Genomic DNA, 57243 nt, shown 5'->3' with positions numbered 1-57243 from the left:
CCTGATCGAATCGCTGGCGCCGCTGTTGCTGTTCGTCGCGCTGTTCTGGATGTGGCAGAGCGCAGCGCTGGAGGCGGCGCTGATCAGTTGGCTGGCCGGGATCAGTCTGGTGGTGCTCGCCGGTTGGGTCTGGCTGAAGCGGGCGCAGCCGTTGCAGCTGCAATGGGATCGCGCCAGCCAGAACGAACTGCTGCGCTTCAGCGCACGCAGCCATCCCGATCTGCTGTTCCAGCAAGTGATTCTGCGCTCCGATTACCTGTTCATCGGCGCCCTGCTCGGCAGCACCGCGTTGGGCCATTACGCCATGGCAAGCGCTGCTGCCGAATTGCTGCTGATCGTCCCCGAAGCGGTGACCACTCCCTTGATGAAGCGCCTGCTGCAACAGGATGAAGGCATGGACAAGGTCACTCCGCTGGCTCTGCGCCTGACCGCAACGGTAATGCTCGGCGCCTGCCTGAGCATGGCCGTGATCGGCGAATGGTTGATCGTCACTCTGTTTGGCGCTGCCTACCAGCCGGCATATCCGGCGCTGCTGGCGTTGCTGCCGGGCTTGCTGGGCCTGTGCTACGCGAGCATTCTGCGCCTGGACTTGCTGGGCAAGAATCGCCCCGGCACGGTGTCGTTGTTGATGGGCCTGGGCGCGCTGCTCAATCTGGCGTTGAATCTGATACTGATTCCGGCCTACGGCATTGTTGGCGCCGCTGCCGCCTCATCGATCGCCTATCTGGCAGTGACCGTGGCCATGCTCGTGCTGTATTGCCGTTTGAGCGGCGTGCCGTTCTGGCAAACCCTGATCATCCTGCCCCGCGACGTGCTGCCGATGTGGTCGATGCTGCAGAGGAAGCCGGCATGAAAGGCTGGTACCTGCTGTTCGGACTCGGTTTGTCGCTGGACGCTTTGGCGGCGTCGATGCGCTGGGGCGAGATTCGTGACGGCAGTCTGTTTCTGCAAACCGATCAGCCCGACAGCGTGACCGTGCGCTGGACGCCGGCGTGGCAAGCGGATGCCAACGAAGAGCAGCTGTACCTGCTCGACGGTCGCGGCAAATTGCTCGGTGAACGCTTGATCAAGGCCAGCGAAACCCGTGGCAGTCAGAGCTGGCCGCTGCTGCCCGGTGCGGCGAGTTATCGGCTGGAAATTCCCGGCTACAGCTTCCGCCACTACCGCATCGAACACGATGAACGCACCGTTGCCCTGTTTGCCCCGGCCAAAGTGCACTTCAGTGCCGAAAGCAAAAATGGCGACGTGCTTTATTTCAAAGTCGCGGCCGGTGAGCGTGCAGTGCTCGCTGGCAAGTTTCACGGCGGCGTCACCGCGCTACAGGCGCAACGGGTCGGCGACCACCAGGCACTGACCCTCGCATTGAAACCCTATCGCGCCTATTGGCAGTTCGATCAGGTGGCGTTGCCGGTCAGCCCGCGCGAGCAGGTCTGGCGCCTGCAACTGCAAGGCAGCGGCAAAGCGGCGTTCTGGCTCGATGGTACGGCCAATCTGTTTGCGCAGAATCCGCAGCAACTGCAACCGCTGCGCGAAGAGGTCGGAGATGTGCGGCTGGTGCTGCATGACAAAGTCCTTGGGCGCACGCCGGATCTTGGCATCGCCCTGCCCTACGTGATGCCGCCAGCGGCCAGCCACGCGCTGCTCGATGCGCTGAAGCCGACGGCGGCGAGCTATTACAGCTTCGTCGACGTCACCGCGCAGAATCCGCAGTTCGAGGACGCATTCCGCCGGGTCTATCAGCAGCGCTTCGGCATTCGCAACGACATTACCCTGCTGGCTGGCAGTCAGCGCCAGGCCGATCTGCGCGCCGACGTGCAGAGCAACAGCGGCCTCGACGCCTGGCTGGCGAGCACCCGCGCCCTCGGCGGCAACGGCACGCATTACATCGGCTTCGCCGACGAGCCCAATCTCAACTACTCCAGCTATGGGCAGTATCAGGCGATTTTCGCCAGCATGGCCCGTCAGGTGCGCAGCGACCCGGCAAATGCCCGCGCCGGTGTACGCATCGCCATGCCAGCCAGCTCGCGACTGGTCAACGGCCCGTTCGCCGATAACGCGGCGGATAAGCGCGGGATCGATTGGGCGCGGCGCCTGCTCAGCGAGTCAGCCGACCAGATCGACGCACTGGCCTGGCATGAGTGGATGATTCGCGATCTGCTCGCCACCCGTGTTTACCGCGACAGTGTGCGGCGCGCCGCCGAACTGGTCGGCCTCGACGCCAATGGTCAGCCGCGCAAGGCCTTGCTCCTCGATCAGACCAACTTGTCCAGCGGCTCCAGCCTCAGCCCCTACGATCAGGAAACCCACTACACCTCGCTGTGGTGGGCGTCGGTGGTGATCAACGCCTCGCAGGACGGTTTGCTGAGCATGCTCAACTGGTTTCAGGCCGCCGATGAGCCGCAATACCCCAAAGGCATGTTGCGCGTATTGGGCGAGGATCGCTTCGAGCTGAAACCGGTCGGTCTGGCCCAGCAATTCATCGCCCGCCACTGGTTGCGGCAAGTGTTGCAATTGGACAACGACGCCTTCGAGGTGGATGTGCTGGCGATGGCCGGCGACGAGCAGCGCACGTTGCTCGGAGTGAACAAAGGGACGCGCCTGCAACGCGTCGATCTGAGCGGCGCCCGCTGCCCGTTGACCCATGGCGCCCTGCGTTACTTCGGTGCCGACAATCGCAGCCGCGATGCACCGTTTGCCTGCGACAACGGGCGCGTGCGTTTCGAGCTGCCGGGACAAACCCTGTTTGCCCTGAGCTGGAGCGCTTCATGAGCCGCCCTTCGATGCTCTGCCGCGCGGGCTTGATGCCGCGCATGGCACCCTCATCAGGAGAAAAGACCATGGATGTTTTGCAAAAACTCAGCGGACATATTCGTCGTAAAGGCCTGCGAGCGACCTTGGGCAAGATCCGCAAACTGTACATTTTTTCCCATCAGCAACTGCTGTGGATGGAGCGCGACCTGGTCAGCCCGGTGCCGCCGCACCGCCTCAAACCCTATCCGCCACTGCGCGTGGTCAGGATTACGGCGGACAACGCCAGCGCTTTCGCACGCTACTTTGGCGACCGTGTCGGCACGATGGCCGAGCTGGCTAAAGAGGGCCACACCGGGCACATGCATGTCGACGAGCAAGGCGATGCCGTAGCGTTTATCTGGGGCACCCCGCGCGATTATTTCGACCGGCACTACTACGGCTGCCGGTTCCCGGTGAAACCCGGTGAGTTCTTCGAGTTCGGTGGCGAACTGGCCCGGGCGTACTGGGGGACGGAGCTGTCGGTGGATCTGCAATTGCGCCTGTGGGAAGCCATGGCCGCCCAGGGCTGCCGCAAAGTGGTCGATGTCTGTGAGTCGACCAACATACCGGCGCTCAAGCTGCACCTGCGCATGAGCTATACCGAACAACAGCGGATCATGAATATCTACACGCTGTTCGGTCGCTGGCGCTTCTATCGCGAAACCCGCTACAGCGGTTCGCGCCTGGCGGCGCTGGGTAAAACTTCTCGTCCACCTGTCAACGCAACGGCGGCCTGAACCTATGGTGATGCGATTCGAATGGCGCACGTCGCTGTGCGCCGCCGACTTCCCGGCAACCGCGTATGAAACGCTGCGCCTGGGCGTGACCGACCATACGCCGTTCAACAATCTCGGCTGGTTGTGCGCGGCGGAACAGGCTTTGGGCGAGGACCAGCGCCTGCACATTCTGCTCGGTTGGGAAGCCGCAGAACTGCGTCTGTGCCTGCCCCTTGTGGCGAGTCGCGAGCGCTTCGCCGGCGTGCCGTTTCGGGTCTTGCATCACTTGGGTTATCCGCTGGCCGACCGTCTGGCTTTGCTGTCGCTGCTCGGCGGCGAGGACATGCACGAGGCGCTGGTGCTGATTCGCCAGCGTCTGCCGCATGCGCTGTTGCAACTCAATGAGCTGTCGGAACCGGCGGGTGAGGAAAGTGCCGTCACCGCATGGATGGCGCGCAGCTCCACGGCCGAACGACGCCTGAGTTGCCGAGTGCCGGTGCATCTGATCAGCGAAGCCGACCACCAGGAAGTCTCCGGCGACCCGCGCTACAAACTGCGCCGGGCTCGCAAACGGATTGCCGCGTGCGGTGCGCAGATCCGCCGGATCACTCCAGATGCGCTGAGCATGGCTGCCTTGTTGCAGACCATCAGCGAAGTCGAAGCGGTGAGCTGGAAAGGCGATGAAGGCGTCGGGATTTTCGCCACACCGCGCAGCCGCCAATGGATCGAACGCGCCTTCACCGCCCTCGCAGGCCAAGGCTTGGTACGCGTGGTGATGCTCGAGCTGAACGGCCGCTGCATCAGCTATCGCCTCGGCCTGCTCGAACAGGGCCGGCTCTACGATTACAACCTCGCATTCCTGCCGCAATACGCCGACCTCGGCAGTGGCCGGGTGTTACTGGAGGAATGGATTCGCTGGGGCCTGGACGAGCACTGGCGCTGGATCGATGCCTCGCGGGTCAGCCTGGAAAATTCCAGCCATCAACTGCACGAACGCATGACCGGGCAATTGGAACACTGGCGCTGGAGTTTCTATTCGTGGCGCCCAAGTGGACTGGCATTGGGTCTGGCGCTGCGCATCTGGTATCGCTGCAAGCCCGCCGTGCAGCAGTGGCGAGCCCGCCGTGCAAACAAAAAAACTGCAGCACTGGTGCAACCTGTCGCAATCAATCCGGAGGGCGGCCATGCCTCGCCAAGTCATAGTCAACGCTGATGACTTCGGTCTCAGCGCCAACGAAAACGCAGTGATTTTCGCTGCCTTCCAGGCCGGCCTGATCAGCTCGGCCACCGCCATGGCCAACATGCCGGCGTTCGAAGCCGCCTGCACCATGGCCCGCCATCCGACGCTGCAAGGGCGGATCGGCCTGCACTTCAACCTGACCTACGGACGTCCGCTGAGCCAGACGATCCTGGGGCGGCGAACGTTCTGCGATGGCAACGGCGTGTTCGACCTCAACCTGCCCCGCCACAGCCTGTGGCTGGGTCGCGCAGACCGGGACGCGGTGCGCGCCGAATTGCAGGCGCAATGGCAACGCTGCGTCGATCACGGCATGCGCCCGAGCCATATCGACTCGCACCAGCACGTACACAACATCTGGCCGATCGGCGAAGTCGTCGCGAAGTTTGCCGCCGAGCAAGGCGTACCGATCCGGCTGGCGCGCAACCTCGGGCACAACCTCACGCTGCCCAAGCGCATATTCAAAGGTTTGCTCAATGGCCGTCTGCAGAATCTGGCACGGGTCACCGCCGATTACGTCTGCACACCGGTGGACCTGCGCAACGCCAGCGTCCCCAGCGACGGCGTGCTGGAAATCGTTGCCCACCCGACCCGCCTCGGCGTCGATTTCGGCGATGCCTATCTCGACTCCGGGGAGTCTTTGAGCGAGGTACTCGAACAGGGTTTGAGAGGCGTCGCGCGAGTCTCGTATGCCGACCTCAATCGAGAAGAAACACAGGGCGCCACGGCGCTTGAATGAATCACCGCTGTAACGACACTCACCACAACATCCGGGCCAAGACCCTGGAGGGGCATCATGAGCATCATCACCAAAGTGCAAGATCGCATCAGACAGAAAGGCCTGGGCCGCACCGTCGGGACGTTGTGGAAACGCTACGTGTTCTTCCACTGGGAACTGCTATGGATGGAGCGCGACCTGATCAGCCCGGTGCCACCGCACAAACTGCGCCCGTATGAAGGCCTGCGCAAAGTCGACATCACCGCGCAGAATGCCGTGGCGTTCAGCAAACACTTCGGCGACCGCGTCGGCACCATGGCCGAACTGGCTGCCGAGGGCCACACCGGGCACATGTACCTCGACGCCGATGGCCACGCCGTGGGCTTTATCTGGGGCAGCATTCGCGACTACCACGACCGCCACTATTACGGCTGCACCTTCCCGGTCAAACCCGGCGAGTTCTTCGAATTCGGCGGCGAAATGATCCGCGCCTACTTCGGCAGCAGCCTGTCGGTGGATGTGCAGGTTGCGCTGTGGCAAGCGATGGCGGCGCAGGGTTGCAACAAGGTCGTGGACGTCTGTGAAACCCACAACATCCCGGCGCTGAAACTGCATATCCGCATGGGCTATCAGGAACAGGGTCGGGTGACCCACGTTTACTGCCTGTTCGGCCGCTGGAAATTCTTCCGCGAAACCCGCTATGAAGGCTCACGCCTGGACCCGCTGCGCAAACCAGGGCGGCCAGTGGTGAGTGCAGCGGCGCAGGCTTGATCCGGTCTTGTGAAATGTGGCGGTCGCAAGGCCGCCATCGCGAGCAGCTCGCTCCTACACTGGACAGTCGCCATACGCGAAACCAATGTGGGAGCGAGCCTGCTCGCGAAGAGGCCAGTCATCGCAATGAAGATTCTCAGGCCTTGCTTGCCACCAGGCTGAAGCACATCGGCAGCTGCGCCTGCTGGTTCAGGTAGCAGTCATACACCTCTTCCCGGTTCGAATGCGCATATTCCTTAAAATCCACAATGCTCAGCCCCGCTCCAATGGCGCCGCTGAAGATCGCGCCCAGCGTATGCACGAACCAGTACGACTTTGCCGCCGGCTGCTCGACTTTACCTACGTAAACGATCGGCTCTTGCTGCACAAACGGCTCGGCACGGAAATACGAGCTGGCGAGGCGGTAGGGATCTTCAGCCTGCGGATCAACCATTTCCAGAAACGGATGGGTTTCGTAGATCACCAGTTTGCCGCCCGGCTTGAGCACCTGGGCGACATGGCGGAAGAATTCGCCGATGTCAGGCATCCAGTTGAGTACACCAATGGTAATCAGGGCAACGTCGAAGCGGTTATGCAGCGATGCGGGCAGACGGTGGATGTCGCTCTCGACGAATTCGGCAGTATGCGGCGAGCGGCTGTTGAGCTCGCGGGCCTGCTCAAGAAACGCTGCCGATTGATCAACGCCTACGACACTGCGCGCACCCAGCGCAAACAGCGACAGGCTCTCCCGACCGTTATTGCAGCCCAGTTGAATCACGTCTTTGCCGTCGACGTCCAGCAAGCCGCGCAAGGTGTCATCAAGGCAGCAAAACTCCGCCTGCGCGACATCGCTGAGCAATGCCTGCCAGTCCGGCGAATCCTGATGATGGCGAGCGGAATCGTTCCACGCCTGTCGATTGCTTTCGATGGCGGTTTTGGGGTTGGGCACTTCCATGGCGCTACTCCGGGTGAGGCTCTTGATTGAGCGGATCCGAGTCTAGATCAGCCTGATCGCTTCGGTTGTAGCGAACTTGTAAGCCAACCCGCGCCAGAGTTGCAGCAGGCTGCGATCTTTTGATTTTGAAGAGCAGGATCAACAGATCGCCGCCTTCGGCAGCTCCTACGTAAATTTCGTCCAAGGCAGCTATAGTTAACAGCCTTGGGGAAAACCGCATTCGCAGGTGCCGCCATGCTAAAGCTCGATCGGCTGCTGTTGACTGGCTGTCTGCTCGCTGCCACTGAGGCGCAAGCGCTGGACAGCAACTTCAGTTATTACGGGCCCAATCAGCCCTTCGCCCACCCTGCTCCGTACTCGCTGAGCGCTACGCCGCCCAGACCTTACGAGGACACCGCGCCAGCAGACTTCATCGTGCTGCCGGGAGGGCAGGAGTTTACCGACTCACAATTGCCGACCGTGGCGGATGCGACGGTGCGGGTGTTTATCCGCACGTACGATGCCGAACGGGGGATTTACGTGAATGACGAGGTGCTGGATCCGAGTTGCGTGCTGGAGTGCCTGAGCCGGCAGCCACATTGAGGGCTCACACCTCTTGCCGACACCAGGCGTCCCCCGTGGGAGCGAGCCTGCTCGCGAAGGCGATGGGTCAGTCAGGATTGATATGGCCTGACCCGGCCGCTTCGCGAGCAGGCTCGCTCCCACAGGGACCACGCGCTGTGTCCGCTTTACCACGGCCGCTTGTCCGGCCGGGCCAGGCCGAGTTTTTCAATGCGGTAACGCAGCATGTCACGGCTCAGACCCAGCAGGCGTGCGGACTTGGTGACGTTCCAGTCGGTTTTGTCGAGCATCTTGCGCACCATGTCGCGTTCGACTTCCGGCAGGTTCATCGACTCGGTATTGCTCGCCGGGCGCGGTTCGTAATGCAACGGCGCTTCATGCATAGGCAGCGGCGGCTCATCGACCAGGCTCATGCACACGTTCAACTGGTGCGCGGCGATGGTATCGCTGGGGGCCAGCAGCACGGTTTGCTCAAGCATATTGCGCAGTTCCCGCACGTTGCCGGGCCAGGTGTAGCTCAGCAACAATTCCTCGGCCTGTTGACTGAAATGCAGATTCGGTTTGCCATACCGCTTGCCATGGCTGGCGAGGAAATGCCGGGCCAGCAGCAGGATGTCTTCGCCACGGGCGTACAAGCGCGGGACCTTGATCGAGATGATGCGCAAGCGGAAAAACAGATCGCGCCGGAACTTGCCCTGCTGAACCATTTGTTCCAGATTGCAGTTGGTCGCGCTGATCACCCGCAGATTGACCTTGCGCTCTTTCACCGAGCCCACACGGCGAATCGTCCGGTCTTCGAGCAGTTTGAGAATCTTCGCCTGCAGCAATAAATCCATTTCCCCGATTTCATCGAGAAACAGCGTGCCGCCATCGGCCGCTTCCACCAGCCCGACCCGACGATCCTTGGCGTCAGTGAAGGCGCCCTTCTCATGCCCGAACAATTCCGACTCGACCAGATTCGACGGGATTGATGCGCAGTTGAATTCAATGAACGGGCCTTTGCTGCGCGGTCCGTCAAAGTGCAGCGCCCGGGCCACCAGTTCCTTGCCGGTGCCGGTCTCGCCTTCGACCAGGACCGGCGGCAGATCGGTGTTGGCCATGCGCCGCTCGGCGTCGAGCAATTGTTCAATGGTGTGTTTCAGATACTGCATCGGCGGCGAATCGCCGATCAGCGCCTGCACCCCGGATTTCTGCGCCTCGCGTTCCTGATAGAACGACAGCGTGCGTTCCAGCCGCTCGGTGGCCAGTGCTTTGTCGAGGAGCAATTTGAGTTCCTGCAGTGCGACCGGTTTGGTGACGTAATGAAAAGCGCCCTCCTTCATCGCCACCACGGCGTCTTCGACGTTGCCGTAGCCGGTCATCATGATCACTTTCAGATCCGGCGCGCTGATGCGCAGCTGCTGGATCAGTTCGTGACCGCTCATGCCCGGCAGCGAGTTGTCGGTCAGGACGATGTCCGGCATGAAGCTGCCCAGTTGCTCCAGCGCGTCTTCGGCCGTATGGCAGACAGTCACCTCGAAGTCCTTGCGCTCCAGGTAGGTCTGAATATTCTCGGCCAGCAGTTCGTCATCCTCGACCAGCAGAATGCTGTGTTCCATATTCACCTCCCGATGCCACTTTGAAGTTGAGACTGACGCGGGTTCCCTCCTGCTCGCGACTGGTCAGGACGACCGAGCCCTGGAAACGCTCCATGATGCGTTTGACCAACGCCAGGCCAACCCCGAGGCCGCCCTGTTTGGTGGTGAAAAACGGCTTGAACACCGACAACTGCTGCTGTGCGCTCATGCCCTTGCCGGTGTCGCTGAGGGTCATGCGCACGCTGTCGGGCTGCGGCGTTTCGAGTTCGACGCTGAGTACCCCGCCCTTGGGCATGGCTTCGAGGGCGTTGGCAAAAAGACTGTTGAGAATTTGCGTGAGCAGCACCTGCTGGCTGACGACCGCTGGGCAGTGCGGCCGGCTGAATCGCACCTCGACGTTGCTGCGTTTGATCAACGCATCGAATGCGCCAATCGTATCCTCGACCGCCATGACCAGATCCACCGTTTCGCCGTCGTTACACATCGGCCGCAGCGACACCAGCAATTCGCGGACCCAGCGCGACATACGGTCGACCTGACTGATGATGTCGCCGATGTTGCGCTGCGCCGCAGGGCTGGCGATGTCCTGAGCCAATTCGGCGCTGGAGCGGATAGTCGCCAACGGGTTGCGCAAGCTGTGCGCGACCGCCGAGGACATCTCGCCCAAGGCGACAAAGGTTTCGTTGCTGACCAGCTGTTGCTGTTGGCTCTGCAGCAGCTTCGCCGCCCGTCGCACAATCCAGAACAAAGCGAGAAAAATCGCTGCACCACCAAAAAACGTGGCGGCCCAGATCGAGGCGAAACCGCGGTCGATGCGATCGACCAGATCCGACGGTTCCTTGTACACCTCGACCATGGCGATGACTTTGCTTTTGTCGGCATTGAACATCGGGATGTAGTTTTCAATGAACAGGTATTTCGGCTCACGCAGCAGGCGCTGTTCCGGGCGCTCATCGTCGATCTTGTGATAGCTCGACGAGACCGGCACTTTCATTTCGAACGACTCGTCGAGTTCGTCGTCATCCTTGATGTGCACGCCGATCAGCTCGGCATTGGTAGACCAGATCACTGTGCGATCCAGCGCGTAAACGGTTGCGAGAAGAATGTCCGGCAGATGCTCGACATGGTCGAGAAATTCAGTGCGGGCAGAGACGTGTGCGGCCGGATCGACATCCGGATAGTGGTTGTCCTGACGTGGATCGAGCATTTCGCCCATGGTCCGCGCCGCCGTGATGTTGGCGTGGCGCATTTCCGCCTCACCGATGGCCTGGATGAATTGCGCGGTCAGCAACGCGTCGCGCTCGACACTCTCGGTCACCACAAACCGCGTGGAGATATAGCCCAGGCCGAGCGCGACCGCAGCGATGATGGAAAAACTCGCGAGCGAAAACCAGCGCAGCAGATTGAACTGTTCGCGCCAGCCCTTGCCGGTCATTGCAGGCGCCTTTCGTGCTTCCAGTCGCTGCATGAGAATGCCCCGGGAGATTGCTGCGAGTCGCTGACAACCATCAGTGTAGGTGGCTCTGACCGCGACACACGGCTTAGTGATTGTATTTTGCCGCTATTGCATGCGACTGAAGGCTGCCGCTCCAGCGCCAGCCCTCACGGCGTTGACGGACGGCTGCTGGCGCTCGGTTTCATCCGCAAGAAATTCAATGATCGATTGCACGGCCGATTCGTCGAGGCGCAGGTTGGGCATCGGGATTCGCTCGAATTGTTCGTAGAGTTTCAGGGCAATCGGATCTTTTTCAGCGAGCAGGCGATCCGGCTCGCGGATCCAGCGGTTGAGCCACTGCGGATCACGCTGGCGGGTCACACCAATCAGGTCCGGACCGATGCTGCGCATGCCAATGCCCTGGCCATCCATCGGCCCGAGGCTGTGACACGAGGCGCAGCGTGTGCGAAACAATTCTTCGCCACTGCTCGGCGGTCGGATATCCGGAGCGTTGACGTAGCTTTGCTCGGTACTCGGCTGTTTCCAGTTCTGCAGGGTGTTGGCCAGTTGATCGGCGAGGATCCATGGGTTTTCGAACGGCGAAGCCTTCATCCAGCGCCCGGTGCTCTGGTTGCCGACAATCAGGCTGAGGTTGTGATCCTTGCTGCGGCCGTTGTCGACGCCATCGATAAACAGGCCAAGCGTCTTGCGCAGCTCGGTGACGTCTGCGAATTCGCCAGTGAGAAACTTCCAGCCGGGGCCGACCTTGAAGCGTTGCGCGTAAGCCTTGAGCACATCCGGCGTATCGCTGAGAGGGTCGATGCTGATCGAATAGAAGAAGATGTCCTGGCCGACTCGATCACCGAGCAGCTTCTGTACCTGACGCAGGCGCGCGGTTTCCAGCGGGCAGGAATCGCTGCAGGAGGTGAAGATGAAATTGATCACCACCACTTTGTCTTTGATCAGGTCATCAAAAAACCGTAGCTGCCGACCATCCTGATCGGTCAGCAACGTGTCGGGAAAATAATCGCTGCCCCACGGTGTGGCGTTTTCGCTGGCCATTGTCGCCGCGCCGGAGCTGGCCTGGTGCGCCAGCAGCACGCGGCTGCCGAGCACGCAGGCCACCAGCATCAGCACCAGGTGCATGCCCAGCGCCCGGGAGCGCGGAGTATGCCAAGTCCGGTCAGCGTGCCGGCGGCTCATGGCTTGACCACCACTTGCGGGCCCATGCCATCGCCATTGCGGAAGGTCGGCAGCGCGGCGGAATTGACGTAACGCACGCCATCCCAGCTCGGCAGCGGTGTCGGCATCAGCTGCAACTGCCCGGGTTTCTCCAGGTCCCAGCGCAGCAACATCGAATTGTCCTCATGCTGGGTGTTGTGACAATGCTCCATGTAAGTGCCGGCAAACTCGCGGAAGTTGATCGCCATTTCCACACTGTCCAGTCCATCACGTTCCGAACCGATGCGATAGACATCCTTGCGCGCCCATTTTTCCCACTCTGGCGGCGCCTTGCCGCCGCGACTGAGGATGATCCCCTCCTCGAAGTGCACATGCACCGGATGGCTCCAGCCCGTGCCGCCGGCCTTGATGTTCCACACCTCCAGGGTGCCGAATCCGGTGACGCCAGCATCGGTGGGGCCACTGGACAGCTGGGTCGAGGCATTCAGCCGACGCGGGTCCATGTGGAAGCCGAAGCCGCCATCTGTCTTGACCGTCCACGGTGCCTGATCGGTGCCATCGGATCGGCCGAAAGTAAAGGTGCGATGCCGGGCCTTGGCCAGCAGCACCTTGTCTGCCGCGTTGTCACGATGAATTTTCAACGGAATCATCACCAGCCCTTCGGCCTTGCCCGGTTTGGCCGGTTCATAGGCTGCCGGGTTAATCGCCAGATCCTGACCGGTATAAGCCTTGACGTTGAGCTGCAGAACCTTGCCCACCGCCGGATCGCCCCGATCCCATTGCGGCCCTTTACTGGTCTGTTTGGTCACGGCCAGATATTTCTCGGAGAGGATGTCGGCCAGTGAAATGACGTCTTTCGGTCCCTTGCCGTCGTCATGGGCCTGCATATTGACGAAGAACAACTTGTCGCCCGGCTTGATGCCGTTTTTTGAAAAGTTGACGATGATATCGAAGCGCTCGGCGATGCCCTGAGTCGGCAGAATCGCATTGTGATTCTGCTTATCGCCGTCGGCGTCGAGGTCCATGCTACCGTCGAACGGCACGCTGTGTTCCATAATGTTGCCGTCATTAGCAATCATGTGGAACGGCACGCGGCTATAAGACACGCCGGCATTTTTCGGCCCCGCAAACTCGCCGCCACTGCCTTTGATTTCTCGCACCAGCGCCAGTTTGAAGTAGCGCGACACCGAACCGTTGAGCATGCGGAAGCGATAACTGCGCGCTCGCACGTCGAGGGTCGGCTTCCACTGCCAGTTGACCAGCAGTTGATCGCCGAGGAAGCCATCGGTGTTGAACGGGTTGAACCACAACTGGCCTTCCTGATCCCACGCCTTGTCGGCGAAAACCAGGTTGACGTCGTAGTCGCGGTTGCCCCATGGCAAGGCGCTGCCGCTGGGCAGACGCAGGTTGACGCCATCGTTCACCGACTCGTTACCGCGATCCAGGGCGCTGTAGTAGTTCATCATCGCCGCGTTGCCCTTGTAGACGTTTTGTGCGGTGAAATCGAGCATGTGGTCGTGGAACCAGTGGGTGCTCATGGTTTCACGCCAGTCGCCACGGATCTTGATGGTGCCGTTGTCACAGGTCTTTTTCGCCGGGGTGAGGTCGTTGACCCACAGGGTTTCCCCCGGCGCGCAGGGGAACGCCGCGCGCGGATCTTCAGCCTTGGTATTTATGCTGTCGTAGCCGGCGAGCTGAATCGGCCAGCGATAGTCGTAGAACTGCCCCGGAAAGAAGAACGCATTGGCATAGCCGTCGCTCTCCGCCGGCGCGTGGCCGTTGTGTTCGTGGGTGCTGATGGTGTGCAGACCGAAGCCCCGATTAGCCGACGGATCGATCGGCAGGCCATTGTAATGGCGCATCAGCACAGGCTGACCGTAGCGCACCATCAACAGTTTCGGCGGCAGTGTGCCGTCGAAGGTCCACACCGCATTGTGGTTTTGCACCGGCATGTTCGGATGAAAACGTGGGTCGACACCTTTTGCAGTGCCGTCGGTCGCCGGTACGCCGGCAACGTTGTGATACAGCCCGCCGGGGCCGAACTCGCCCAGCGCATAGCCGTGCATCTGCAGGCTGTCACGCAGGCCTCCATTGAGGCGCGCTCCGGTCTGCACGGTCTTGTAGGCCGCTTGCGGATAAAACTCGTTCCAGCGCTGATGCGCCCAGCCTTTTCCCGGCGGGCGCCCTTCTGCCGATGAGCCGATGTGGCGGTTGAGGAAGACTTCGATCTGGGTTTGCCAGGGATTGCGGTCAACCACGTTGGAAAACTGGCTGGGAAACGGCGTCAGCCCGGGCTGGCGCAAAAAAGCATCGAGCGCACTGCCGGGCGGCGCGCTGCGGGCTGGATTGTTCGGATCCTGCGCAGGCGCCGGGCCAATCGCGACTGGCGGGAACGGCAACAACGCCGCTGGAGTAGCCGGGTCGAGTTTTTCCGGTCCGAACTCTTCGAACAAGGTCAGCTGTTGAGTAAACGGCTGCGCACCATACAGCGGACTGGGTTTGCCATTGGTGGGGTAATTGAAACTGGTCTGCACTGTCGGCGGCAGCACGTTCTCGATCCGCGTCGAATCACGCGTACCTTTGACGCCGTCCGGCAGATCGAATGAGTCTTCGTTGGCCTCGGGCATGGTCAGGATGGCATTCAGCGCCCCGGCGCGATCAGCGGGCTCGTCGTAGTAGGCCGATGGATCAGAGATTTCCGGCTGTCGCTCGTCATCGATCGGACTGGCCCGAACGCCCCCGACCATGCCAAGTGTCATCAGCAAAAAGACGCTCATGGGCGTCAGCAGAAAGGCATTACTCGGATCACGCATTGCTCTGTCCATCACCAGCCACCTCAGCAAGGAAGGGGTGATGGAGTTCTGCAACGAGCGCGCCAATAAATCATTTCTTGTTGTAACAGTGACTTGGAAGGACTGAGTGATTCCCCATTCCCCAGCGACCGGGGCTTGACACCCATTAACGGGGGGAAGTTCATAAATATTCGTGATTTATATAAATCCCTGTAGGAGCTGCCGAAGGCTGCGATCTGTTGATCTTGAAAAAAATCAACAGATCGCAGCCTTCGGCAGCTCCTACCAGGGAAATCCGTCAATCAGGGGACTGGCTGAAAAACCAGGCGAACGTCCGTGCCTTCGCCTTCGCGGCTGTCGAGTGTCACACCGCCGCCGAAGCGTTCCATGATGCGTTTGACCAGCACCAGACCGACACCCAGGCCACCGGTCTTGGTGGTAAAAAACGGTCGAAACGCCATGGTGCGCTGTTCTTCGTTCATGCCTTTGCCGGTATCGCTCAGCATCACGCACACGCGTCGATCGTTGCTGGGTTCAAGCTGGACGGTCAAGGTACCACCCTTGTCCATGGACTCGAATGCATTGGCCAAAAGGCTGTTGAGGATCTGTGCCAGCTGCACCGGCTGGCTCAGTACCATGGGTGTGCTTTGCGGTTGAAACACTACGTGCACACCGGTTCGGGCGATCTGCTGTTCGAAAGCGACGAGGCATTCGTGCAGCGTCGCCACCAGGTTGACCGGCTCTGGGTCATCGCTGAGCGGACGCAGGGATTGCAGCAACTCGCGCACCCATTTCGACATGCGGTCGACCTGACCGATGATGTCGTGAATGTTTTTCTGCGCCGGGCCGCTGTCAAACTCCAGGGCCAGCTCGGCACTGGAGCGAATCGTCGCCAGCGGATTGCGCAAGCTGTGCGCTACGGCGGAGGACATCTCACCCAGCGCGACAAAGGTTTCATTGGCGATCAGCTGCTTCTGCTGGGCGGCGAGCAGAATCGCTGCGCGCCGCACGATCCAGTACAAGCCCAGATAGATCAAGCCACCGCCCAGCGCAGTGGCCAGCCAGATCAGCGCCAGGCCGCGCTCCATGCGGATGATCAGGTCTTTGGGTTCTTTATAGATCTCGACCATCGCCGTGACGTTCTTGCCGTCGGCGTCGAACAATGGAATGTAATTTTCGATAAAGATGTAATCCGGCTGCGTGAGAAACTTCTGCTCCTCCCGGGCCTTGTCGACATTGTGATAGCTGGCCGACACCGGAATCTTCTCATTGAAGGCGCGATCGAGATCTTCATCGGCATGAATGTTGGTGCCGATCAGCGCCGGATTGGTCGACCAGATCACTTGCCGATCCGGTGCATAGATATTCGCCAGGATGACGTCGGGCAGGTGCTCGATATGATCCAGGAACTCGCCCCGGGCAGCGGCACGGACTTGCGGGTCGACGTCTGGAAGGGATCGGTCCTGACGCGGGTCGAGCAATTCGCCCATGCTCCGGACGTTGGCGATCGAGACATGGCGCACCTCGGCCGAGGCGATGGCCTGGATGAACTGCGCGGTGAGCAAGGCATCGCGCTGCACGCTTTCTTCGATCACGAACCGCGTCGAAACCATGCCTAGCGCCACCGCCACGGTACCGATCACCGCCATGCTGATCAGCGAAAACCAACGCAGCAGATTGAACGGCCGGTTGCGCGAGCCCGACTGCAGCGTGCCCTCCTGAAGCGCAAGCGAACTGGACTGCATGTTCATGGCGGCGATTCCCGAAACGTCTCCATAGGTATAGCCCACCGTTGGGGGATTGCCCGGATGCGGGGACAGCGGTGCGTTCCCCCGAGCACCATCCATCTCAGTGGGAGCGAGCCTGCTCGCGAAGGCGGTGGTTCAGGAGACATATGCCTCCCAGGATGTTCCTTTCGCGAGCAGGCTCGCTCCCCCAGGATCTACACCCGACAGCCGTTCAGTGTTCATCCCCAGCGTCCCCAACTCTGGGGGGATTCGCCCTTTCCCCGCAGGCCACGAAACTGATCATGTTGCCCGCCAAGCCCTCTATTCCGGCCATTTCCCGCCAACCCACGGCACCTTGGCATGGAAGGTGTACAGCCCCCTTCAACTGACCCGTCCCAAGGGGCAGGCACTTCGATAGAGGGCTTAACTCATGCACCCTTTACTGTCCAAAACCGCGACCGTCCTGGTCGTGAGCGCCTTGGCCCAGGGCATCGCCCAGGCCGCACTGTTTGCTGTAGATCCCGGCCCGTACACGCCGGCGACTGGCGGTTTCGCCAGTTGGTATCAGGATTCCCATGGCCGCACCCTGGACCTGTGCCTGTCGAAGGCACTCAGCTCCCGCGTACCGAGCGCTCCCGGCGCGCCGTCATACATGTGCTCGCTGCTGCCGACCCCCGGCGTTTTCGACGACGCGCAACCGATCGTCTTCCCGACAAACTTCCCCGACGAAGCGTTCTGGTTCACTGGCGAGACCGCTATCATCGACGCTGCGCGCGGAATTGATCTGGGTTATGTCAGTGCCATCGAAGCCGCGTTTGCTGCCGAGGAACCGGTAGAAGGTGATCAAGTCAGCTTCGCGCGGATCCGCATTCGGGTCGACGTGCCCACCGCCGGCACCTACGTCATTACCCACCCTTACGGCGTCGACGTGTTCAATATCGATACCCCCGGGCGGCGTGCGATCAACATGACCCGCGACATCGGCATCGGCACGCCGAAAACCTACGACGGCGCGCTCAAGGGCGACATCGGCCCGTTCCTGCGCAGCGTCAACGGCCCGTACACCGAGACCAACCCGGTTTCCGGTGCCGCCGAGCAATTCGTGGGCGATCCGAACCTCAACGAAGCCGTCACCGGCAGCCCGTTCAACACCAACTTCGTGCGCATCGAAGGGCCCAACGGCCTCGACCTGCGAACGACCACGTTCGCCGTCTCGGGCAAATTATCAGCTGTGGTGCGGCCAACGCCGCTGATCACTCAGCGCAGCACTTACTCACGCAAGGCCGGCGCCAGTGCACCAGTGGCGCAACAGGACGTTTTCGTCCTGGCGCCACCGGCCCCCGGCACCGCAGCAGTCACCAGCAGCACGCCGGTGCTGAACATGAGCGAAGCCAATTCCACCGGCAGTTGGTATGCGCAATCGCCCGCCAACCCGACCTTGCCGACCACGCTGCAAGTGACCGCCGACAACCATCTGGCTATCGCCAGCAGCACCCCGACCACCCTGCCGATGACCCTCACCGATCTGGTGGTGATCCAGCGCGCCGAATACAGCCTGAGTTCCGGGCAGTTGACGCTGGTGGCATCGACCAGTGACGAAACCTCGCCGCCAGTGCTCACCGCCAGTTCCGTCAGCGGCGCCGCCATCGGTGCGCTGGGCGGCGACGGCGCGGTGAAAACCCTGGCCACCGGCATCTCGCCGATCCCACCGGCCAAGGTTCGCGTGACGTCGTCCAACGGCGGCAGCGATACCGAAGAAGTGGTCATCGTGCAATGAACGCTCACATGCCCAGATCCGCATCAGGAGGCATCATGAACAAGTGGCCACGCTTTGCGCTCAACGCGCTCGGGCTCGCTCTTTCGCTGACCGGCAGCGCTTATGCGCAACTCGCCGCCGTCGATCCCGGCCCCTACACCTTCGCCACCGGGAAATTCCCGATGTGGTATCAGGACAACAATCTGCTGTCGATGGAGCTTTGCCAGTCGCGCGCTGCCAGTTCGCGGGTGCCGGTGAGTACACCGCCGGCCTACATGTGCATCCTGCTCGCCGAGCCGGGCATCTTCGATGATGCCCAGCCGATGATTTTCCCGGACAACTGGCCACCGGAGGCCTTCTGGTTCCTTGCCGAGACCGCGATCCCGCAGATCGGCAACAGCGGTTACGAACTCGACGCCTATGTCGCCGGGATCGAAGCAGCGTTCGCCTCGGAAAACCCCGTCGATGGCGATCAGGCGAGCTTCGCGCGCATTCGCATTCGTGTCTCGGTGCCGACCGCCGGCACCTATACCATTACCCACCCGTACGGCGTTGAAACGGTCAATGTCACCACGCCCGGACGCCGCGCCATCAATATCACTCGCGATATCGGCATCGGTGCACCGGGCAATTTCACCGGTGCCATCAATGGTGACCTCGGCCCGTTCCTGCGTAGCGTCAACGGCCCGTACACTGAAGTGAACCCCGACACCGGCGCCACGGAAACTTTCGTCGGCGACCCCAACCTCAACGAGGCGGTGACCGGCAGCCCGTTCAACACCAACTTCGTGCGCATCACCGGCCCGGCCGGGACCATCCAGTCGAACCAGTTCAGCCTGTCCGGCAAAGTGCTCGACAACCGTCAGCAGACGCAGGTGGAAATCGACCGCGCCACCTATCGTCGCACCGCTGCTGGTGTGCGCGCTGAGGTCTTCGCCAAAGCGGACAGCAGTTCCTCGCTGTGTTTCCGGGAAACCATCGCGCTATTGCCCGGGCCGCCAGCCACGCCCTGCCAGACCAGTCTTATGGGCGACAACAACGGTTTGTTTTTCGGCCAGCGTCTGGGCTCCGGCGCGGTACCTACGGTGATCGTGGTGACCGCGACCAACCCGACCGGCACCACGCGGCCGACCGCCGTGTCGGCCAAGCTCACCGATGTGGTGAAAGTGCAAACCGCACGCTACAGCTGGGACAACCACAGCCTGCTGATCGAGGCGACATCGAGCGATGAAGTGGCGATTCCGGACATGGTTGCCCAAGGCTATGGACGCCTGTCGAAGAGCGGCACCCTGCAGCGCATCACCGTCGCCGACCTGACCCAGCCTCCGGCTACCGTGACGGTGAAATCTGCTGCGGGCGGCAGCGACACCGAAGCCGTCGTCGTGGTTGGCACTGCGCCGGACACCGGTGAAAATCAGGCGCCGATCAGCAATGCCGACATCGGCAGCACCAGTTTCGGTGTGCCGATCACCCTCAGCGTACTGACCAACGACAGCGACCCTGATGGCGATAACCCGCTGGGTATCACTGCGTTGACTCAACCGCCTACCGGTCAGGGCAGCGTGGTACTGAGCGGCACGGCAGCCGTGGTTTACATCCCGCCAGCGGTAGTCAATGCGCCGCTGACCACCAGCTTCACCTACAAGGCGCAGGACGCCAAAGGTCTGGCCTCGGTCAACCCGGCGACCGTAACGATCACCGTCGCCCCGAACCAGGCCCCGACCGCCGTCGCCGACAGCGTCGCCACCCTGGGCGTGGCGATCCCGATCAACGTGCTGGCCAACGATACCGATCCGGAAGGCAACGTGCCGCTGGGCGTCAACAGTCTGACCCAACCGGCCGCAGGCCGTGGCACGGTCAGCACTGACGGCACAGTGATCACCTACACCCCACCGGCCACCGTGACCACGGCGTTCACCACAACCTTCACCTACATCGCCCGGGACAGCTTCGGCGCCCTGTCGACGCCGGCCACGGTCACGGTGCAAGTGTCGCCACGGCCAGCGGCAGAAACGTTCGCCGTCACCGCATCGACGGTGCAGGCGCGCTCCGGCGGTCGCTTCAACTGGGACTTCACCGGTACCTCGTCAGTGACCACCGGCAACACCATCACGGTACAGGTCAGCACGCCAACCGGTGTCGTTACGCTGGGCAGCACCACGGTACCTGTGACCGGACGCTGGCGGCTGACGCTGAACAACACGACGGTGGTGCCATCGGCCAACCCGACCGCGACGATCCGTTCGTCCCAGGGCACCGTGCGCACGGTGTCGGTGAACACGCTCTGAGCCTGCGCCCCGGCCGCTTGCAAGCGACCGGGGCGAGGTCTTGAAGGTTAACGCCCGAAAGGATTTACGCCATGAACACGCCGACCGCCGCCCTGCTTTGCCTGCTCGTGCTGTGCAGCACAGCGGGCGCGCGCGCCGACGACCTGATGGAAAACGACGATCTGGCAGCCACCAGCTCTGACCTCGGCGAACTGCCCGCACCTGTGGGTCAGCAAGCCCTGATCGATCAGCTCGGCCAGGCCAACGTCGCCCTGCTGCAACAGAACGGTCAGTCGCTGCTCGGGCAGATCGTGCAAGCGGGCAGCAATCAGGAGGCGTACATCCTGCAACAGGGCAGCGACCTGATGGCGCTGATCAACCAGAACGGTTCCGGCAACGCCGCCTACATCACGCAAAACGGCAGCCACAACCGCGCGCAGATTTCGCAAAACGGCAACAACAACGACGCCAGCATCGAGCAGGCCGGCACGGGGCTGCAAAGCGCCGTGACCCAGTCGGGCAACGGCATGAGCGTTTCGGTCAAGCAATATCGCTAAGCACTGCACATCATCGGAGAGTTCATCATGTTCAAACTGACGCCCCTCACCGCCGCCCTGCTGGTCATGATCAGTGCCCAGGCCATGGCCGACGACAGCCTGTCCAACCAGAGCCAGACCGGCACCGCCAACATCGCGGATGTGAAACAGACCCAGGCCCCGTTCAGCAGCGCCACCCAGACCCAACTGGGCCAGGGCAACGACGCCGCCGCCTTGCAGGATCATGCCAGCAGCGTGATCACTCAGGACGCCGTCGGCGACTACAATGCGGCCTACGCCGAACAGCTTTACGAGGACAACGCCACCATCACCCAGCAACAAGTCGGCGCCTTCAACACCACCCACGCCAGCCAGTCGCTGGGTTTCGGCTCAGCGAACAGCGCGTTGCAACAGCAGCAAGGCACCGGCAACTTCTCCTTCGTCTACCAGGATTCGCAGAACGGCAGCGAGGCGAAAACCTTGCAATTCGGCGACAGCAACGAAGCCAACATCGAGCAACTGTATGAAGGCACCGGCAACAGTTCGGTGATCACCCAATACGGCACCGCCAACTACGGCACCGCTGAACAAGTGCTGCACAACGGCGGCCAGATCGGCATCAACCAGGCCGGCGAAAGCAACTACGCCTACGGTGATCAGCGCAACGGCACCGGTGGCAACATAACCATCAACCAGTTCGGCAGCCTGAACGGCACTGAGATCTGGCAAGACGCGCAAATCGCCAGCCAGGCCACCGTCAACCAGTACGGCGACAGCAATGAAACCGTGGTCGACCAGAGCTTCGGCGAAAACAACGCCGCCGCCGTCACCCAGGTCGGCAATGCCAACGCGATCTACGCCGACCAGTTCGAGTCGGTCAACTCGACTTTGGCGCTGTATCAGGTGGGCAACGGCAACGTGCACTTCACTTACCAGAACGGCGACAGCCACGTGCTCAATGCCACCTCCGTGGGCAACGACAACAAGGTCTACGCCAGCAACTGGAAAGGCCCGCAGTCGGGCGGTCAGTTCGGCAGCGGCCAGCGCGCCACCGTCAGCCAGGCGGGCAATGGCAACATCGCCAGCTTCACTCAGGACGGCGTAGGCCATGTGATGACCACCAGTCAGACCGGGACGGGCAACAAGACCACGGTCAGTCAGGCCGAGTCGTATAACGAGCTGTACTTTGATCAGAATGGCAGTGACAACATTCTGATCTCGGATCAGCGCGGCACCGGCAACCTGGTGCAGGGTTCTTCGAATGGCACCGGCAACAGCTCATCGTTCGATCAATCAGGCTCGGGCAACCAGGCGTACACCGCGCAGCTGTATGGCAGTGACAACATGATCACGGTTAAACAGGCAGATACGATGAACGTGGCGTATGTGACCCAGGGCGGCACGGGGAACATTGCCAATGTCGATCAGAGTGGCATGACGCAGACGGCGAATATTCAGCAGTTTGGGTCGGCTAACCAGGCGACGGTCTTGCAGCAGTAAGGGTTGGGTGTTGATGGGCCGCGATTCTCTGGTGAGGGGATCGCGGTTTTTTTTGTGGGCTGACGCTTGAGTTTCGTCCTACGGAAAACGGAACGTTTTCAGAAATTCGGGGATTTTCTGACAAGTTCTGGCGGTTGGCCGTCGGAAGTGCAGGCTCTAGGATTTGCCGGGACAACTTGATCCTCATGGAGCTTGGCCTACATGCAATTCATCCAGACAGCGACGACAGCGATACCGTTAACGAATAGACTTCGAGGCACCAAACCCGGAGGTTCTATGATCGACCCGTCCTTGATCGACCCACTATGCCCGGTTGTTTCGGATCTTGATCCCGAGGAGCAGGCTGCGAGTTATGACCGCTGGTTTCGGGCCGAAGTACAGGCCTCTCTCGATGATCCGCGTCCGAGTATTCCTCATGAGCAAGTGATGGAGGAAATGAATGCCTTGATGGAATCTATGCGCAAAAGCGCAGATGCAGATTAAGTGGCGACCCAAGGCCCGGGTCGAACTCTCGAAAATCCTGAAGTACATTGGCGAGCGAAATTTTGAAGCGGCGACTGCACTTCACAAGTCCGTCGTGAAAGCTACATCTGCGCTTTGTTGGCATCCACACCTGTATCGCAAAGGCCGCTCTCCCGGCACTCGAGAGATTGTGGTAAGCCCCAACTATCTCGTCGTTTATCAAGTGGCGGACCACATTGAGATTGTGAGCATCTTGCATGCGCGTCAGGAGTACCCTCGACGCGACCCCGGCTAAGATCGCTTCCTCGTCTCGACACAAGAAACCGTGCCTCCCGTGGAGGTACGGTTTTCTTGATCGTTCCCACGCTCTGCGGGGGAATGCCTCTCGGGACGCTCCGCGTTCCAACTTGCGAATTTTACGCAGAGCGTCAAGGGCTGCATTCCTTTGCTGCGCGCGGGAACGATCAATCAGCCATCCTTCAACTCGACGTGATCCAGCGCTTGATTGACGCCCAGTTCATCCAGCATGACGACTTGTGCGATGCCCAGTGCGGTTTTGCGCTGTGAGGTTTCCAGCGAGGCGGCGAAGTTGATCAGCATTTCGCTGGCCGAGCCGAGGGTTTCGCTAGCGTTGGCCAGCAGGGATTCGGTGTTGTACCTGGGATTGGCGAGGTACATGGGTTCCGGCACGTTGGTGCTGGACATGATGTGGGCGGTGGGGTTGAGGTAGAAATCGAGGGCGCGGTCGGCGGCTTCGTGGAGTTTCTTGCTGTCGACTGAGGCGTAGGGTGATGTGGTGTTAGTGTCTGGTTCTGGGGGGTTGGGTGTTGGTTTTTTCATGGTGATTCTCCGATCCTGAAGTGAAGCTGGCCCATTCGGTTTCCGAACGAATAGGTGGCAGCTGTACGCAGGCTGGAAACCCGGGGAATGGAGAACCCGGTTGACCCGAATGTCTCCCGCGCACAGCCGCCATAACGGAGTGCACACAATAAAGGTGCGCAAGCATGCGTCATGAAAAGCGCAAATGCGCTCGGTTCACGTCGGGGTTCCCAATCCCGGTCACTGATTTGGCAGCGACGAACACAGGCTAGAGACCGGACGTCCGACGGACAACCTGAAAACCTTGTGGGAAGGTTCTGCAAAATCGAAACATCTTATAAACATCCCGAATTGAAATACGCACGGGTAGGAGCTGCCGCAGGCTGCGATCTTTTGATCTTGATCTTAAAAAATCAAAGTCAAAAGATCGCAGCCTTCGGCAGCTCCTACAGTGAATGTGTGCAACCGGCGGGAATTGGTCGGCTCATAGATCGCCATCGCTGGCAAGCCAGCTCCCACAAGGATTTGGGTACATCCGCAATGGCAACTGTGACTGAGAGATAGCCTTCGCGAGCAGGCTCGCTCCCACAGTGGGAACTGGGTACATCGGCAAGAACCTGGTCGGCCCGAAGGCCGCCACGTTCACTCGGCATCCGGGTCAATCTTGTTCTGCGTCAGATACCGATTCAACACATCATCCTGCCCAGGCACCGATCTGTCGCCCGCCACCTGCCATAACCGCCGCTCGATCCCCTGCGCCACCATATGCCCCACCGCCGCCTCGATCGCCGACAACACACACAACTGCGCAGGCTCATTCGTCGTGTATCCGACCTCAGCCTCAAGCAACTTCTTGAACTCGATGAATTTGAAAATCCCGGCACTGCGCGCCACCGAGTAAATCGTCTTGCTGGTCATCACATTCGCCAGCACTTGCCCGCTACGTACATCCACCGCACGCAAGTTCACAGTCACCTGATCCACCCGATACTCACGCTGCAGATCAATCCCCAGATACCGCGCCCCTTCCCCACCGCTGCGCACATTGGTGTCATAGGCGATGATCCCGCCTTCGAGCATCATGTTCGCTGCCTGCAACGGCGGCAGCTCACCCTGAATATTCACCGGCGTATTCGGCTTCTTCTGCGACGCGCGAATAATCTTGCGCTCGGTCAAAAGGTTCTGCAGCCCTTCGCGCTCCAGCACGACAAACCAGCCGCTGGCCTGCATCGCGTCCATCAACATCGACGCCGCGCCCTGGGTAACGCTGGTGGAAAACGAACTCGCCGGCGTCGGTTTGTACTGCCCGGTCTGGTCACGGAAACCGTACACCACCGCCATCAATCGCCCCTTGGGTCGCGGCATCTTGAGCAAGTCGTAATAGGTTGAGGCCCTGGGGGTCAGGGTCGGGGTTTCGGTGTCCTGCTCGGCCGACATCGGCTCACGCAGACTGCACCCTTGTAATGTCGCCAACAGCAGCCCTAATGCGATGATCTTTTTCATGTCCGTCACTCCCCGGAACCGTCAGCCCGTCATGGGTTGAGGCCGTTCACCTGAATTTCCGAAACCTCACCGGTCGCTCGATCGGTCACTTCAATGCTCAGTGCCCCGGAGTCGTCGATGACGTTGACGATAAAAGAGTCAGTGGACAGGCTCCCCGTGTTGCCGGTGGAGATGTTGTCCAGCAACTGCCCTAGCAGCCGCGATTGCAATTGACTGGTGAAGCGTTCCAGTGCCGAAGTCCCGGCCACGGCCGAGCGGCTCTTGATGTCCGGGTCGTCGTGATCGTTTTGCGCCTGAGCGTTGTTGAGCAGCCAGGTGCCGTTCAACGGGTTGCCGCCGAACGACGGGTTGACCGGCGTATAGACCAGTTCAGTGGCCTGGACAGCGGCGGCGCTGGCGAGCCCGATCAACAACCCCGAGATCCAGAATCCGCTGCGCCGTGAGAACGTTGTGTTGTTCATAATTCGTCCTTCTCAAGGTCGGTGGTGTCCTGCAACAGTGCCTCCAGCTTGCGCTGGACAACCTGGCGGCGAACCCAGTCGGCGGCCGCGTAGGCCTCGTCCTTGAGCTCCACGGTGTTCGGCGGCAGGAAGCGCCGATAGACCAGGCGTCGCTGATATTCCACGGTCACCAGGCTGCCCCAGCGCGCGTCGGGGCGCTCGCGCACCACCAGGTTGAAATCCATCGGGCTGGTGTCGCGCAGGCGTTCACTGAACGAGTAGTAAAAGTCGTGGCCGATGTGCGAGATCGTGTCGTCGACGATAAAGCCCATCATTTCGTCCTCTTCAGCAGCGCTCGCGCCGCCAGCCGCAAGAATCAAGACCAGCGCGCACCACCAGTGGCGAGTCATGGCTGCAATGCCTGGGGCTGCTTCGACTGCCCTTTCGCCGGGCCGCTGGCGCCGTCCAGGAAGGCTTTTTCGGCAACGAACTGCCAGTCCGAATAACGCTGCATACCTTGGAAGTCCGACCATTGCGTCGGGAAGTCCGCCTGCTTCAACGGCACCTCGGTCGAGGCGCTGTTGAGACCGGTGATGCGTCCGTCAAAACCGCGCTGCAGCGCCCATTCGCCCTGTCCGATCGGATCAGGGTAGAGCTGACGCAGGTGATGTTTCGCCTCGGGAAAACGTTGATCGTCGAGCAGATCGGCCAGTTCTTTCGGGTACTGCGCCAGCCCCGGCGAGCTGCGGTAATAGCTGCGCAACGCCTGTGCATACTGGGTCCCGACCCAGAGCAACTGGTGTTCACGGTCGCGGCGCGCAGTGGTCGACCACAACTCGCCGGCACTGGCCAACCCCATGCCCATCACCACAATCAGGAACAGCACGCCCAGGTAGGTAAAACCACCCTGCTGCGCGCGGTTACCACTCGGAATACTGGCTGCCATCACGCGCCCTCCCGGTAGCACCGCTTTTGATATCGGCGACTGCGCCTGCGACGCCGTCCGGCGGTGCGATCAACACCCACTGGTCTTTGCGTTCGGTAATCGGGTCCAGTGGCGCATTACGCAGGTAACGTTGTTCGATCAGTTGCTCGATGGAATCCGGATAGCGGCCGGTGTCGCCGTAGAAGTGATCCAGCGCCTCGCGCATCGCCGACAGGCTCTGGCGCAACGTGGTTTCCTTCGACGCTTCGAGGCTGTTGAAGTAGCGCGGCAATGCGATGGTCATCAGCGTGGCGATGATCGCCATCACCACCATCAGCTCCAGCAAGGTAAAACCTTTTTCCCGACGCATGAGGTTCACCACTCGCGGTAGGCAATGCCGTTGAGGCCCTTGCCCCGGGCGTGGGAGTAGACGTCGAAAACGTCCTCGCCATCGCGCGGATTCTGAGCCGGACTGTCGTAGGCGCGCAGGCCCCAACCCCCTTCATCGTCACGTTTGGCCAGTACCAGCGGATCGCGCGGGATGCGGCGTAAAAAATAGAACTTGGCGCCCTTCGCGCTGCGCACATCGCGCACGCCCTCGACCAGCACTTTCAGGTTCGGCGGGTAGCCGCTGCTGTTCAGCGACTTCTCGATGTAACCGGCATCGAACGCACGTTTGTAGGCGTCGATGGCATCGCGAATCTGATACAGCGCATTGCGCAATTCCTGCTCCTTGCCACGCCGCACCAGGGTCTCGGTCAGCGGCGCGGCCATGCTTGCCAGCAGGCCGATGAGGGCCAGCGTCACCACCACCTCGATCAAGGTGAAACCGCGTTGGGAGGCGTTCATGATCAAGGCTTCTCGACGGTGACACGGGTGGTCGCCACGGCCGATTCGCCGACTGCACGCGGCTGCGCGGCAGGTGACGGCACCCCGTAGCTCTGCGAACGATCCGGGGCCTGAATGTGCATGCTGGTTTCGGTGCCGGTGGAGAACTCCATGTCCGACGGGCTCTGGTACGGCAGATTGCGCACGATCCGAGGAGTGATCGACAACACCAGCTCGGATTTGCCCACGGTGTCCTTATTGCTGCCAAACAGCCGACCCAACCCGGGAATATCGCCAAGCCCCGGAATCTTGTTGCCGGTGGCGCCGTGGTCGTTGCGCACCAGCCCGGCGAGAATTTGCGTTTCGCCATCATGCAAGCGCAGCGTCGTCTGCGCATTGCGGGTGTCGACCTGCACCGGGATCGTGCCCTGACGGGTCGGCTCCAGCGGTGTGGCGTTACTCACTTCGAGGGCGATCTTGATCGCCACCTCGTTGTTCAGATGCACCGTCGGTTGCACCTCGAGTTTCAAACCGACGTCGAGGTAAGTGACGCTTTCGGTGATCACCGGGCCTTGAGTCGACGGCACCGACGTGGCGCTGATGATCGGCACCCGCTGACCGATGTGAATACGCGCCTGTTCACGGTTGCTCACACGAATCACCGGGCTGGCGAGCGTATTGATGTCGTTATCCTGCGCATTGATCTTGGCTTGTGGCGAAGGCGAGATCGAGATGCGGCTGGAGTTGATCCCTTTGAGCTGATCGAGCAGGGTCACCGCCGAGCCATCGCTGTTGACCACGCCGAAGGTGTTCGGCCATTGCAGGCCGAGGTCGAGAATGCGCTGGGTGGCGACTTCCATCACCTCCACCTCAAGCACCACTTCCGGATTGGACTGGTCTTGCGACTGCAGGAGTTTTTCGGCCATGCGCACGGCGTCCTCGGTGTCGCGCATGGTCAGGGTGTTGAGGCGTTCGTCGACAAACACGTCGCGGGTCTTGAGCATGGTTTTCACCATGTTCAGCGCGGTGTTGGCGTCGATACTGGTCAGGTAAAAGGTGCGCATCACCAGTTCCTGGTAATCCTTCACTTTCTGCGGCGAATCCGGGTAGATCAGCAAGGTGTTTTCGTTCACCACTTTCTGGTGCAACTGGTTCTGTTGCAGCAGCAGGGTCACCGCGTCTTCGATGCGCACGTCCCGCACGAAGATGGTGGCTTTCATGTCCGGGCGCAGGTCCTTGTCGAAGATGAAATTCAGCCCGGCAACCTGCGACAGCACTTCGAAAATGGTCTTGAGATTGGCGTCGCGAAACTCCAGGGTCACCGGGCGATCAAGCTTGGTACGCAACTGCGGATAGACGATGACGTTACGGCTTTGCACCAGACGGATGTTGCCCTGCAGCTCCAGCGCGCCTTCGTTGTTCGGGTCAAGTTCGAGGATCTGTCTGACCTGGCGGTCGGCGCCGTAGATGTCGCCGCGACGCAAGTCGCCACGGGCCAGTTCAAGCTTCTCGTCCATGCTGCGCAGATAGTCCATCTGCTTCAGGGCATCCTGCGCACGGCGGTTATTCGGCTCGATGGTCAACACGCGGTTGTAGGCGAGCCGTGCGGAAGCGAAATCGCGCCGTGCGCGGTCGGTGTCGCCGGAGGTCAGCAATGCGGTGATTGCCTTGGCCCGGCCGCTGTTGAGCAGCAGGTGCAATTCGGTGTCACGCGGGTCTTCGCGCAACCCCTCCTCTATTCGGGCCAGCCCCGCCTCGTATTGCCCCTGTTCAATCAGGTCGGCGGCTTCCTTGTTGGCCACTTGTGCGGTGCTGCAGGCAGCCAGCCCGGCGCACAGGCCGACACTCATCAGCAAACGGGATCGGTTCATTGCGTGCTCCCCACAGACAGGGTCTGCGACAAATGCAAAGGCAGGTAGACCAGACTCAGTTCCAGTTCGGAAATGCCGGTGATCTTCCAGATGTCGTCGATCACATCCCCGTTGCGCACGACGTAGATTTTCTCGCCGCTCTGCAAAAACACTTGCACGTCGCTGCGGTCATGCAGCCTGCCGACGAATTGAAACGGCAGCGGTGGCAGGCTCGGGGCTTGCGCCACCGGGGCGGGGTTGACGGCAATTTCAGTGACGGTGGCCAGGGTCGGCGCGGCTTTCCAGGTCTTGGCCGCGAACAGGTCGCCGGCCGGGCCCAGGTCTTTGATTGGCGCTGTCTTGACCCTGGCTGCCTGGGCGCCATGACTGGCAGATTGCACCGGCGTGGCGATGGCCACTTCGACCGATTCCGGGTCTTCGCCTGGCGAGAAGTACTCCGGCAACCAGGCCAGCGCCGCCGCCACACCGAAGAACCCCAGCCAACCGATCACGCGCTTGGTATTCATCACGACCTCGACAGGTAGAGGGTCAAACGGATCCGCCCGTTGAGGTCGGTGTCACCAATCTTCTTGCGCTGCAATTCGAGGTCTTCCACCACCACCGCCGGCAACTGCCCGAGCAAGGCGTGCAGGAAGCGCCGCAGTTGCGGATAACTGCCACGCACCGGCAAGAGGATCTGATAGCGCGCCAAGTGGGTTTTCGGGTCGACGCCAAGGGCGTATTCGCCACGCGCCAGGGTGATGTGTTCCTGCGCCGCGAGCGCATAGATGCGATCGATCGCCACGGTGGCCTGCGGTTGCGCCGGCAGCTTGTTGCGAAAGTCATCAAGCTGACGCTGCGGCACCACGGGCGGCGCGATGCTGCCGTCTTCGACCTGGGCGAGATAGTCGCTCGCCTCCTGCGTCTGTGACGTGAGCTGCTGCAACGACTGCCACCCAGGCACCAAGCCAGCAAGCGCCCAGGTCAGTGCAACCAGTAACAGCGCCAGCCCGGCCAGGCCCGGAATACCAAGGCCCTGCAAGTATTCGTGGACGATCAGTCTAGGGATTCGCATCGCCTGTCTCCCAGGTCGCCGACAGGTTGAATTGCACCGGTTGTTCCGGCGATTTGACGACGATCTCGTGGCTCAGCAGCGACACGTCGGACAGCTCGTCACTGGCCTCCAGGCGCTTGTGGAAATCGAGCATGGCTTGCAGATCCCGCGCTTCGGCACTGATGCGGACCTGGCCCTTGCGCGCATCCGGGGTCAGGCTCAGCAGCGCGACGTCATCGCGTGGCAGCGCTTCGAGCATGGCGAAGAGACGTTCCCAGGGGCGCCGCAGTTGCTGGGAAACCTTGCGCATTTCGGCGAGGTTCTGCGCCTGCTCGCGGGTTTCTGCCGGGCTTAACGTGCTCTTGCTGCTGTGACCGCCAGTGAGCTGGCGCTGGGTCGTCTGCAAGTGACCTTGCTGTTGTTCCGACTGGCCATCGAGATGCTGTTGTACCCCCAGGCACAGCAGCGCCAGCACCACACCGCCGCCGAGCAGCCCCCAGCCCAACGGGCAGGAACGTGGCCGCGGCTGAAAATCCAGATTGAGCGCGCGCATGTCAGGCCACCGCCCGGGACATGACATACAAGCCGTCACGCACGTTCATCGAGGCGTCTTCAAGGCTGCACAATTGCACTCCCGGCAAGTCTGGCTGCGCATCGAGGCGGGCTGGCGCGTGCAGGTAAACGTTGAAGGCGCGCTCGCTGGTCGAGGCTTGCAACTGCCGTTCGCGACCGATCAACGCACTCAGCGCGCCATCGCTGTCACTGCCGCCGACCGAGCGCACACTGGCCCAGCGCCCTTCCCTTGCGAGCAACAACACACTGCGTTGCGGCTCGGCCACCACGAACAGGAAATCGCCGGCATCCAGGCTTTTGTCGAAACGGTTGAACGCCGACATCAAATACGGTTGCACCGAGCGCAGGCGCAGACCGCGAACGCTGACCAGTGTGCGCAAGCGATCGAGCAAATCCTGCGGCAAGGCGCTGGCGATGCGATCGTAACCGGCCGGTTCGGCGGACAGCACCAGACTCCACGCCTGATTCGCCGCACCGAACAGATCTTCAAAACACAGTCGGGCAAAGCCGCGCAGTTCTTCAGGACTGCTGATCTGCGCGCTCCACGGCACCAGGCAGAAACGGCTGAAGTGGCCGGAAATCACCACGCTGACTTCGGCGCCGGCGCGGGCGTGTTCACCGAGCAAGCGATCGAGGGTGTCGAGCGCCACCGCGTAGCTCTGGAAGCCTTCGTCGATGTAACCGACGCTGCCCAGCCACAGGGTTTCGCTGCCCTGCCGCTGCCCCAGGCCAACACCGCTGGCACCGAGCACGGCGATAAAACGCTCACGCGATAAAAGTGACACGATTGATCTCCTCCAGCGTGGTGCGCCCCTGCTCTACCAACTCCAGCGCCGATTCGCGTAGCAGGCGCAGACCACGGGCGCAGGCCAGTGCTTTGATTTGAGTGATCGGTTGGCGCTCGACGATCATCTGGCGCAGTTCGTCGTCCAGGTGCAGCAACTCGGCAATCGCCGTGCGTCCGCGATAACCGCTGCCCCGGCAGTGGCCGCAGCCCTTGCCATGGACGAAGTGGTAGTGCTCGACTTTTTGCGGGTCGAGGCCTGAGGCGCGCAACTCTTCATCGCTCGGCCTGACCCGTGCGCTGCAACGGGTGCAGACCAGGCGGATCAGGCGCTGAGCAAGAATGGCGTTGAGCGCCGAGACCAGGCTGTAGGGGTCGATTTCCATTTGCGTGAAGCGGCCAATCACGTCGAAGACGTTGTTGGCGTGGATGGTGGTGAACACCAGGTGACCGGTGAGCGCCGATTGCACGGCGATCTGTGCGGTATCCGGGTCGCGGATTTCGCCGACCATGATTTTGTCCGGGTCATGGCGCAGGATCGAGCGCAGACCACGGGCGAAGGTCAGGCCTTTTTTCTCGTTGACCGGAATTTGCAGCACCCCCGGCAGTTGATATTCGACCGGGTCTTCGATGGTGATGATCTTGTCCACGCCGTGGTTGATCTCGGTGATCATCGCGTACAACGTGGTGGTCTTGCCGCTGCCGGTCGGGCCGGTCACCAGTACCATGCCGTAGGGCTCGGCGGCGAGGCGGCGCAGCTGGCGCAGGGTTTCGTCTTCAAAACCCAGCGCCTGCAATTGCACGCCGCAAACCTTGTCGGCCAGATCCTGTTTGTCGAGCACCCGCAGCACCGCGTCCTCACCGAAAATGCTCGGCATGATCGACACACGAAAATCGATCTGCCGGCCACTGATGCCGATCTTGAAGCGGCCATCCTGCGGCACGCGCTTTTCGCCGATGTCCAGCTCGGCCATGACCTTGACTCGCGAAATCACCTGCTCGGCGAACTCGCAGCCCTGGATCTTGCTGATGTTGTTGAGTACGCCGTCGATGCGGTACTTGATCACCAGGCCGTTGCCGGTGGTGCCGAGGTGGATATCGCTGGCGTGCATCTTCAGCGCGTCGTACAGGGTCGAGTTGACCAGTTTCACCACGCTGCTGGCGTCTTCGCTGATACTCGTCAGCGACAGGCTTTGCAGGGTGTCGATTTCGTGATGGGTGTCGCCCTGGGCATTCAGCGAGTCGACGGCGTGGAAGCTTTCTTCATGGCGGGCCAGATAGGCCTTGAGGTCATCGGCGTGGACCAGATACAGCGGCGCGCCGTGCAGGCAGTCGTCTATCCAGGCCAGCCGCGCCGACTCGAAAGGGTCGGCGAATACGCCAATGACTTCGTCGTTATGGCGCAGCAGGATGAATTCACGTTTGAGGCATTGTGCAAGGGTGACCCGGTCGAATACCGGCGTCGCTTGAAACAGGTTGTCGGTGGCCAGCACCGGGTAATGCAGGGTGGCGCCGAGGCAATTAATGAACGGCATCGGCGCCAATTCGCAGAGCACTGCGAGCGCATCGAGGACGCGTTCACCGGAGGTGGCGGCCCGTGCCCGGGCCTGAGCCAGCTGTTCACAGGTAAACCGCTCTGCAGCGGTCTGCGCCTGCGGTGATTCGACGACAACGGACAGACGTTCCATGGCTTGCACTCCAACCGGGGCCTGAAGCCCTGTCGGCGCGGCAAACTCTGGCGGCTAGTGCCGGAACGTCTGATCGCGCCATTACTCCCCGGTGAGCATCTGATCGTCGTCCGGTGCCATGGCCGTCGCGCGACTTCGTCGCCGATCCGCCAACACCCAACTGCCATCGTACAACTGCAACGGGAAGCTCTCGGTCCTGCTCTGGCGTCGTTCGACAAACCCTTCGGAAGGGCTCGCACCGGGTTTCGCTTCACGCTTGATGCCTAAAAGGTCGCAGACAGCTCGGGCCAGTTCCGCCAAGGGAAACGGTTTGAACAGGATGTGGCTGACCCCCAGTTGCCGCGCCCGCTCACAGACTTCGGCGGTCGGGTGACCCGTTATCAGCACAAAATGGCACGTCCTGTTCTGGCGGACGGCGTCGAGCACCTCAAAACCTTCCATATCGGGCAAGCGGTAATCGAACACCAGTACGTCGGGAGCAAACGCTTCGGCCGAACCGATACCCGTCGCTCCGTCATGTGCAATCCGGACGTCCAGCCCTTGCGCCGACAGATAATCCTGAAGGTTCTGTGCAAGCAGCTGTTCGTCTTCGACAACCAGTACTTTGTTAACCAAGGTCGACTCCTTGAAGCAGCAGATCCGGCAGATGAAACCTTGAGCCCGGGTCTGGTGGAGTGTGCCTTACTCTCGGTAACGCACACTTCATGCCAGGCACAATGCCAGTATTTTTAAGTCTTCATGTCCTTGAATTCAATGACAATGCCCGCTCGTCCCGGTCCCCCGTTCCCCAGAAACGGGGAAGCACCTGAATGGGCATCGAAGCCATTCCCCACTATTGGGGGGGCAGCTTCAATCGTCGTCAATTCGTTCGATCCTGTTCTGCGCCCGCAATTGTGCGAGCACCTGACGACGAGCCTGGGCCTGTTGCTGTCGCGCGCGTTCGCCCCCGACTGATTCCAGCCCTTGCCTATGTGGGACATCGCTCGCCTCCCAGTGGTTCTCCAGATAGATCAGGTGCCAGCCGAACGGTGAGCGCACCGTTGCGCTGACGACCCCCGCCGAGGCAATGATAGACGCTCGCATCTGTATCAAGCGTAGCTGCGCTTGTGCCTGGGTGGTGGCATCGGCATCCGGCGCAACCTTGATCAGCAGTTGCTGAGTGCGGGTGAAACGCTGGCGCAGCAATGCGGCAAACATTTGTTGCGCGGCCAGTTCACGAGCCAGGTAATCGCGGTACGACGCCTCGTCGAAGCCGGCGTCCTGTAACCGCCGGCTGAAGAGCTCAGCGCCGCCAAGTGCGGTGCGGGTCTGATTGATCTGTTGCTGCAACGTTTGCGCGTCGATGCGCACACCGCGTTTGCGTGACTCCTGCCACAGCAGCTCGCGGTCGATCAGCGCATCCAGCGCAGCCCGGCGCAGCTGCCTGTAGGCCTTGGGATTACGAATGCTCGCCACGGCGCGGCCCTGATCTTCCAGGTATTCGGCGAAATAGCGCTCAAGACGAAACTGCGAAATTTCCTCGCCATTGACCCGCGCCGCCGCCGGCCCGTTGTTGGCCCACGCTGCCGGCAAACAGCAGATAAGCAACCACATCAGGGTTATGAGCTTCATGAGCGGAGCCTCCGTCAGGGGCTGGCAACAATCGGTTTATACGGCGCCACCAGATAGAAGCGCTGATCGGGCAAATCCACCGTCACCACATGGGCGCCGTTCAAGCCCAGGCGTCGCCCGGGACCGAAATTCAGGCGCGGCGTCAGGCCGGTGTCGAAATCGTGCAGGCCTTCGAGAGCGGCGACAAATTTTTCCCGGCTGGCATCCCGGCCGGCCTGCTTCATGCCTTCGCCGAGCAACAACATCGAGGCGTAGGCGCCAACCTGCAGCACCGCATGTTGCGCGCCCAGGCCTTGCCCCTCACGCAACGTCGACAACGCCATGCGTCCGCTTTGCGTCCAGTCGCTGGGCACGAAGGGATAGGCGAGAAACACTCGCCGTGAAAAGCCTTCCGGCACTTGCAGCAGATCGCCGGCGACCTGGCTCGAGACGGCAAACAGATACGGCACCTGGCCGGCGTTACGCAGGCGCGTGGCCAAGCGACTGAAACCGCCGCCGCTGCCCAGATAGAACACCGAGCGCGAACCCAGTGGCAGTTGCTCGGCTGCCGGGTCGTAGGTTTGCAAGCTGACTTTTTCCCAGCCATGCCCCTGCAGATATTGACCGAGGCTTCGCGCCGCTTGCGCCTGTAACGGGTCATCGGGATAGGCAATCAGGGTCGGCCCCTGCAACACCCGCAAGCTGGCCGTGGCGTAATCGGCCAAGGCCAGCAACTGCTCGCGCAGCCCGGGCAACGGCTCGAAAATCTGCACGCTGTTCTGCAGGGCGCCAGGCATCGATAACGGACCGATCAGCGGCACGCCCGCCTGTTCCAGCAGCGTTGCCAATTCGCTGTCGAGGGCCGGCGCCAGCGGCGCGATCAAGGCGAACACTTGCTCGTGCTCGATCAATTGGCGCAAGGCCAGTTCGGCACTGCTGCGATCCGGACCGGGATCGATCACTGTCAAACGCACCTGCCGGCCGTGAATTCCGCCCGCCTGATTGATCCGCGCGACACTGCCGTTGAGCACCGCTGCCACCGTCATGCCCTCCTCGGCCAACGGCCCCTGGCTGGGCAGCAAGGTACCCAGGTGCAAGGTTTCGTTGTCGAGGCCGGGGTCGCGCTCGTCGGCGAGCCGTTTGAGGTACGCGGTGAGGTTGCGCTGGTCCTTCATCGACAGGACGAAGCGCGGCATGCTCGGGTCGAGGCGATTGCCTGCGGGATCGCGGCCCAGTTCGATGACCCTTGCCAGGCTGGTTTCGGTGTAGGCCGGGTAGCGCCGACCGTTGACCTGTTGCTGACCGTAAATGCTGGTCAGCCGCGCCCAGTTCAGTGGCGGTGGACGCACACCACCTTCAGGCCGTCCGAGGCCATCGGCGCCGTGGCAGTTGGCGCATGGCAGGCTGGTCGCCGGCAGCGCCACGTCCGCCGCGCCCACGCGCGCCATGACTGGCTCGCCGCGGTCCGACAGCCCTTCGCGGTACAAGCGCTTGCCGGCCGCCTCCTCAAGCGTCAGCGGCTGGGCTGTGGCGCCAACGTTGATGCCAAGGAGCAGAATCAGGGCGAGTGAGCGGCCAAGGTTCATGGCGCAGGCTCAGCGGCCGGCCACAGGCATTGTCAGCAACTGCAAGCGCTGGGCAATGGCGGCGGCCGGGGCATCGGGGCGGATCTTGCTCCAGCGTTTGTTGGCGACGTCGCCGACGATCAGCTGCGTGGAGTGCTGCTCCGGGGTTGGCACGATCTGGCCGATGCGACTCAGCACCAGGTCCATCTGTGCCTTGTCGCCGGTGAGAAAAAGCCAATGAGGGTCATCGGAACCCTGCTTCAAGGTGTAAGCCTTGAGCACCGCCGGCGTATCGCGCAGCGGGTCACTGGTAAGGGAAATGAAGGTGATCCCGTCAGCCTTGTCACCCAACAGCTCGCGGACTTCCTTGAGCTTGCGGGTGATCAGCGGGCAGGCATCGTTGCAACTGGTGAAAATCACGTTGAGCAGGACCACGCGGTTCTGCAAGGCGTCGCTGTAGAAGCGCAAGGTCTGGCCGTTCTGATCCTGCAACGGCGTGTCGGTAAACCAGGCCTGTGCGTCGTGAGTGCCTTTGGCCGGTGCGGCGACAACGGTCGTCGGGGCGTCGGGCGCGTGGCCTTCGTGGGCAAACGCGACGTTGCTGAAAATCCAGAAACACACGCTCAGCGAAATCCAGTCGAGCATTCTCATGGCCGATGCTCCATGGCGATGGCGGTGTGTCTGGCATGGGTGCGCAGACCGCTGAGCTTTTCCACTTCCTTGCTGAGCAGCGCCGGATCGGTGAAACCGTAGTAGCGCGTCCAGTGACGATTGTCGCCATCGCCGACCAGAATCAGCGGCTGGTGGCTTTTGAAGTCGCCGCTGAAACTGCCGAGGCCTTTGAGGGTTTCATTGATCGACTGAGGCGAGCCGGTCAGCCAGCTCCACCCCGGCCCCTGCTGAAAGCTGCGGGCATATTCCTGCAGGCGCTTGGGGTCGTCGCGCTGGGGGTCGATGCTGATTGACACCAGTTGCACCTCATCGCCGACCCGTGCACCGAGTTGTTTCTGCACCTTGCCCATGATCGACGAGACCACCGGGCACACCGTGGTGCAACTGGTGTAGATGAAGCTCATGACGACAATCTTGCCCTGCACCAGATCCGGCTCAAGGCGCACGCTCTTACCATCCTGGTCGAGCAATGGCACGTTGGCAAACTTCACCTGGGCGTGCTCCTGACTGCTGCGTGGCGGCGCCGTATGCCCGGCATGCTCGTCTGCGGAATGGGCCTGGGCCTGTTGGATACCGACGCTCAACAGACACAGGGTCAGCACACCACTGGATGCAAATCGGTTCATGTTCAAACTCCTCTTCAGCGCGTCTGGCCCGGGGCTACCCGAACACTGGCAAATGTCTTGTCGTCGAAACCGGCCCCCAGCGACGCTGCACGCACATGCAGGTACCAGGCGCCACTGCGGTCGAGGGTGATCGGCGCTTCATACACGCCGTCGACGACTTCCTGCGCGGCGACCTCGCGCGGGTGAGAGGTGGGCGCCAGGTAATAGCGCAATTGCACGTCTTTCACACCGCTGCGCTGTTGTTTCTGCTTGCCTTGCACAATGCGGAACCGCACCACGTACGGGTCGTTGAGCGCGGCGGTGGTCTTGTCCAGAAGAAACTCGACCTTCGGCTGACCGAGTTGTTTTGCAACCGCGCCATCGACCTCGATCAGCGCGCTGAAGCAGTGAATGATGTTCGGTTGATTGAGCAGGAACGCCACATCGAAACGCCCGGCTGGCGGCAGTTTCACCCGGGCACTATAAAGCCCCGGCGAGACCTCGCGCAGGCTGCGGTCGATGACCATGGCTGCGCGGGCGATCTGGCCACGATTGGGATAACCGGACATCGGCGCGTTCATGCCCTCGGCGTAGAAATAAGTGGTGTTGTCCACCGGGTTGACGACGAACACCGCGTTGTCGTCGCGCGATACCGCAAGGCTCGACGCAAGCGGCAAATCACCGGCCATGCGCGGTGGTTGCGGGCCGGCTTCAAAGCTCTGGATGATGGCCTGTCGACCCTCGCCCAGCGAAGCCAGATTGATCATGCTGACCTTGGGCGAGGCCAGTCCGCGCACGTAGGCATAGGCTTGAGTGAACACCACCTGGTAGGGCTCGGCGGAGACTTCGAGGTCATGGATCGCCGTATCAGTAGCCGCGTCGATCACACTGGCGCGGTTCGCCAGGGTGTTGAGCACCACGCCGAAACGCCCGTCAGCGCTGAAACCCATCGGGCCGAGACCTTGCTGCAACGTGATCACCCGGCGCACGGCGTGGCTGTTGGCGTCGATCACCGTGACGGTGCCGTCCTTGCCGTCTGCCACGTACACCGCGCCGGACAATGCCGAATAGGCAACCGACAAAGGGTGGGAGCCGGTTCTGACCTGCTTGACGATGGCCAGGCTGGCGCTGTCGATCACGCTCAACGTGCCGTCGTCGCGGTTACTGACAAAGGCGAAACGGCTGTCCTTGCTAAAGCTGATTTCATGGTGGCCACGGCCGGTCGGCAGATGTTTGAGCGGCTTGAGGCTTTGGCTGTCGATCACCGTGACGCCGGAGTCTTCGCCTTTGCTGGCGTTATTGCCGACCCAGAGCAGGCGTTCGTCCGGTTGCAGCGCAACGCGCACCGGTTGGCTGCCGGCCTTGATCGAATCGAGCACCTTGAACTGCTCGCTGTCGATCACCGCCACTTCGCCGGCGGTGGGCATCGACACGAATACACGTTTGTTGTCGGTGGGCGTGACCCAATCCATCGGCGGTTGCTTGAGCTCGATCCGCGCCAGGGTGCTGGTGATGCCGCCGACCGACACTGAGGGATCGACCACGGCGATGCTGGCATCACGGTTCATGACCAGCAGGAAATAGCTGTTGAGGTCGAGCAACGGGCGCGCGCCGATGTTGGATTTGAGGAACACGCCGACGCGCGCCTTGCAGCTCTGATCGCGGCCCTGGGCCTGATCAGCGGCGACCGTTTGCGCATCGATCCACGCCCCCGGCGCCACACCGGACAAGGCCTGCCCGGAAGCGCTGTCGGTCACGCGAAACTGCACATCGGCGAATTCGCCTTCGCGCAGTTTGCCGTCGACGGCCAGTGGCTTGAGATTGAAGTCCACCGCCACGCCGTCGCGATTCAGCGTCTGACCGCCCCCGGTTTGCGCCAGCGCAATCTCACTCAGCGTCAGCAACGACCCGGCCATGGCCAGCGTACAAATACCGATGATGTTGATGTTCCTGTTCATCTAGCACTCCCCTACCTCTTTATCTGGCAAAACACCGGCCCCTGTGGGAGCGAGCCTGCTCGCGAAGGCGTCTTCACAGCCCCACCCTCGAAACCGAGTTGCTCCCATTCGCGAGCAGGCTCGCTCCCACAAGGGATTTGCATCCATCCCACTCCCTCACTGCCACCATTGCCCACTGTGGGAGCGAGCCTGCTCGCGAAGGCGTCTCCAGCGCCACCCTCGAAACCGAGTTGCCCCCATTCGCGAGCAGGCTCGCTCCCACAGGGTTTTGCATTCACAGGCCTTGCGTATGTGCCTACTGCCCCTGCGGTGCCGGTTCCGCTTCGTTGGTGACGCGCAGCAAGCCCCACAATCCCGAGGTGTTGCCGTAGGCGCCGTAGTCGCGGAACAGGTAATCGCCCGGTATCGCGTTGCTGCCGCCGGCGCTGGGGATCATGAAGCTGAAGTGCGCGGCCGGGAGGATGCTTTCGTGGGCGCCGATGTACATCGACATCGGGTTGTAGCCGAAGCGCACCGAACCGACGCCCGGCGAGCCCATCGGATAACCGCCGGTGTCGCTCTTCTCGGCCTGGAACGGGTTGACCGACCAGACATGTCCGTCGAGCTGGAAGGTGCTGCCACGACTGCCGCCGCTGGGCATCAGAATGTGCGTGCGCAACGGTTGCCCCGGTTTCGCGTAGAGCACCGGTGTTTGCGGATCGCCGCCGATCAGCGCATTGCTGTAAGCCATGTGCGCGTTGGCCATATCGCCGTAACCGGCGCCGTCGGCATGCCCGAACGGTGCGTCAGGCGCGAGGCCGAAGCGATACCACAGCGGTTCGGTCTTGTAGTTGATCGCCATGCTCGAGTTGTCCTGCGGATCGGTCGGCACACCCAAGCCTTCAGCCGCAATGCCCTCGACAGGCCGGCCATTGGCCCAACGAGTGTTCAGCGCCTTGTGCCAGACCATCGCAAAATCGCGGTAGCTGGTTTGCCCCGGCGCGGTGACCGTGGCGTTGACCTTGCGTACATCGTCAACCCAGGTCGCGCCGATCGGCAGGATGCTCATCGCTGCGCCAAGACCTTTTTGCGGCTGCTTGATCACGTCCGCCGGGGTGATGTTCAAGCCGCCGAACTCCACCGCCGTGGCGTTGATGTTGTCGACACTGCGGCCCAACTGCGTCACCGGTTTGCCTTCACGCTCCAGATGCCCGGCGTAGTACTGATAGGTCCGGGTCGGATACGCGCCACTGTTGCCGCCGCGCGGTGGCACGGTCTGGATCGGGTTGGCGCCGACGTTGGCACCGTCGGATTTGGTGATGTCGTAGGCCAACAGTTGCGCGTGCAGACCGACGTGGCTGGACGGCCGCATCAGGTTGTTGCTGAAGGTGGTCGAGCCCAGACCACTGTTGCGGTCGCGCTTGACCATCCCCTGCATGACAGCGGTCTGAGTCAGATCAGGCATCACGCTCGGCAAACGGTTTTCCAGGGTGATATTGATGCAATCCCCCGCTGCTGCGCGCAGCACCAGCGGCTCGACCGGGATGCCGGGTTTGAGCTTGCCGCTGACCGGATCCAGATCGGCTTTGCGCACATACAGAATCGCAGTCGGGTCATGCAACGGCCCGCTCTGACCGCCGATGGTGATGGTTTCGCCGTCCTCCGGATCGGTCACCGTGACTTGTGGAATGCTCACCGCGCGCGAGTTCAGCACCAGGGTGCCACCGGCCGGATTCAGCGGCCCGCCGACATGCTGGCCGAGTCCTGCGGAATCGCCGATGGTCAGGCCCAGGGCATTGCCGAGAATGTCGTTGGCCAGCGCGGCGACGACTTCATAGTTGCGCTGCACAGTGGGCCGGGTGCCAATGCCGTTAGGGTTGGCGCCATAGCGCGGGCAACTGCCATCGAAAGCGACCGTGTTACGCATGCCCGCCGGGCTTGGGTTGTTGGGAATCGCAAACAGGTCATTGCGTTTGGCGGTGTAGTTGCGCATCACGCCCCAGATACCGCTCCAGTAACCCTCGATCGACGCGTCCATCGAGTACAGATAGTCGCCCGTGGTCGCTGCCGAGCTGGAGAGCATCGACACCGGCGCAATGAAGCCCATCTGTTCGGAGATGCCGATCATCTGCGAGGCGCGCCAGCCCGAGTTGGAGCTGTTGCCGAAACCGGAACCGCTCTGCAGCCATTTCACGCCATGCAGGGTCACGTTGTGTTCCTCCTCATGGCCCCCGGCATGCACCCGCAGCCGCACGTTGTCGCCGGTGTAGGTGCGCAGCATCGGCGTGAACGGGTCGCCCGGTTCGGCACCGCCCTTGTTGATGTGCGGCGGGAACAGCGTGGTGCCGCCGGTAGGCCCGGTGGCCGAGGTGAGCAGATTCGGCGCCAGGTTCATCGCCGGAATTGCGCGGTCGGTACGGCTTTGCATGGCGAACGACAGATCACCACCGAGGCCGTCGGCCTGCATGCCGCGCTTGCCATCCGGGCCGACTTTGTTCGGGTCGTACACGCGCAGGGCCAGCGGCTCGTTGCGGTAATTGACGACGAACATGCCCGGGTCATCCACCGAAATCGCCTGCGGACACGGCCGGCTCGGACAGCCCGGCACCTGACCGCCCTGCACTTCCAGCACGCCTTCAAGCAGAGTGCTGGCGTTGTTGCGCACCGGCGGATTGATCGCGTAGCGAAAGCTGTCGGCGGTGGCCGGGAACGCTTGCGCATTGGGCACGCCATTGGGTCCGGCACCGACGTAGACGCCGGCTTCATAGGCGTGCTGGAAGTCGCTGTATTCGAGGAAGAACTCGCGGAAGCTGTCGTTCTTGCCGTCGCCATCGAGGTCACCGGTGTTGATCACCGCTTGCCACGACGTCGGCCCGCCGTCCTGACGCGCGCCGCTGTACAACGGCTCGCCAGTCTCGGCGTGCAACCAGGTCGAACCAGCCGGTTCCGCCAGCACCGTGGCGTACAGCCCGATCTGCTGGTGCGTCGATGGGCCGAGGTGGTCGTGGGTGAAGATCGTTCCGAGGCCGCGATCAACACCTTTGATGTTCACCACCGGGTCGACGAACCAGCGCTGCATCGCCGTGCGCGCGCCAACCCAGTCAGCCCGCCCGTACTGACCAAAGAACGGGTGTGCCTTGGCTTTCGGGCAGGCTTGAGTACCGTCGCGCGGGTCCGTGCCTTCGCACTGGTTGAACGCACGGATGGCGTGAATGCGTTCCTGCACAGCGCCCGGGGAAAGCACGCCGTCCTCGTAGTTCCAGCCGTTGGAAGAACCGTCGGCCGAAGTCAGGTCCCACTTTGGCAGGTGGATGTGCTGACCGATCACGTCGGTCGGTGTGCGCACCTGATAGTCGTCCATCTCGTACGTGGCCGGCACCAGGTTGGTTTGCTGGTACTGCACGCAGTCGAAGGTGTTCATGCGCATCACCAGCGGCTCTGGCGGACGCTGTTTGGTGATCACCGGCCAGGCGTCTTCCCACAGCGCGAGAATGCGTGCCTGCGGGAAGTGATAACCGACTTTGTTGTACACCGCGTCGAACTGAATATTGGCGGCCTTGTAGATCCGTGGCCGGTCGGCGGTGAACGTCGAGGCACCGACAAACGACAGGCCATCGATGCGCTCGCCGCTGTTGAATTCACCGCTGCCGGCGCTGTTGGTCAGGCGTTTCTGCCGGTCGTCCATGCACGGTTCGTAGTAAGGCGCGCCGGCCATCGGCAAGGCGCCGTTGGTACGAAAAGCCTTGGCTACCACTTGATTACCGGGCAGCAAGGCATAGCTGGGGTGATCCTTTTTCGCGTGGAAGGCCATCGCCGCCTGTTCGACCTCGGTGCCCTCCTCCGGCATGTAGATCGGTTTGGCCCGCACCACTTCCTTGGAAAAATCCAGCGACGTGGTCACTGTGTGCGCCTCACCGCCAGCCGATACACCATCAAGGGCGTGGCGCTGCAAACCGCCATCCCAGCCACCGGACTGGGCCGGGTCGAGGTTGGCCCACAGCGCCTTGCCGCTGGCCTTGAGCGATTGCGCGGTGGCCGCGTCGAGCATGTCCAGTGGCGGGGTTGGCGGACGTTGGCCGACCGAGCTTTCCATGCCGCCGATCCAGAACGGATAACCAGGGTTTTTCAGGCTGCCGTCGGCATTGCGGTTGGCTTCGCTGCGATCGACCAGCGCCAGGGAGCCGATGGCTTGACCACCAGCGTTGCCGCCATGGTGCTCACCGTCATCATCGCCCTCTTCTTCATCATCCTCGTCATCATGGCCGGCGATCAGGGTTTCACCGATTTTCGGCACGACCACGACTTTGCCCGGCATCGGCGCCATGGCTTTGCCTGGCAGCGGCACGATCGCCGGAATCGGTGTGCCGGCGACGATCTCGCCGTCCGGCAAGGCGCGCGCGCCGGCCGCCGGTTTGCCGCTGCGCAGGGCAAACGGTTCGCTGTGATAGCCATCGGCGCCTTGCTGCGAAACGTCGAGCCGGGTGCCCTCTTCGAACACATCATGCACCCGCCACATCGCCCACATGCCTTGGGCAAAGTGCGGATAGAAGTGGCAGTGATAGATTGCATCGCCCGCTACCCGATTGCGGTTGCCTGAACCGCCATTGGCGATTTCATAGGTGTAACCGGCACCGGGACCGATGCCTTGGGCGTCGACGTAATCGGAGTTGTCGTCGTTGGGGTTGAACAGCCATTGATGGCCGTGCAGGTGGAAGATGTGCTGCTCGTGACCGTTGTGGGTATTGCGAAACTTGACGAAGTCACCGATATAGCTGTGATTGACGTTCGACGGCTCGGACGGGAACAGCGCCATGGTCGCCTTCACGCCAATCTGATCGGCGTTCGGGGTCTGCCCGGGAGCGATGTTTTCCAGCCCGGCGTTGGCCGGTACGTCGACCAGCATAGCGACGTCGCCAACGGTGTGCGAGCTGAGGAAAAATTCCTCATAGGCACAGGACAGGCAATCGTGCATCGGCCCGACACCCAGGCGATTGGCGACGACTTCGGCGCCCATGCCGCCGGAGCCGTAATTGATCATGAACGAATCGCGGGTCGGTTCCAGGACATGGGCCATCACCGGGTCGGCCCAATAGGCGGGGAATGCCTGGGTGGCGGCGGTTTCATCCTGGAATTGCGAAGCGAAATCGCGGAACGGCTCCAATCGATTGGGAATCGCCGGGTTGCGTTTGCCCACCGACTCCAGCGGATAGGTGCTGGGCGGGAAGCTGCCGTCGGCGTTGCTGCCCATCACGATCGCGTCACTTTCACTGGAGATGATTTCGTTGCCGTCGACCATGTTGATGATCGGCGTGCCGGCCTTGCCTTCGCGCAGCCACGGCTCGCGCTGCGGATAGCGCGCCTGGTAATCGACAATCGGCTGCCCGGCCGGCGTGCGCCCGCTGGTGGCCAGGCGCATTTCTTCTTCGCTCAGCGTATTGCGATAGCTGCGGCCACCCTTGGGCAGCACCACCACTTGACCAAACAGCCCGTTGGCGACGTTGCCCGCCGCGCCTTCGCCACCAAACGTGGCGCCTCGACTGCTCACGGCAAACGCGCCCTCGCGCTCGGCAAACAGGGTGTAGGAACGGCTGGCACCCGGCACTATCAAGGTGTTGGGGTTACGCCCGGTGAACGATGAAATGTCATCGATACTGTTGACCGCTTGCAGGCCGTTGACCTGGAAACCGATGTGGCGGTCAGCCACTTGCTCATCGACCTTGAACGCGTCGATCGCATTGGGATTTTCCTCACCTTCCACCCCTTCGACATGCTTGTTCGGGTTGGCCTGATAGTCGAGCAGGTTCTGCAGATTGATCGTCAGACAGTCCCCAGCCGCCACCCGCAATACCAAGGGCCGTGGACGCTTGTCAGGCCGCAACGCAACCTTTCCCGGCACCGCCACGCCACCGTACGCCAGCGACACGTCGTGCTCATCGACCACGTCGCGGCGCAGGGCGAACATCATGCCGTTGGCGTTTTGCGCACCGAGGCGGTTGAACATCAGCGGCTGATCGAACGCCACGACGTTGGCCACCAGGTTGCGCTCGCAACGTACCGCCGCGCCGGCCAGTTCGACGCTGAGCAGCGAGGCCATTATCAACAACCCGTTAATCAGGGATGGAGCGAGAGGAAAGCCAGCCATGATCGGTAACCTCGTAGTGGGTGCTCTTGGGAACACTTCTGGACAAATGTCCCGGAGCAAGCCGCGTGCCACAAAAAATCCTTCTGCATATCAACCAGTTAACGCGACGACCTGAGAATCCGGGGGATATTCCCCACCCGTTTGCCCCACTTTTCGGGCCGGCCCCGTTGGCCCCGAAAGTGGGGAATCGGGTGAAGGGGTCACAACGGCGCATCCATCGCCAACCCCTGCAGACGCCGGTACTGACGCAGCACATTCGGCACATAGCGCTGGGTTTCGGCGAACGGTGGAATCACCCGACCACGGCTGAGCACCGCATCCGGCCCGGCGTTGTAAGCCGCCACGGCGAGAGCGATGTCGTTGTTGAACAGGGTCATCAGGCGCTTGAGGTATCTGGCCCCGCCCTGAATATTGGCCTTTGGGTCATAGACGTCGGTCACGCCCAGCTCGCGCGCGGTGTCAGGCATCAATTGCATCAGCCCAGCCGCGCCTTTGGCTGAAGTGGCGCCGGGGTTGTAACGCGACTCGGCGTTGATCACCGCGTGCAACAGCGCCTCGGGCAATTGGTTGACCCTGGCCGCTGCAGAAACCAGCTCTGCGTAGGGCTGATTGGCGATCATTTGTGGCTGCTGATCGAGGCTGGCCACTGCGGCGTCCGCCTCGTGAATGACCCGTTCGTAAGTGCGTCCGGGCCGGTGCACGTTGGACAGCACGTAGCTGCCCTTGGCGTCCATGGAGATGAAAACATCGGCTTGCACGGCGCCGCTGAGCAGCACACATCCGAGCAATCCACTGGCGAGAAATTTCATGTCGGGCCTCCCCGGACCGGCCCCCGATAAATTGGGGGAAATGCCCCAGTGGCCGATCACGATCGAGCTCTACGCAAGCACTGTGCCGTTTCCTCAAAGGCCCGAATGACGAGGCCTCCAGCGCGGCAGATGATTTCCTGCGGGGCTGAGCATGGCAATTGCATAGGCCCATGTGGCGACTCGATTGCCATCTACGGGAGATCATCATGAAGCTGCCCTTTCGTCCGCGTGACCAACGCGGTTTTACCCTGCTTGAACTGCTCGTGGTGCTGGTGGTGCTCGGCCTGCTGGCCGGTATCGTCGCGCCGAAATACTTCGCCCAGCTCGGTCGCTCCGAGGTCAAGGTGGCCAAGGCGCAAATCGAAGGTTTGAGCAAAGCGCTGGATTTGTATCGCCTGGAAGTCGGCCATTACCCGTCTACCGAACAAGGCCTGCAGGCGCTGGTACTGGCACCCAGTGACGAGGCGAAATGGACCGGCCCATACCTGCAAAAGAAGCTGCCGCAGGATCCATGGGGCCGTAACTACGCCTACCGCTACCCGGGCGAAAACAGCGAGTACGACTTGCTGTCGATGGGCAAGGACGGCCAGCCCGGCGGCGAAGGCGAGAACGCTGAAGTGACCAACTGGCAATGAGCGGAGCGCGGCCCATGCGATTTCATCTCAAAGCGGTCGGCAAGGCTGGCGTGGTGTCGATGCGCGTCGAAGCGCCGGGGGACAGCGAGGCGCGACGGATCGCCGAGGACCAGGGTCTGCGGGTGCTCAGTGTGCACGCCGACAAGCACTGGCGTGCGCTGAAACTGCGTCAGCGCGAGACCTTCAACCTGGTGCTGTTCAGCCAGGAACTGACCACCCTGCTCAACGCAGGCCTGCCACTGATCGATGCGCTGGAAAGCCTCGCCGAAAAGGAAAGCGCCCCCGCTGCGCGCAAGACCCTCAGTGAACTGGTGCGCCTGCTTTACGAAGGCAAATCCTTCTCACAGGCGCTGGCCCAGTTGTCGGCGGTTTTTCCGCCGTTGTACGTGGCGCTGGTGCAGTCCAGCGAGAAGACCGGCGCGGTCGGCGATGCCTTGGGCCGTTACGTCAGTTATCGCCAGCGCATGGACGAGGTGCGGCAGAAGATCATCAGCGCTTCGATCTACCCGATGCTCTTGCTGGTGGTCGGCGGTGGCGTGGTGTTGTTCCTGATGGGCTACGTGGTGCCGCGTTTCAGTCTGGTATTTGAAGGGCTGGGCAATAACCTGCCGTGGCTGTCGCAGGTATTGATGAGCAGCGGCATGTTTCTGCATGCGCACCAGGCGCAGTTCTTCGGTGCTCTGGCGGCGCTGGTCATTGCCCTCGCCGTAGCGCAGAAACAACCGGCGTTTCGCCGTGGGCTGGATCGCCTGGTGGAGAAACTGCCGGCCGTGCATCAACGGATTTTCATGTATGAGCTGGCGCGGTTCTATCGCTCGCTGGGGATCCTGCTGCAGGGCGGGATTCCGCTGGTGACGGCAATGGGCATGGTTCGAGGCTTGCTCACCGTGGCCTCGCGCACGCGCCTGGATCAAGCCTGCGAACGGGTGCGCGAGGGCCAGTCCTTGTCAGCCGCACTGGAACTCAATCACTTGGTGACGCCGGTATCGCTGCGTCTGCTGCGGGCAGGCGAGCAGTCCGGCAACCTCGGTCAGATGATGGAGCGCAGCGCCGACTTCTACGACGAGGAAATCAGCCGCTGGCTGGAATGGTTCGTGAAACTGTTCGAGCCACTGTTGATGACTTTCATCGGCCTGCTGATCGGCGTCATCGTGATCCTGATGTACATCCCGATTTTCGAGTTGGCCTCGAGTATTCACTGACCACGGGAACGGGTCGGATCCCGGCAGCAGCGCACTGTACGTTCCCAAACAAAACCATAAACACGGAGAACGATATGCAGATCAAAAAGCTCGTGCTTGCAATGGCCATCGGCGCCGTTCTGTCAGCGTCTACCGTAATGATTCCGGACAGTTTGTCCGGGGTGTCCAGTGCACATGCCAAGGATGGGGGAAGCGGCGGCGGAAGTGGTGGGAGCGGCGGCGGTGGCGGCGGTGGGAGCGGCGGCGGTGGTGGTGGCGGTGGGAGCGGCGGTGGCGGTGGGAGCGGCGGAGGCGGAGGTGGTGGTGGTGGTGACGGTGGCAATGGTGGAGGAAGTGGCGGTAATGGCAGTGGCGGAGGAAGCGGTGGCGGCGGCCATGGCGGTGGTGGCAACAGCGGCAGCGGTAATGGCGGCAACAGTGGCCACAGCGGCAGCGACCATGGATCGAGCCATTCGGGCAACAGTGCGTCTTCCTCTTCCGGCCGCAGCGGCACCCATGCCGAACCAGGGGATGACCATGGCGTCCATCGCGCTGGCGAGTTAGGCGACGACCATGGCGTCCATCGCGCCGGTGAAGTGGGCGATGACCATGGCGTGCATGTCGGCGGCGAACCGGCCGATGACAAGCGCGCCAACTAAGCGACTTTGAAAGCACCGACAATCTACTGTGGGAGCGAGCCTGCTCGCGAAAGCGGTCTGTCAGTCAGCACCTCAGCGTCTGAACGATCGCCATCGCGAGCAGGCTCGCTCCCACAGAATCAACAGCGAGCACAAAACCGGCAGACAACCCTATTAATTGTGGGAGCAAAGCCTGCTCACTCCCACAGGATTAACGGCGTGCACAAAACCAGCACACAACCCTATTAATTGTGGGAGCGAGCCTGCTCGCGAAAGCGTTGGATCAGTCAGCACCTCAGCGTCTGAACGATCGCCATCGCGAGCAGGCTCGCTCCTACAGTTTGGTCAGCGTAAGGATCAAAGATTCACATGACTCTGGTTAAGCCGTTCACGCAAAAACTCCACCAGCGCCTGCACCGGCCGCGAAGCCTGGCGATGCTGCGGATAAACCGCCGACAAGGTCAGCGGCTCCGGGCGCAGGTCGTCCAGCACCGGCACCAGCCGCCCGTCCTTCAACGCCGCACCGACGATGAACGTCGGCAGATAGGTAATCCCCATCCCCTGCACCGCGGCGTCTCGCAGCAGTTCGCCGTTGTTCACCCGCATGCGCCCGGTGACGTTGATCAGCACTGGTTTGCCCGGCGCTTCATTGAAGCGCCATTGCACCGAGCGCCCGTGGCCGTAAGGCAGGCAGTCGTGGCTGTGCAGGTCTTCAGGTTTGAGTGGCGTGCCGCGTTCGGCAAGGTACGCCGGGCTGGCGCAGTAGACCCGCTCGATGCTGGCGATACGTCGGGCGATCAGTGTCGAATCTTCCAGCACGCCGATGCGCAGGGCCAAGTCGTAACCTTCGCCGAGCAGGTCCACCGGGCGATCGCTCAAATCGACCTCGACAGTGACCTCGCGATAGCGCTGCAGGAATAGCGGTAGCAGACAACCCAGATGCGCCACGGCGAACGACAGCGGCGCGCTCAGGCGAATCGTGCCGCGTGGCTCAGCGGTTTCGCCGGCGATGCTCTGCTCGACTTGCTCTACCTCACCCAGCAAGCGCAGCGCCGATTCGTAGTAGCTCTGCCCCAGGGGGGTGACGTCGAGGCGGCGGGTCGAGCGATTCAACAAGCGCACACCGAGGCGCTCTTCCAGTTGCATCAAACGGCGGCTGACGAACTGCTTGGACAGTCCCAACTGATCGGCCGCGGCGGTGAAGCTGCCGGAGTCCATGACCTGGCAAAAAATACGCATGTCTTCGAACGGGTTCATTGTCACTCTCTGGTGGACAGTTAAACGCTTTATAGCCGCTTTTTCGCTTTTCAGCAGCCCATTAATCTGTGCTCACGGTGTTGCTGAGGCCGCAAACCCAGTGCCACAGCAGCCCGCAATTCAGGCAAACAATCAAAATCATTCAAAAGGATTTCCACCCATGAACATCGTCAAGAAAACCCTCGCCGCGTCCCTCCTCGCCCTGTCCGTCAGCAGCGCTTTCGCCGCTGGCAGCCCTGGCGTCGAACACAATACCCAAGCATTCCTCGATGCCCTCGCCGCTGGCGGTGGTCGTCCTCTGGAACAACTGAGCCCGAAAGACGCCCGTGCAGTGCTGACCGGTGCACAGGCTTCGGTGAAGGTTGATCTGTCCGGTGTGGAAGTCAGCGACAAGGCGATCAAGGTCGATGGCCAGACCATCAACCTGAAAGTGGTGCGCCCGGCCAAGGTCAAAGGCGAGTTGCCGGTGTTCATGTTCTTCCACGGTGGCGGCTGGGTGCTGGGTGACTTCCCGACGCATCAGCGCCTGATTCGTGATCTGGTGGTCGGCTCTGGCGCTGTTGCGGTGTATGTCGACTACACGCCGTCGCCGGAAGCGCAGTACCCGACCGCGATCAATCAGGCTTACGCTGCGACCAAATGGGTGGCCGACCACGGCAAGGACATCGGTGTCGATGGCAAGCGTCTGGCGGTAGCCGGCAACAGCGTCGGTGGCAACATGGCGGCGGTCGTGGCGTTGATGGCCAAGGAGCAGAAAGCCCCTGCCCTGCGCTTCCAGCTGTTGATGTGGCCGGTGACCAATGCGCAGTTCGACGACGGTTCGTACCAGCAATTTGCCGAGGGCCACTTCCTCACCAAAGGCATGATGCAGTGGTTCTGGGACAACTACACCACCAACCCGGCCGAGCGTGCGCAGATCCATGCCTCGCCGCTCAACGCCAACGCCGAACAGCTCAAGGGCCTGCCCGCTGCGCTGGTGCAGACCGCCGAGTTCGACGTGCTGCGTGACGAAGGCGAAGGTTATGCCCGACACTTGGATGCGGCCGGCGTGCCGGTGACCTCGGTGCGTTACAACGGGATGATTCATGACTTCGGCCTGCTCAATCCCCTGAGCCAGATTCCGGAAGTCAAAGCAGCGGTGCGTCAGGCGGCGGCCGAGCTGAAGACTCATCTGAATCCATAAAAGCAAAAGATCGCAGCCTGCGGCGGCTCCTACCCTGGAATACGATTCCCTGTAGGAGCCGCCGCAGGCTGCGATCTTTTTTCTCATCAGCGTCGCGGAGTACCGGTCATGACTCTTTTCTACGCCCACCTGCTGTCCTGGAGCGCTGTGCTGTTGCTGCTCGACGCCGCGCTCTGGCATTTCTCGCCCTTCAGCCATCGCGCGCCGCGAGTCGGCGTACGTCTGGCGTTGTTTCTGGCATTCAGCGCGCTGGTGATCAATGCCGGTGTCAGCCCGTTGCAGGCGCCGCTGTTCGCCGATGATCGCGTGGCGCAACTGGGTGCGACGGCGTTGGGGATTCTTTGGTGGCTGTACGCGGCACGGGTGCTGACCGAAGTGATCGGCCTGGCGCTGATGCGCCGCATCGGTCACAGCGGTCGCTTGCTGCAGGACGTCATCGGTGCGCTGGTGTTTCTGGTCGCGATTGTCGCGGCGGCCGGCTACGTGCTGGAGCTGCCGGTCAAAGGTCTGCTGGCCACCTCCGGGGTGGTCGCCATCGTGGTCGGTCTGGCGCTGCAAAGCACCCTCGCCGACGTGTTTTCCGGCATCGTCCTCAACACCACCAAGCCGTATCAGGTGGACGATCTGGTGATGATCGACGGCGTCGAAGGCAAGGTCTTCGATATCGACTGGCGCGCCACGCACTTGCTGACCAGCGCCGGCACCATGGCGGTGGTGCCGAACTCGGTGGCGGCCAAGGCGAAGATCGTCAACCTCAGCCGGCCGAGCAACATGCACGGCGTGTCGATCAGCATCCAGGTGCCCAACCACATTCGTCCGCGTCGGGTACTCGATGCCCTTGACCGCACCTTGCAAGGCAGCAGCTCGCTGTTGCTCAGCCCGGCGCCGAAAGCCGTGCTCAAAGAGGCCGGCGAAAGCATGTCGGAATACGTTGCCAGCGGTTTCATCGCCGAGCTGGGCAAGAAGAGCGAAGTGCGCAATCAACTGTTCGACCTCGCCCACCGCCATCTCGAAGCGGCGGGTATTTCGCGGCATCCCGACGGCGTGATCGAACCGTCGAGCCGTGCTCGTGCATTGCTGGATGAGGTGAAGATTTTCCGCTCGCTGAGCAGTGAAGAACGAGATCGCCTGGCTGAGTCGATGGTCGCGCAGCAATACACCGCGGGTCAGGTGGTGCTCGATCTGGACGAGGTGCCGGACAGTCTGTTCGTGATTGCCACGGGCGTGGTCAGCGCGACGGTGCCGGACGGCAATGGCCAGACCGAGGCCGGGCGCATGGGGCCGAGCGAAGTCATGGGTGAGCAGAGCATTCTTGCCGATACACCGTCGCAAGCGACGTTCACGGCGCTGACGTCGAGCATCATCTATCGCCTCGACAAACAGTTGACCCGTGAGTGCATGGACAAGCGCAGCGAAGTCGGCCGGGCCTTGAACAAGTTGCAGGCGGTGCGTCAGCAGAACAGTCGCCTCGCGTTGATGGCCAAACCGGTGGCGGTGAAAAAAGGTGGTTTCCTGGGTTGGTTGCAAAAACGCTAACAGCAAAAGATCGCAGCCTTCTCGGCGGCTCCTACAGCGAAAATGCGTTCCCATGCAGGAGCTGCCGAAGGCTGCGATCTTTCGATTTTCTTACTTGGCGGTGAACTTGGTGTAGCTGTTGATCAGGTTACGATAGTTAGGCAGACGCTCGGACAGCAGATGCGCCAGACCTTCCATGTCGTTGCGCCAGTCGCCTTGCAGCTCGCAGGCCACAGCGAACCAGTTCATCAGGTGTGCACCGGCGGCGGACATGCGCGCCCACGCCGCTTGTTGCACGGTGGTGTTGAAGGTACCCGACGAGTCGGTGACGACGAACACTTCGAAGCCTTCAGCAATCGCCGACAGGGTCGGGAAAGCTACGCAAACGTCGGTCACTACACCGGCGATGATCAGTTGCTTGCGGCCGGTGGCCTTGATCGCTTTGACGAAGTCTTCGTTGTCCCAGGCGTTGATCTGGCCTGGACGCTGAATGAACGGCGCGTCCGGGAATTGCTCGAGCAGCTCAGGCACGATCGGGCCGTTGGGACCTGCGTCGAAGCTGGTGGTCAGAATGGTCGGAAGTTTGAAGAACTTGGCGATGTCGCCCAGTGCCAGCACGTTGTTCTTGAACTCGTTCGGCGAGAAATCCTGCACCAGCGAGATCAGACCGGTCTGGTGATCGACCAGCAGGACGACGGCATCATCTTTGTTCAGACGCTTGTAAGGAACGCTCATGGCAAAACTCCTGGATGGATGGTTGTTGCGGGAAGCGCCGGCCCTGATGACCAGCGCTTTTTTCAAACTCAGAACGCGAAGCAGGAACAGCCGAATGCGCCCCAGAAACCGGCGAAATCGCTGACCGGCGCATTCGACATCCGCGCCTTTTCATGGCTGTGGGTGTGCACGGCGCACGGCCCGCTGCACTGGTGAACCTGCGCCTGCAGTGGCGAGTTCGGGCGCCAGTGGCCCGGGACCTTGACCACTGGCGACCAGTCCGGCAGCACCGGAATCGAACGCGGGCCGAGGTCTTCGAAGTCGCCGGCGGCGTAGACGATCTTGCCGCCGACCACGGTCATGACCGACTCGATCCACTTGATCGCTTCTTCCTCAACGCTGAAGAAGTCCGCGCTCAGTGCCGCGAGGTCTGCCAGTTGGCCGACGCGGATCTGGCCCTTCTTGCCCTGCTCCGAGGAAAACCAGGCGCTGCCGTGGGTGAACAGTTCCAGCGCGGTGCTGCGTGGCAGACCTTCTTCGTACAGGGCCAGACCGCCAACGGTGCGACCGCTGACCATCCAGTACAGCGAGGTCCACGGGTTGTAGCTCGATACGCGCGTGGCGTCGGTGCCGGCGCCGACCGGCACGCCTTCGGCGAGCATGCGCTTGATCGGTGGCGTGGCTTCGGCGGCTTGTTTGCCGTAGCGATCGACAAAGTATTCGCCCTGGAACGCCATGCGATCCTGAATTGCGATGCCGCCGCCGAGCGCTTTCACACGTTCGATGTTTTGTGGGGTGATGGTTTCAGCGTGGTCGAAGAACCACGGCAGACCGTTGAACGGAATGTCGCGGTTGACCTTCTCGAACACGTCGAGCATGCGGCTGATCGATTCGTTGTACGTGGCGTGCAGACGGAACGGCCAGCGCTGCTCGACCAGATGCCGCACCACCGGTTCCAGCTCCTGTTCCATGGTCTGCGGCAGGTCCGGGCGCGGTTCGAGGAAGTCTTCGAAGTCGGCAGCGGAGAACACCAGCATTTCGCCGGCGCCGTTGTGGCGCAGGTAGTCGTCGCCCTGATGCAGCTTGACGCTACCGGTCCAGTTCTGGAAATCAGTCAGCTCTTCTTTCGGCTTCTGGGTGAACAGGTTGTAGGCGATGCGCACGGTCAACTGGTCGTCTTTGGCCAGTTGCTCGATTACCTGGTAATCGTCCGGATAGTTCTGGAAACCACCGCCGGCGTCGATTGCACTGGTGAGGCCCAGGCGATTGAGTTCGCGCATGAACTGGCGAGTAGAGTTGACCTGATATTCCAGCGGCAGCTTCGGCCCCTTGGCCAAGGTCGAGTAGAGAATCATCGCGTTCGGCCGCGCGACCAGCATGCCGGTCGGGTTGCCGTTGCTGTCGCGCACGATCTCGCCGCCCGGCGGGTTCGGTGTGTCGCGGGTGTAACCGGCCACGCGCAGAGCGGCGCGGTTGAGCAGCGCACGGTCGTAGAGGTGCAGGATGAACACCGGCGTATCCGGCGCGGCCTGGTTGATTTCTTCCAGGGTCGGCATGCGTTTTTCGGCGAACTGGAATTCGTTCCAGCCACCGACCACGCGCACCCATTGCGGGGTCGGTGTGCGATCGGCCTGATCCTTGAGCATGCGCAGCGCGTCGGCGAGCGACGGCACGCCTTCCCAACGCAGTTCGAGGTTGTAGTTCAAGCCGCCACGAATCAGGTGCAGGTGCGAGTCGTTGAGGCCAGGGATGACGCAGCGGCCCATCATGTCGACCACTTGTGTGGCGCTGCCTTTGAGGGCCATGGCCTCGGCATCGTTACCAACGGCGACGAAGCGCCCGTCCTTGATCGCCACCGCACTGGCCAGTGGTTTTTCCCGGTCTACGGTATGAAATTGGCCATTGAATAAAATCAGATCGGCGCTCATCGCAGTTCCTCAAGCAAAAGTGAAAAGAAGCAAACCCCGCTCAACGCGGCGAGGTTTCTTGGGAATCGAGGTGTTCATGGGCCTGGCTGGCTTCCAGCCACGGGGTGAACAAACGGGTGACCGGCGGCATCACCACGTAGACCACCGAGAGGACGATGGTCAGGGTGATCAGGAACGTGGCGACCACGTAGTTGGACAGAAGCGTATGCAGCGCCAGCAACGGGCCCCAGATCAGCGGCACCAGCAGGGTATGCGGCAGAATCACCAACAGCGTGACAACAGCCTGCTTCCAGCGCGGCGGCGGCGAGCCTGCTTCGGCCAGCGGTGTGAACCAGAACTCATTGACCGGCGCGACTTCGGTCTGATCGCCGTCGGCCAGCATCGGTGCGGCTTCTGCCACCAGCGCCTGACGCTCGGAGGATTCCAGCCAGCCCTGCATCGCTTCGGTGGAGCTGAAGCGCAATACGCAAGTGTAAAAATCCAGACGCCCGCGCTTGCCGCGCACCACGTCCACACCCAAATGCCCTTCGCGCTGACCGGCGACGCGTACGATGTTGCGCAGCCATGCTTCATACGCCGACTCGAAACCGGCCTTGACCGAGTGTTTGATGATCAACGTGACGGTCTCATCGGCCCCCGGTACTTGTGAATTGAGGACTTCAGGCATAACGCAGCACTCCGGGCAAACGAACAGGAATCGCCAGCCGTCCGGGCCCGGCGATCAAGACAGTGGTGAAAAGAATCAACAGCAACCAGCCAAACTGCCCTTCAGCCACACTCCATTGCGGATGCACGACCAGCAACGCCACGAGCAGTACAAAGAGAATAGGCAGGCAGGCCAATCGCGCCAGTACACCGGCGACGATCAGTAACGGGCAGAGGACTTCGGCGAAAATCGCCAGGATCAAGGTCAGGTGGGCACCGAGATGAAACGGGTCTTCGATCAGTTGCAGTTGCGCCGTGAAGTCGAGCAACTTGGGCAAGCCGTGCACCCACAACAGAAACAACCCGCCGCTGACCCGCAGGAACAGCAACCCGATGTCGCGCGCCTGTTCATCCCTCGTAGCAATCATGACCCGACCCTTTGAATGTCATTGACGGGAATCATGCCAAGGCCGGGGCGGAAGAAATTGGATGGGTGTGCTTAGTTGCTTTTCAGAGCACCGACGCTCTGCAGTCAGCCACAAAACCATGTGGGAGTGGCGTCGTGCACTCAATTTGCGGAACGCCACAAAACCATGTGGGAGTGGGCTTGCTCACGAAGGCGTCAGATCAGTCTCATCCACATTGACTGGCACACCGCTTTCACGAGCAAGCCCGCTCCCACAGGGATTGGCGGCATGTACTCAATTTGCGGACCGCCGCGAAACATTGTGGGAGTGGGCTTGCTCGCGAAGGCGTTGGGTCAGTCACATCCACGTTGACTGGCACACCGCTTTCGCGAGCA

At 61.7% G+C, this 57243-nt stretch carries 50 protein-coding genes (1 of these 50 only partly in view); 18 read left to right on the top strand and 32 right to left on the bottom strand.

The genetic code is table 11. The features are described 5' to 3' along the window. From AC4IHP_RS20745 to AC4IHP_RS20720, 6 genes are all read left to right on the top strand, one after another. Positions 1 to 853, top strand: partial view of an oligosaccharide flippase family protein gene (locus AC4IHP_RS20745; RefSeq protein ID WP_460118179.1) — the 3' portion only. Its footprint begins 452 nt before the window's first position; only the last 853 of its 1305 coding nucleotides appear in the window; its start codon lies off the left edge, out of view; the stop codon is at positions 851 to 853. Next, positions 850 to 2769 carry a hypothetical protein gene (locus AC4IHP_RS20740; protein ID WP_490832616.1) on the top strand — a complete coding sequence of 640 codons (1920 nt, stop codon included), beginning with the start codon at positions 850 to 852 and terminating at the stop codon, positions 2767 to 2769. The genes AC4IHP_RS20745 and AC4IHP_RS20740 overlap by 4 nt, the downstream gene beginning before the upstream one ends. Before the next feature lie 68 nt (positions 2770 to 2837). Continuing rightward, entirely contained in the window at positions 2838 to 3527 is a 690-nt protein-coding gene (locus tag AC4IHP_RS20735) for a GNAT family N-acetyltransferase (RefSeq protein ID WP_064363960.1), read from the top strand. Positions 3528 to 3531: 4 nt separating this feature from the next. Further along, positions 3532 to 4719 (top strand): GNAT family N-acetyltransferase, encoded by a 1188-nt coding sequence (locus AC4IHP_RS20730; RefSeq protein WP_490832615.1) that lies wholly within the window; start codon positions 3532 to 3534, stop codon positions 4717 to 4719. After that, positions 4691 to 5482, top strand: coding sequence for a ChbG/HpnK family deacetylase (locus tag AC4IHP_RS20725; RefSeq protein WP_460118172.1), 792 nt, complete (start codon positions 4691 to 4693; stop codon positions 5480 to 5482). The genes AC4IHP_RS20730 and AC4IHP_RS20725 overlap by 29 nt, the downstream gene beginning before the upstream one ends. Positions 5483 to 5539: 57 nt before the next feature. Continuing rightward, positions 5540 to 6232 (top strand): GNAT family N-acetyltransferase, encoded by a 693-nt coding sequence (locus tag AC4IHP_RS20720; protein WP_460118170.1) that lies wholly within the window; start codon positions 5540 to 5542, stop codon positions 6230 to 6232. A 136-nt stretch (positions 6233 to 6368) separates the two neighbouring features. Here AC4IHP_RS20720 and AC4IHP_RS20715 read toward each other — a convergent pair whose 3' ends face one another. Next, complete coding sequence (locus AC4IHP_RS20715) at positions 6369 to 7166, bottom strand: class I SAM-dependent methyltransferase (protein ID WP_490832614.1); 798 nt, start codon at positions 7164 to 7166, stop codon at positions 6369 to 6371. 234 nt (positions 7167 to 7400) lie between these two features. On the opposite strand from AC4IHP_RS20715, the gene AC4IHP_RS20710 reads away from it, so the two are divergent. Further along, positions 7401 to 7748, top strand: coding sequence for a hypothetical protein (locus tag AC4IHP_RS20710; RefSeq protein WP_460118166.1), 348 nt, complete (start codon positions 7401 to 7403; stop codon positions 7746 to 7748). 146 nt (positions 7749 to 7894) lie between these two features. On the opposite strand, the gene AC4IHP_RS20705 is transcribed toward AC4IHP_RS20710, so the two are convergent. From AC4IHP_RS20705 to AC4IHP_RS20685, 5 genes are all read right to left on the bottom strand, one after another. Next, positions 7895 to 9325, bottom strand: a complete 1431-nt coding sequence (locus AC4IHP_RS20705) for a sigma-54-dependent transcriptional regulator (RefSeq protein ID WP_490832613.1) — start codon at positions 9323 to 9325, stop codon at positions 7895 to 7897. Next, positions 9294 to 10772, bottom strand: a complete 1479-nt coding sequence (locus AC4IHP_RS20700) for an ATP-binding protein (protein WP_460118161.1) — start codon at positions 10770 to 10772, stop codon at positions 9294 to 9296. The genes AC4IHP_RS20705 and AC4IHP_RS20700 overlap by 32 nt, the downstream gene beginning before the upstream one ends. Before the next feature lie 93 nt (positions 10773 to 10865). Continuing rightward, positions 10866 to 11942, bottom strand: a complete 1077-nt coding sequence (locus AC4IHP_RS20695) for an SCO family protein (protein WP_490832612.1) — start codon at positions 11940 to 11942, stop codon at positions 10866 to 10868. Beyond that, a complete protein-coding gene (locus AC4IHP_RS20690) occupies positions 11939 to 14746 on the bottom strand; it encodes a multicopper oxidase domain-containing protein (RefSeq protein WP_490832611.1) in 2808 nt (935 codons plus the stop codon). Before AC4IHP_RS20690 ends, AC4IHP_RS20695 begins: the two co-directional genes overlap by 4 nt. Before the next feature lie 269 nt (positions 14747 to 15015). After that, on the bottom strand, positions 15016 to 16464 hold the full coding sequence (locus AC4IHP_RS20685) for a sensor histidine kinase (protein WP_490832610.1): 1449 nt from the start codon (positions 16462 to 16464) through the stop codon (positions 15016 to 15018). A 406-nt stretch (positions 16465 to 16870) separates the two neighbouring features. Between AC4IHP_RS20685 and AC4IHP_RS20680 the strand changes: the two genes are divergently transcribed. From AC4IHP_RS20680 to AC4IHP_RS20655, 6 genes are all read left to right on the top strand, one after another. Further along, on the top strand, positions 16871 to 18217 hold the full coding sequence (locus tag AC4IHP_RS20680; protein WP_460118153.1) for a hypothetical protein: 1347 nt from the start codon (positions 16871 to 16873) through the stop codon (positions 18215 to 18217). Positions 18218 to 18252: 35 nt separating this feature from the next. Further along, positions 18253 to 20484 carry an Ig-like domain-containing protein gene (locus AC4IHP_RS20675; protein ID WP_490832609.1) on the top strand — a complete coding sequence of 744 codons (2232 nt, stop codon included), beginning with the start codon at positions 18253 to 18255 and terminating at the stop codon, positions 20482 to 20484. 71 nt (positions 20485 to 20555) lie between these two features. Next, the gene (locus tag AC4IHP_RS20670; protein ID WP_460118149.1) at positions 20556 to 21020 is read left to right on the top strand and encodes a curlin; all 465 of its coding nucleotides are present in this window, start codon (positions 20556 to 20558) and stop codon (positions 21018 to 21020) included. A 27-nt stretch (positions 21021 to 21047) separates the two neighbouring features. Continuing rightward, positions 21048 to 22499, top strand: coding sequence for a curlin (locus AC4IHP_RS20665; protein ID WP_460118147.1), 1452 nt, complete (start codon positions 21048 to 21050; stop codon positions 22497 to 22499). 276 nt (positions 22500 to 22775) lie between these two features. Beyond that, positions 22776 to 22982 carry a type II toxin-antitoxin system RelB family antitoxin gene (gene relB / locus AC4IHP_RS20660; RefSeq protein WP_123463680.1) on the top strand — a complete coding sequence of 69 codons (207 nt, stop codon included), beginning with the start codon at positions 22776 to 22778 and terminating at the stop codon, positions 22980 to 22982. Continuing rightward, a complete protein-coding gene (locus tag AC4IHP_RS20655; protein ID WP_252879826.1) occupies positions 22972 to 23256 on the top strand; it encodes a type II toxin-antitoxin system RelE/ParE family toxin in 285 nt (94 codons plus the stop codon). Before relB ends, AC4IHP_RS20655 begins: the two co-directional genes overlap by 11 nt. A gap of 173 nt (positions 23257 to 23429) precedes the next feature. Here the strand turns inward: AC4IHP_RS20655 and AC4IHP_RS20650 are convergent, their stop codons facing one another. The 21 genes from AC4IHP_RS20650 to AC4IHP_RS20550 form a co-directional block, all read right to left on the bottom strand. After that, positions 23430 to 23801, bottom strand: coding sequence for a DUF6124 family protein (locus tag AC4IHP_RS20650; RefSeq protein ID WP_490832608.1), 372 nt, complete (start codon positions 23799 to 23801; stop codon positions 23430 to 23432). 621 nt (positions 23802 to 24422) lie between these two features. Beyond that, positions 24423 to 25283 carry a CsgG/HfaB family protein gene (locus tag AC4IHP_RS20645; RefSeq protein WP_490832607.1) on the bottom strand — a complete coding sequence of 287 codons (861 nt, stop codon included), beginning with the start codon at positions 25281 to 25283 and terminating at the stop codon, positions 24423 to 24425. Positions 25284 to 25312: 29 nt separating this feature from the next. Next, positions 25313 to 25744 carry a curli assembly protein CsgF gene (locus AC4IHP_RS20640; RefSeq protein ID WP_460118138.1) on the bottom strand — a complete coding sequence of 144 codons (432 nt, stop codon included), beginning with the start codon at positions 25742 to 25744 and terminating at the stop codon, positions 25313 to 25315. Next, positions 25741 to 26133 carry a curli production assembly/transport protein CsgE gene (csgE, locus tag AC4IHP_RS20635; RefSeq protein ID WP_460118136.1) on the bottom strand — a complete coding sequence of 131 codons (393 nt, stop codon included), beginning with the start codon at positions 26131 to 26133 and terminating at the stop codon, positions 25741 to 25743. The genes AC4IHP_RS20640 and csgE overlap by 4 nt, the downstream gene beginning before the upstream one ends. Next, a complete protein-coding gene (locus tag AC4IHP_RS20630) occupies positions 26130 to 26669 on the bottom strand; it encodes a type II secretion system protein (RefSeq protein WP_460118134.1) in 540 nt (179 codons plus the stop codon). The genes csgE and AC4IHP_RS20630 overlap by 4 nt, the downstream gene beginning before the upstream one ends. Continuing rightward, on the bottom strand, positions 26644 to 27018 hold the full coding sequence (locus AC4IHP_RS20625) for a type II secretion system protein (RefSeq protein ID WP_460118132.1): 375 nt from the start codon (positions 27016 to 27018) through the stop codon (positions 26644 to 26646). Before AC4IHP_RS20625 ends, AC4IHP_RS20630 begins: the two co-directional genes overlap by 26 nt. A gap of 5 nt (positions 27019 to 27023) precedes the next feature. After that, the gene (locus tag AC4IHP_RS20620) at positions 27024 to 27497 is read right to left on the bottom strand and encodes a type II secretion system protein (protein ID WP_490832606.1); all 474 of its coding nucleotides are present in this window, start codon (positions 27495 to 27497) and stop codon (positions 27024 to 27026) included. A 2-nt stretch (positions 27498 to 27499) separates the two neighbouring features. Then, positions 27500 to 29347, bottom strand: a complete 1848-nt coding sequence (locus tag AC4IHP_RS20615) for a secretin GspD/PilQ domain-containing protein (protein ID WP_460118129.1) — start codon at positions 29345 to 29347, stop codon at positions 27500 to 27502. Next, positions 29344 to 29853, bottom strand: a complete 510-nt coding sequence (locus AC4IHP_RS20610; protein ID WP_460118127.1) for a hypothetical protein — start codon at positions 29851 to 29853, stop codon at positions 29344 to 29346. Before AC4IHP_RS20610 ends, AC4IHP_RS20615 begins: the two co-directional genes overlap by 4 nt. Continuing rightward, positions 29853 to 30401 carry a GspMb/PilO family protein gene (locus AC4IHP_RS20605; RefSeq protein ID WP_490832605.1) on the bottom strand — a complete coding sequence of 183 codons (549 nt, stop codon included), beginning with the start codon at positions 30399 to 30401 and terminating at the stop codon, positions 29853 to 29855. Before AC4IHP_RS20605 ends, AC4IHP_RS20610 begins: the two co-directional genes overlap by 1 nt. Beyond that, a complete protein-coding gene (locus AC4IHP_RS20600; RefSeq protein WP_490832604.1) occupies positions 30388 to 30933 on the bottom strand; it encodes a PilN domain-containing protein in 546 nt (181 codons plus the stop codon). Before AC4IHP_RS20600 ends, AC4IHP_RS20605 begins: the two co-directional genes overlap by 14 nt. A 1-nt stretch (position 30934) precedes the next feature. Continuing rightward, positions 30935 to 31738: a hypothetical protein gene (locus AC4IHP_RS20595; RefSeq protein WP_490832603.1), complete on the bottom strand. Its 804-nt coding sequence runs from the start codon at positions 31736 to 31738 to the stop codon at positions 30935 to 30937. Then, positions 31719 to 33425, bottom strand: a complete 1707-nt coding sequence (locus tag AC4IHP_RS20590) for a GspE/PulE family protein (protein WP_490832602.1) — start codon at positions 33423 to 33425, stop codon at positions 31719 to 31721. Before AC4IHP_RS20590 ends, AC4IHP_RS20595 begins: the two co-directional genes overlap by 20 nt. An 81-nt stretch (positions 33426 to 33506) precedes the next feature. Then, entirely contained in the window at positions 33507 to 34040 is a 534-nt protein-coding gene (locus AC4IHP_RS20585; RefSeq protein ID WP_460118117.1) for a response regulator, read from the bottom strand. 234 nt (positions 34041 to 34274) lie between these two features. After that, on the bottom strand, positions 34275 to 35036 hold the full coding sequence (locus AC4IHP_RS20580; protein ID WP_490832601.1) for a SurA N-terminal domain-containing protein: 762 nt from the start codon (positions 35034 to 35036) through the stop codon (positions 34275 to 34277). A 14-nt stretch (positions 35037 to 35050) separates the two neighbouring features. Then, positions 35051 to 36601, bottom strand: coding sequence for a cytochrome c/ABC transporter substrate-binding protein (locus AC4IHP_RS20575; protein ID WP_490832600.1), 1551 nt, complete (start codon positions 36599 to 36601; stop codon positions 35051 to 35053). 9 nt (positions 36602 to 36610) lie between these two features. After that, entirely contained in the window at positions 36611 to 37231 is a 621-nt protein-coding gene (locus AC4IHP_RS20570; protein WP_460118111.1) for an SCO family protein, read from the bottom strand. Next, complete coding sequence (locus AC4IHP_RS20565) at positions 37228 to 37878, bottom strand: SCO family protein (protein WP_460118109.1); 651 nt, start codon at positions 37876 to 37878, stop codon at positions 37228 to 37230. The genes AC4IHP_RS20570 and AC4IHP_RS20565 overlap by 4 nt, the downstream gene beginning before the upstream one ends. Positions 37879 to 37892: 14 nt before the next feature. Next, on the bottom strand, positions 37893 to 39815 hold the full coding sequence (locus AC4IHP_RS20560) for a YncE family protein (RefSeq protein ID WP_490832599.1): 1923 nt from the start codon (positions 39813 to 39815) through the stop codon (positions 37893 to 37895). 295 nt (positions 39816 to 40110) lie between these two features. Then, complete coding sequence (gene mnxG / locus AC4IHP_RS20555) at positions 40111 to 45936, bottom strand: manganese-oxidizing multicopper oxidase MnxG (protein ID WP_490832598.1); 5826 nt, start codon at positions 45934 to 45936, stop codon at positions 40111 to 40113. A 200-nt stretch (positions 45937 to 46136) separates the two neighbouring features. Further along, positions 46137 to 46745: a lytic transglycosylase domain-containing protein gene (locus tag AC4IHP_RS20550; RefSeq protein ID WP_460118102.1), complete on the bottom strand. Its 609-nt coding sequence runs from the start codon at positions 46743 to 46745 to the stop codon at positions 46137 to 46139. A 206-nt stretch (positions 46746 to 46951) separates the two neighbouring features. Between AC4IHP_RS20550 and gspG the strand changes: the two genes are divergently transcribed. The 3 genes from gspG (at position 46952) to AC4IHP_RS20535 (ending at position 49220) form a co-directional block, all read left to right on the top strand. Beyond that, positions 46952 to 47380 carry a type II secretion system major pseudopilin GspG gene (gene gspG, locus AC4IHP_RS20545; RefSeq protein ID WP_460118100.1) on the top strand — a complete coding sequence of 143 codons (429 nt, stop codon included), beginning with the start codon at positions 46952 to 46954 and terminating at the stop codon, positions 47378 to 47380. A 14-nt stretch (positions 47381 to 47394) separates the two neighbouring features. After that, the gene (locus AC4IHP_RS20540; protein ID WP_460118098.1) at positions 47395 to 48582 is read left to right on the top strand and encodes a type II secretion system F family protein; all 1188 of its coding nucleotides are present in this window, start codon (positions 47395 to 47397) and stop codon (positions 48580 to 48582) included. A 74-nt stretch (positions 48583 to 48656) separates the two neighbouring features. Beyond that, positions 48657 to 49220, top strand: coding sequence for a hypothetical protein (locus AC4IHP_RS20535; RefSeq protein WP_490832597.1), 564 nt, complete (start codon positions 48657 to 48659; stop codon positions 49218 to 49220). Between the two features lie 336 nt (positions 49221 to 49556). Here the strand turns inward: AC4IHP_RS20535 and AC4IHP_RS20530 are convergent, their stop codons facing one another. After that, a complete protein-coding gene (locus AC4IHP_RS20530) occupies positions 49557 to 50456 on the bottom strand; it encodes a LysR family transcriptional regulator (protein WP_490832596.1) in 900 nt (299 codons plus the stop codon). A 160-nt stretch (positions 50457 to 50616) separates the two neighbouring features. Between AC4IHP_RS20530 and AC4IHP_RS20525 the strand changes: the two genes are divergently transcribed. After that, entirely contained in the window at positions 50617 to 51639 is a 1023-nt protein-coding gene (locus AC4IHP_RS20525; RefSeq protein ID WP_490832595.1) for an alpha/beta hydrolase, read from the top strand. A gap of 108 nt (positions 51640 to 51747) precedes the next feature. Beyond that, positions 51748 to 53175: a mechanosensitive ion channel domain-containing protein gene (locus AC4IHP_RS20520; RefSeq protein ID WP_460118090.1), complete on the top strand. Its 1428-nt coding sequence runs from the start codon at positions 51748 to 51750 to the stop codon at positions 53173 to 53175. 90 nt (positions 53176 to 53265) lie between these two features. On the opposite strand, the gene ycaC is transcribed toward AC4IHP_RS20520, so the two are convergent. The 4 genes from ycaC to AC4IHP_RS20500 all read right to left on the bottom strand — a co-directional run bounded on the left by ycaC (position 53266) and on the right by AC4IHP_RS20500 (position 56869). Next, positions 53266 to 53889: an isochorismate family cysteine hydrolase YcaC gene (gene ycaC, locus AC4IHP_RS20515; RefSeq protein WP_016774080.1), complete on the bottom strand. Its 624-nt coding sequence runs from the start codon at positions 53887 to 53889 to the stop codon at positions 53266 to 53268. Between the two features lie 68 nt (positions 53890 to 53957). Continuing rightward, on the bottom strand, positions 53958 to 55796 hold the full coding sequence (locus AC4IHP_RS20510) for an amidohydrolase (RefSeq protein WP_490832594.1): 1839 nt from the start codon (positions 55794 to 55796) through the stop codon (positions 53958 to 53960). A 40-nt stretch (positions 55797 to 55836) separates the two neighbouring features. Then, positions 55837 to 56463: an antibiotic biosynthesis monooxygenase gene (locus AC4IHP_RS20505; protein WP_490832593.1), complete on the bottom strand. Its 627-nt coding sequence runs from the start codon at positions 56461 to 56463 to the stop codon at positions 55837 to 55839. Continuing rightward, the gene (locus AC4IHP_RS20500) at positions 56456 to 56869 is read right to left on the bottom strand and encodes a DoxX family protein (RefSeq protein ID WP_024012430.1); all 414 of its coding nucleotides are present in this window, start codon (positions 56867 to 56869) and stop codon (positions 56456 to 56458) included. The genes AC4IHP_RS20505 and AC4IHP_RS20500 overlap by 8 nt, the downstream gene beginning before the upstream one ends. Between the last annotated feature and the right edge of the window lie 374 nt (positions 56870 to 57243).

The organism is Pseudomonas sp. UF-293 (assembly GCF_058245595.1).
The sequence above is the reverse complement of the archived record's forward strand: the minus strand, read 5'-3'. Positions and strand labels throughout refer to the sequence as shown.

Excerpts from the sequence above, each read along its gene's own strand:
- AC4IHP_RS20670 (WP_460118149.1), top strand. The coding sequence starts at position 20,556 with ATGAACACGCCGACCGCCGCCCTGCTTTGCCTGCTCGTGCTGTGCAGC.
- AC4IHP_RS20525 (WP_490832595.1), top strand. The coding sequence starts at position 50,617 with ATGAACATCGTCAAGAAAACCCTCGCCGCGTCCCTCCTCGCCCTGTCC.
- AC4IHP_RS20560 (WP_490832599.1), bottom strand. The coding sequence starts at position 39,815 with ATGAACAGGAACATCAACATCATCGGTATTTGTACGCTGGCCATGGCC.
- AC4IHP_RS20720 (WP_460118170.1), top strand. The coding sequence starts at position 5,540 with ATGAGCATCATCACCAAAGTGCAAGATCGCATCAGACAGAAAGGCCTG.
- AC4IHP_RS20715 (WP_490832614.1), bottom strand. The coding sequence starts at position 7,166 with ATGGAAGTGCCCAACCCCAAAACCGCCATCGAAAGCAATCGACAGGCG.
- AC4IHP_RS20580 (WP_490832601.1), bottom strand. The coding sequence starts at position 35,036 with ATGAAGCTCATAACCCTGATGTGGTTGCTTATCTGCTGTTTGCCGGCA.
- AC4IHP_RS20695 (WP_490832612.1), bottom strand. The coding sequence starts at position 11,942 with ATGAGCCGCCGGCACGCTGACCGGACTTGGCATACTCCGCGCTCCCGG.
- AC4IHP_RS20655 (WP_252879826.1), top strand. The coding sequence starts at position 22,972 with ATGCAGATTAAGTGGCGACCCAAGGCCCGGGTCGAACTCTCGAAAATC.
- AC4IHP_RS20500 (WP_024012430.1), bottom strand. The coding sequence starts at position 56,869 with ATGATTGCTACGAGGGATGAACAGGCGCGCGACATCGGGTTGCTGTTC.
- AC4IHP_RS20680 (WP_460118153.1), top strand. The coding sequence starts at position 16,871 with ATGCACCCTTTACTGTCCAAAACCGCGACCGTCCTGGTCGTGAGCGCC.
- AC4IHP_RS20530 (WP_490832596.1), bottom strand. The coding sequence starts at position 50,456 with ATGAACCCGTTCGAAGACATGCGTATTTTTTGCCAGGTCATGGACTCC.
- AC4IHP_RS20645 (WP_490832607.1), bottom strand. The coding sequence starts at position 25,283 with ATGAAAAAGATCATCGCATTAGGGCTGCTGTTGGCGACATTACAAGGG.
- AC4IHP_RS20565 (WP_460118109.1), bottom strand. The coding sequence starts at position 37,878 with ATGAACCGATTTGCATCCAGTGGTGTGCTGACCCTGTGTCTGTTGAGC.
- AC4IHP_RS20520 (WP_460118090.1), top strand. The coding sequence starts at position 51,748 with ATGACTCTTTTCTACGCCCACCTGCTGTCCTGGAGCGCTGTGCTGTTG.
- gspG (WP_460118100.1), top strand. The coding sequence starts at position 46,952 with ATGAAGCTGCCCTTTCGTCCGCGTGACCAACGCGGTTTTACCCTGCTT.
- AC4IHP_RS20710 (WP_460118166.1), top strand. The coding sequence starts at position 7,401 with ATGCTAAAGCTCGATCGGCTGCTGTTGACTGGCTGTCTGCTCGCTGCC.
- AC4IHP_RS20540 (WP_460118098.1), top strand. The coding sequence starts at position 47,395 with ATGCGATTTCATCTCAAAGCGGTCGGCAAGGCTGGCGTGGTGTCGATG.
- AC4IHP_RS20630 (WP_460118134.1), bottom strand. The coding sequence starts at position 26,669 with ATGGCAGCCAGTATTCCGAGTGGTAACCGCGCGCAGCAGGGTGGTTTT.
- AC4IHP_RS20625 (WP_460118132.1), bottom strand. The coding sequence starts at position 27,018 with ATGCGTCGGGAAAAAGGTTTTACCTTGCTGGAGCTGATGGTGGTGATG.
- AC4IHP_RS20550 (WP_460118102.1), bottom strand. The coding sequence starts at position 46,745 with ATGAAATTTCTCGCCAGTGGATTGCTCGGATGTGTGCTGCTCAGCGGC.
- AC4IHP_RS20600 (WP_490832604.1), bottom strand. The coding sequence starts at position 30,933 with ATGCGCGCGCTCAATCTGGATTTTCAGCCGCGGCCACGTTCCTGCCCG.
- AC4IHP_RS20615 (WP_460118129.1), bottom strand. The coding sequence starts at position 29,347 with ATGAACCGATCCCGTTTGCTGATGAGTGTCGGCCTGTGCGCCGGGCTG.
- AC4IHP_RS20690 (WP_490832611.1), bottom strand. The coding sequence starts at position 14,746 with ATGGACAGAGCAATGCGTGATCCGAGTAATGCCTTTCTGCTGACGCCC.
- AC4IHP_RS20620 (WP_490832606.1), bottom strand. The coding sequence starts at position 27,497 with ATGAACGCCTCCCAACGCGGTTTCACCTTGATCGAGGTGGTGGTGACG.
- AC4IHP_RS20705 (WP_490832613.1), bottom strand. The coding sequence starts at position 9,325 with ATGGAACACAGCATTCTGCTGGTCGAGGATGACGAACTGCTGGCCGAG.
- AC4IHP_RS20740 (WP_490832616.1), top strand. The coding sequence starts at position 850 with ATGAAAGGCTGGTACCTGCTGTTCGGACTCGGTTTGTCGCTGGACGCT.
- AC4IHP_RS20575 (WP_490832600.1), bottom strand. The coding sequence starts at position 36,601 with ATGAACCTTGGCCGCTCACTCGCCCTGATTCTGCTCCTTGGCATCAAC.
- AC4IHP_RS20675 (WP_490832609.1), top strand. The coding sequence starts at position 18,253 with ATGAACAAGTGGCCACGCTTTGCGCTCAACGCGCTCGGGCTCGCTCTT.
- AC4IHP_RS20590 (WP_490832602.1), bottom strand. The coding sequence starts at position 33,425 with ATGGAACGTCTGTCCGTTGTCGTCGAATCACCGCAGGCGCAGACCGCT.
- relB (WP_123463680.1), top strand. The coding sequence starts at position 22,776 with ATGATCGACCCGTCCTTGATCGACCCACTATGCCCGGTTGTTTCGGAT.
- AC4IHP_RS20535 (WP_490832597.1), top strand. The coding sequence starts at position 48,657 with ATGCAGATCAAAAAGCTCGTGCTTGCAATGGCCATCGGCGCCGTTCTG.
- csgE (WP_460118136.1), bottom strand. The coding sequence starts at position 26,133 with ATGACTCGCCACTGGTGGTGCGCGCTGGTCTTGATTCTTGCGGCTGGC.
- AC4IHP_RS20570 (WP_460118111.1), bottom strand. The coding sequence starts at position 37,231 with ATGAGAATGCTCGACTGGATTTCGCTGAGCGTGTGTTTCTGGATTTTC.
- AC4IHP_RS20665 (WP_460118147.1), top strand. The coding sequence starts at position 21,048 with ATGTTCAAACTGACGCCCCTCACCGCCGCCCTGCTGGTCATGATCAGT.
- AC4IHP_RS20735 (WP_064363960.1), top strand. The coding sequence starts at position 2,838 with ATGGATGTTTTGCAAAAACTCAGCGGACATATTCGTCGTAAAGGCCTG.
- AC4IHP_RS20605 (WP_490832605.1), bottom strand. The coding sequence starts at position 30,401 with ATGCGAATCCCTAGACTGATCGTCCACGAATACTTGCAGGGCCTTGGT.
- AC4IHP_RS20610 (WP_460118127.1), bottom strand. The coding sequence starts at position 29,853 with ATGAATACCAAGCGCGTGATCGGTTGGCTGGGGTTCTTCGGTGTGGCG.
- AC4IHP_RS20685 (WP_490832610.1), bottom strand. The coding sequence starts at position 16,464 with ATGAACATGCAGTCCAGTTCGCTTGCGCTTCAGGAGGGCACGCTGCAG.
- AC4IHP_RS20730 (WP_490832615.1), top strand. The coding sequence starts at position 3,532 with ATGGTGATGCGATTCGAATGGCGCACGTCGCTGTGCGCCGCCGACTTC.
- ycaC (WP_016774080.1), bottom strand. The coding sequence starts at position 53,889 with ATGAGCGTTCCTTACAAGCGTCTGAACAAAGATGATGCCGTCGTCCTG.
- AC4IHP_RS20700 (WP_460118161.1), bottom strand. The coding sequence starts at position 10,772 with ATGCAGCGACTGGAAGCACGAAAGGCGCCTGCAATGACCGGCAAGGGC.
- AC4IHP_RS20725 (WP_460118172.1), top strand. The coding sequence starts at position 4,691 with ATGCCTCGCCAAGTCATAGTCAACGCTGATGACTTCGGTCTCAGCGCC.
- AC4IHP_RS20650 (WP_490832608.1), bottom strand. The coding sequence starts at position 23,801 with ATGAAAAAACCAACACCCAACCCCCCAGAACCAGACACTAACACCACA.
- mnxG (WP_490832598.1), bottom strand. The coding sequence starts at position 45,936 with ATGGCTGGCTTTCCTCTCGCTCCATCCCTGATTAACGGGTTGTTGATA.
- AC4IHP_RS20510 (WP_490832594.1), bottom strand. The coding sequence starts at position 55,796 with ATGAGCGCCGATCTGATTTTATTCAATGGCCAATTTCATACCGTAGAC.
- AC4IHP_RS20505 (WP_490832593.1), bottom strand. The coding sequence starts at position 56,463 with ATGCCTGAAGTCCTCAATTCACAAGTACCGGGGGCCGATGAGACCGTC.
- AC4IHP_RS20640 (WP_460118138.1), bottom strand. The coding sequence starts at position 25,744 with ATGAACAACACAACGTTCTCACGGCGCAGCGGATTCTGGATCTCGGGG.